Consider the following 57,096-nt stretch of genomic DNA (forward strand, 5'->3'; position numbering starts at 1 on the left):
TTGCCAGTACAGTCCAGCGCTCGAGCATCTGAGCGCCCCAGCTGGCCGCAGGAAACTCTACTGGAGGCAGCCTCATGGCTTGGCCTCCCCCAGCCGCTCCTTGACTTGCTCGTACTGCGCGCTATCCGGACGACGGATGGTGAAACGAATGTCGATTCGGCGATTACGTTTGAAGTCTTCCTCCGTGACCTGATTGGCCACGGCCGGACGTGTTTCGCCATACCCGCTGACCGAGAACAGCGGTTTTCCGTCCTTGTTGTTCAGGCGCGACAACTGCTCCTCGCGCGCCAAGGCGTCGCCCCAGAACTGCCAGAGCGAAATAGCACGAAAGGTGGAAAGCCCCCAGTTGCCTTTGCCCATGAATCCCTGCAACGGGCGATTATCCGTGTGGCCCTCGATAAAAATCGTGTCCAGAAATTCTACCCGGTCATCACGCGAGATCACCTCATTGATGACCTTGCCGATCTCAAGCGCTCGCGCCTGATAGGCCGAATGGATTTCATAGGCACCGGTATCGAAGCCAAGAAGGTCGTTGGGAATACTCAGCACCGTGTGATTCTCGCTGACCTCCACCTTGATGCCGCGCCTGCGCAGTGCCTCAACTGCCTCATCGAGGATGGTGCGGCGCACTTGCTCCGCCTTTTTCAGCTCTTCGATTTCCTGTTCGAACTGGACCTGCCGCTCCTCCAGCTTCTGCTGAATGTCCATCAACTGCAGGATCAGGATCACCGAGGCCAGAATGAAGATCACCAGCAGCGCCGACATAATGTCCGAGAAGGACATCCAGTAAGGGTTTTCCTCATCGACGGCTACGTCATGCGACTTGCGAAAGCGCATCAGCGGGCCTCCAGCTCATCCAAAATGCCGCTGACGGCCTGGACGTTGCGATGCATCTGATCGGCATAGGCAAGCGAGACCTCGTTCCACTTGTTCATGCGGTCCTCAGTCTGCGTACGCACTTCGGTGGCGTAGCTGCGCAGCCACTCTTCAGCCTGCTTTTCAACTGCCTCCACTTGGGCACGCAGCGTCTCACCCAGCGTTGTAAATTCATGCCTTACGCCGGACAGGAATTCCTGCTGCGTCTGTTTCATGTCGCCAAAGCCAGTGCGTGCTTCGCTCGCGGCCTGTTCGAAGCGCTGCGCGCCCTCGAGAAGTGCTGCCTGCAGCTGTGACAGCGAACTTGCCTGGCCCTGCAGCTGTGCAGCCAACGCGGCATTCTGTGTGCTCGCAGCCTCCACGCTCTGGGTTACTGCCTCCAGGCGCTGGCCCAGCGCATCAGCTGCCTGGCGAAGGTTGGCAGAAAGCAGGCCCAACTGATTGGCGCTGCTATCCATGTGTTTGCTGCTGGTCGCGGCCGCTTCGGTAGCTTGTTGCAGGCGCGTCATCAGCTGCTGATGCTGTTCAGCCATCTGCCTGCTCTGCTGCTGGGTAACCTGAACGGCGGACGCGATACCTGCCAGCAACTCCTGCTGCTGCGCAGCCATGTTTTCCAATTGCTCGTTAAAGCGCTGCTGGCGGCTCTGTTCACGCTGCTCCGCCTGCACGCCGTACCCGCTGACCTGCTCATTGAAACTGCCGAGCAGCTTGCTGAACGTTTCCTCGAGATTGCGCTGTTGCGTCGCCGCGGATTCGGCAATGGCGCCGATCTGCTGTTGGCTGGTCTGGCCCAGATTGCCGATCAGCTGCTGCTGTTGCGCCAGTGCCGCCGCTTGCTGCTCCTCGTGGCGCTGCGCCCTGGCCTGCTCACGCTGCTCGGCGGCCCCCATCTGCGTATCGAGCTGCGTGTTCAGGTTCATCATCAACCGGGAGAACACCTTCTCCAGGTTGTTATGGCGCTCATTGCCCGCCTCGGCCATCACTCGCATCTGGTCCTGAGTGGAACTGGAGAACTTCTCCAGAAGCGCAGCCTGATTGGCACTGGATTCACTCAGCAAACGCTCGAACATCGCCTGCCGCTCTTCATCGCGGCGCTGCGCAGAGCCCAATTGCCCCTGCAACTGGCTCGACAGTCCGGCCATCAGCTCGCTGAAACGCTGCTCCAGCTGTTCCTGCCGCTGATCTGCAGAGCCGGCAATGCGTTGCAATTGAGCTTCGAACTGGGTGCTCTGCTGCTGCGCCGCCTCCATCTGCCGTCCCTGTTGCTCGCTCAAACTGGTGAACAGCTGGTTTAGTCGCTCACTCATGCCGCTTACGGCCGCGTTCACGTCGGCAGCGGCCTGTTGCATCTGGCTGCCCTGCTCCCGGCCAACCGACGTCATGCCGTCCATGAAGCTTCCAACCAGGGTTTCCAGCACCTGGGTAGATTGCTGGCTGGTAGTGCTAACCAAAGTCTGAATAGCGGGAGCCATGATGTTGTTCAGCGCATCGGTCAGCGCTGTCTGCATGGCCTCATTCATGCCATTGAGGGTTTCCTGCAGCCGATCGCCAATGCGCTCGTGCAATTCCTGCAGCGCTTCCTTGCTCTCCTTCCCGTATTCCGCGATATGCACCAGCGATTGCTCGGCGGGAATGCGTGGGTAGAGAAAATCGATATCGTGCTGCAACTTCTGGATATCGATCAGCGCACTACGCTCGAACATCTTCTCGATGATGTTCAGCAGCAGGCTGAAGGCAACGCCCCACACAGATGTCATGAACGCCACAGCAGCGCCGGAGATCAGCTTGTTGATGCCGCCCTTCAGCGCTTCGATCTCGTCGGACGTGCCCACCAGCCCCTCAAGCCCAACGGTCAAACCAACGAAGGTACCCAACACACCGACCGCCACCAGGAAGCTGGGCGCCGCAGCCAGCAGGCGGCTGGCAGTCAGACCGCTCGCCAGCGTGCGCGCATTGAAGAAATGCTCGGCATCCAGAGTGTTGAACAGCTTTTGCTGGTCGGACGACTGCACGAGGCTTTCATCGAATTCGCGCCAGAGCATGCCGACATTGGATGCCTTCAGCTCCTGCGCCTTGTGCAGCGTTTCTCTTCGGCTGGCAGCCAGGGCGTCCTTGCTCTGCCCGTCCAGCAGCGAGCGCAGTGCTCGCATGCGCGCTTTGAAATGCCGGAAATGCAGCATCAGGAAGAACAGCGAAAACCCGAAGATCAGTGCAGTGACCAACCAGAACCAGGCACTGATGCCGTTAGGGTTGGCGCTGAACATATGGGCGAAATCGGGGATCAGGTGTTGCAGCAAATCCATCATGACCAAAGCGTCCGTTTAAAGCAGAGGGATCAAAGCAATTCGCGAATCAGGCTTTCACGCCGAAGCGTTCTTTCAATCGGTCCACCGTCCAGCGCCACTTCGGGGTGGTTGGGCGGCAGATGGTGTTCTGGTTGCCGAACAGGCCGACTTCCTTGATGGCTTCGTTCAGCGGTAGGCTGAACAGCCACTCCACTGAGACGAAGTACTCACAACGCTCCGGGTCATCGGCCAGGTCACGGTGATAATTAGCGCCGTTGAGCAGTTCCAGCGCCGGCACCTCGGTGCCTTGATAGGGAATACGAAACTCGATGGCTGGGGTGGCATGGCCTGTAACCCGCGCAACGCCGACATAGCCGGCGCCGGGGACGTTTACCCAGATGCGGTCGCCAGGGCTGAGTACCTTCAGGCTGTTGCTGTACCAGCTGCCACCACCGCCGCAGATGAAGCCAAACTGCCGTGCCTCGGGCCAGGAGCGGCTGGGGCCGTGGCCGAAGGAGCAGTAGAACTCGCCGTTCCAGGGCTCGCTGGGCGTGCCGGGCTTAGGGACGGCGGTGGGTTGCGGCGCCTCGGCGGGATCGAGCAACCAGGCGCGGCTGATCAGTTGCTGCTCGCCAAGCTGGAACACCTGGAAGCACAGCACATTGATCGCGATATCGCGCTCGCTGAGGTAACTGACGATGCGCTCGCTGCTGGCATCCAGCTCGGCGGCGACGATGACGATCTGATGGCTCTGATTGAGCGACTCGATATCCAATGGCGCGCCGAAACGCGCCTGGAAATCAGCAGCCAGATCGCCCTGCGGCTTGAAGCGCTGATAAATGGCGGCAATCTCGTCCGCCTCAAGATGCTCGACCCAGGCGGCATAATCCAGCGCCTGCGCCACCACTTCGCGCGGAGTGCGATCGCGTTTGAGTTCGATCAGCACCAGCGAGGCATCCGGCGCCAGTGCCAGCAGGTCGATGCGACCACCATAGCCGGTGCTTTCCTGCTGACCGATCAGCAGCCAGTCCTCCGAAACCAATGCCGGTGCTGCGACGATCATATTCTCGAGCAACTGCTCGCTGACTAACCGCGCCGCCTTGAGGGCTACGGGTTGCGCTCCGACGGTCCAGACTTGCGTGCGTATAGGCATCCCTGCACTCCTGCGTTTAGGCCACGGCCTGCTCGACCAATGCGGTAGCCAGCTGTTCATTGAGTTGGCGGGCCTGGGTTAGGCGGGTTTTGAGTTGGTCGCAGAGGGCCATCAGTTGATCAACTTTGGCGACGATGCGGTGTTGTTCTGGGAGCGGCGGTATTCCTATCAGCGTATCCAGAACATCTTCACGCGAAATACCTGGTATGGCGATGCCAATAGACTTGCTATGGAAATGCGCAGACATCGAGAGCAGCATGTTTCTAGCAAACTGGGCATCGACAATGATTGGGCGAATAGCCATAAGTTGGCGGCTTATTGCGAACTCATCCTGATCAACAAAGTTGGTTTTACCGACACCGGCCCCTTTGACTGTCAGCAGAATGTCACCTTTAATCGAAGTCGCGCGGCGCTCATTGGTGAAACGCGTAGGCCGAGGGTACGTTTCTCCAAAATCAGCCGGCCCGGTCAGATATGGAATTGCTCCGTCCCTAATGCTTTCAAAATATTCATCGGGGCCTAAGTGCTGCCCTGAAATTAGTTCAATTACTTGGCCAAATCGGACAGACTCCCAGCCATTAGGCGTAGAGGCTAGCTTGTCGTTATCTGTGATTTCGGGAAGTTGCTTCGTCTTGCGGATCTTTCCTTCCGCGACCAAGCGCGCTTTTTCCTTAGCAATCCGTTTAAGCAGTTCACTGGCTGGCTCCTCGCTGGGATCTTGCGGCACCAGTTTGCCCATCACAGCCAGTTGCAGCAGGGATTGCTTGAGGGCGTCGATGCTGGATTCGGTGGTGAACAGGGTGTGGAAGTGTTCAGCCAGGCGCTGCCAGCTGGCGGCGAAGTCCTCGGCATCGGCGGCTTGAGTCAAGCTATCAAGCAGCGCTTGCACCAGTTGGGCGTGGGCGCTTTCGGCGTCGGCCTGCTGGGCTTCCAGGCGGTCGCACAGGGCCATCAGCTCATCGACTTTGGCGACGATGCGGTGTTGTTCGGCTTCGGGGGGGAAAGGTATTAGAAATTGAGACAGCTTCCCAATGCTGAGTCCTTCACGCGAAACCCCTACCTGCACATCCATAACGGTCTGCTGGACCAGTTGCGAGACCAGCACCACATGAAGGAACGGCTGAGTGTTGCTTGAAACTGGCCGAATAATAGTTACGTGCTGACTAACGTTACCTGTATCAAAGTTAGAAGGAACTGCGGCACAGCGCCCAATGGACGCGCCTGTGATATTGAAAAGCAGGTCACCTGCTTCAACATGTGTTCCTGACATTTTTTGGTGTGTTGCTTCAGGTATGAAAGCAACGTCATTAAGACGAAGTCCTTCATTCCAAACGTTCTGAGATCGAAGGAATTTGACCCCTTTAGCCACGTAAGCCTGCTTCCCGCCTAATGGAGTGCTACCGGCCCCAATTTTTTTGAGCAGAGAATCAAGCCTTACCCACTCCCAATCAGTGGGTATGACGAATGGCTTTTCTTGGTCCTCAATCTTCGCAAGCGGCTTCTGCTTCTTAATCTTGCCCTCGACCACCAACCGCGTCTTTTCCTCGGCAATGCGCTTTAGCAACTCACTGGCCGGCTCATCATTCGGATCTTGCGGCACTAGTTTCCCGCGCACCGCCAGTTCCAGAATCAGTTCGCGCAGTTTCTTGATGCCATTAGGTGCACCGGCCAGCAGCGGCAGGTTGTCGGTCAGCAGAGCGGTCATGGGCGATTTTCCGGGGCAAGCATGTTCATGATCAGGCGGATCAGGGTGTCTTTCTGTGCGGGGGCGGATTCGGCAACCAGCAGGGTTAGGGCTGCCAGACCGGTGTCATTGATCACGGCATTGCCCTCAGCATCGAGCAGGCGGCCGTTGCGGTGCAGGAAGTCGACGAAGAGATAGGCGCCGCTGCGTTTGTTGCCATCGGCGAAGGGATGATTCTTGACCACGAAATACAGCAGGTGCGCCGCTTTGCTCTCCAGGCTCGGGTAGGCCGGCTCGCCGAATACGCTCTGTTCGAGGTTACCGAGCAATGCAGCCAGGCCATCGCCGCGTTCGCGGGCGAACAGGTCGCTGGCTTCGCCACGGGCCATCAGCTGGGCTTTGAGTTCAGCCAGTTGCCGGCGCGCCTGGGCTGCGTCGGGCAACTCACCGCCGGGGCTGCCCGTTGGCTCGGTGAGCAGGCCTTCGTCGTAGCGCTGCAGCCAGAGGAAGGTCTGGGTGTAGCGGCTGACGATTTCCACTAGCCCACGCCCGCCGGCTTCGCCCAGTTCGGGCGTGCGAGCGGCCTTGCGCACCAGTTCCAATGCCGCCTCCAGCTCGCGAGCGTTGGCCTCGAAGCGTTCGCGGTTGAGACTGTAGCCGCGTGTCAGGTGTTGCTTGAGTACCTCATTGGCCCATTGGCGAAAGCGCGTGCCTTCACGGGACTTCACCCGGTAGCCGAGAGAGATGATCACGTCGAGGTTGTAAAAGGTCACCGGCTTGTCAGAGCCAGCAATGTGCAGATTTTGCACATTGCTTTCACGCTCCAGCTCGCCCTCGGCAAAGACGTTGCGGATATGCCGGCCGATCACAGTGCGGTCACGGCCGAACAGCTCGGCCAGCTGCTCCTGGCGTAGCCACACGCTGTCGTGCTCGACGGTGACGGCGATCTGGCCGCTGGCACTTTCATAGATCGCGACGTCGCTCATGGCCGCTCCAGCGCCTCGGCCAGCACGGCCTTGAGCTGGTCGCGCAGCTGGCTGATTTCGCCTTGCAGCTGGGCGTAGTCCCGCAGCAGTTGGTCCGGGTCGTGGCTGATCTGCTCGCCGACATGGGGGTTCTTGCAGTCGAGGTTCCAGTTGCGAGCTTTCAGGTCATCCAGGCTGACCTTCCAGGCGAACTCGTTTTCCACGCGTGCGGCAAAACCATCGGCCTCGCTGCCCCACCACGCCTCTTCTACGGCGAACTCTTCGATACGCATGGGGCGCGTCTTGGAGTAGTTCTTCACGCCGGCTGGGTACTGGTGCTCGTAGAACCACACCTCTTTGGTCGGCGTGCCCTTGGTGAAGAACAGCAGGTTGGTCTTGATGCCGGTGTAGGGGTTGAACACACCGTTGGGCAGGCGAACGATGGTGTGCAGGTTGCACTCGGTGAGCAGCTTTTCCTTGATGCGGCTTTTGATGCCTTCACCAAACAGGAAGCCGTCAGGAAGCACCACGGCGGCGCGGCCGCCGTCTTTGAGCAGGTGCATGATCAGCACCAGGAAGAGATCGGCGGTTTCGCGGGTGCGGAAGGCGGCGGGGAAGTTGGTTTCGATGCCGTCCTCTTCCATGCCACCGAACGGTGGGTTGGCGACGATGCAGTCGACCCGCTCTTTCGGCCCCCAGCTGATCAGCGGACGGGCCAGGGTGTTGTCGTGGCGGATCTGGTTCGGCACTTCAATGCCGTGGAGGATCATGTTGGTGGTGGCCAGCAGGTGCGGCAGCGGTTTCTTCTCTACGCCGTAGATGCTCGCCTGCAGTACCCGTTCATCCTCGGCGGTTTTCACATAGCGGCTGCGCTTGTGCTCGATGGTGCAGGTGAGGAAGCCGCCGGTGCCGCAGGCCGGGTCCATGACCTTCTCCTCCAGCTTGGGATCGACCATGCGCACCATGAACTCGGTGACCGGGCGCGGGGTGTAGAACTCGCCCGCGTTGCCAGCGTTCTGCAGATCGCGCAGCAGCTGCTCGTAGAGGTTGCCGAACTCGTGGCGCTCCTGGGCCTTGTTGAAGTCCACGCCCTGCTGGATCTTGTTGATCACCTGGCGCAGCAGCTGGCCGGACTTCATGTAGTTGTAGGCGTCTTCGAACACGCTGCGCACCACAAAGGCGGATGGCGTGTTGCTGTATTCGTGCAGGTTCTGCAGCTGCGGGAACAGGTTGTTGTCGATGAAGTCCTTCAGCGCATCACCGGTCATGCCTTCCGGGTCGGCAGCCCAGGTGCGCCAGCGGCAGCTTTCGGGGATGGGCGAGCGGTAGTTGTCGTCCATCAGCTCCCATTCCAGCTCGCGGTCATCGAAGATCTTGAGGAACAGCAGCCAGACCAGCTGACCGATGCGCTGGGCGTCGCCGTCGACACCCACGTCTTTGCGCATGATGTCCTGGATGGATTTGATGGTGGAGCTGATGGACATGCTTACTTCCTAAACAGATTGTCACGATGCCAGGCCAGGTATTCACGATGACGCGCATCGATCTGGCGCAGGCGAAGGTCGGAGGTGATATTGAGCGCTCGAGCGCTGTCTGGGTCCAGATCCTCGCCAAGGAGAATCTGCCCGTGGTCGTCGAAGCTGATCAGGCCCTGGTCGAAAGCCAGGTCGAGGTTCGGTGTCAGCAGGAGCCCGTTAAACGGATCGAGCCGCTCTGCCCCACTGGCGACGCGCCAGGGTTTGATGTGTGAGGCGCGCAACAGCATCGGCACGCAGCAGTCGGTGACGGCACAGCCGCCCCAATACCCAAGCAGTTCATCGCGATAGCCGCTTTGACCCACGCGCGCCTTGATCAAGGCGTCGCGTTCGGTGTCTGTCAGCGCGATGTCTTCTGGTAGAACCCGAGCTAAGTCGGCGGAGCGCTCCGAGTTCGAAGCCAGCGGCCGCGGCTCGTCTAGTAACTCGTCCACCAGCACCAGCAAGGCCGCGCTGTTGTGGAACCCTACATCCACACCATAGGCAATGTCGCTTGCCCCTCCGTTGCGCCGCGTTGGAAAGCCGCGCAGATTAGTGTTGTGGTAGTAGCGGGTATGCCCCCTTGCAATACCGGGCTGCAATAACAGGTTTTGTACGACAGCCTCGTATTGTGGATGAAGCACGAGAGGCGCTTGCAGGCGAGCGTGGATACTGCTGCTTTGCTTGACGTACACAGGGGACGCCAAGTCTGGATGATCAAGGCGGACTACTTTCAGGCCTGATTGGGCAGGTTTCGTGAACCCTCGCTGCTTCAAAGTCGTAATGACTTCGTTAATGCTAAGCATGCCGACATCTGAGGTCGGCACTGCTTGCTTTGCTACCGACTGCAGCTCGCTTGACTGCGGTGCTTCGGTGGACGCTTCGCCCGATATCCATCCCATTTGCTGCAGTGCAGCGTTAACCTCTGGGTACATGTAGGCTCTACTTTCCCCTGTTTCGGGATCATCATCAAAGCCAGCAATGGCATAAACCTTCCACTTCGGGCTAGGGATACCAAGCGCTGTAATAAGTCTGCCTCCCAATCTTCCATATTGGATATTCGCTACTTGGAAGCTGGCTTTCCCTACCAGGGCAGCCAGCTGCGTCATTGTGCATGCGTGCCCAGGAAAGCGAGCGTGCGCGATGAGCATGTCACGCTGTAGCGCTGTTATTTCTGGCTCGATGGTGCGTAGCGCACGGATGTATTCGTCCGTGCCTGGAGGGGTAATTCCACGTAGCGTGGACCCCTTGGGCGCTGATGCCATTTGTATTTCCAAAGAAGGCTGCAAGTCGGTTACGTTTTGAGTGGCTGTCGCTTAGCGGACAGCGCGGCTAGCCGAAGGCATCAAGAGCCATACAACTCAGCCTCTAGATCGTGAATGGCTTGCTGATAGCCAGGCTTACCGCCAAACGCCCTCACAAGTTCCACAGGTGCACCTAACTGGCTGAAGGGTTCAAGCTGCAAGATCTTGATGTCTTCAATGTGCTCAATGCCCGTATCGGCGTACTTGTCGAGCAACGCCTCGAGCACCTGACGCGCAGCGCCGGAGTATTTGGCGAAGTAGTTGCGCTTCTTGACCTGGTCGGCACGCTCGCGGCGCGACAAGGGCGGCTGATCGAAGGCAACGTGGCATATCAGGTCAAACGGATCCAACAGCTTGCCCTGCTTCTTTTCCACTTCTTCGGCCAAGGCTTCCCACATCACGCCCTGAGCAGCCAATTCGTCAATGATCGCCCTCTTCTGCTCGGCAACACTCCAGCGACGGAGAAAGTCGTCCAGCGAAGCGAACTGCTTTTTTACGCAGGTGCGGGTGTAGTCGTTCAGCGACTCGGTAATGAGCCGGCCGTCCGGACCGTAGTACTGCACGCGCTCGGCGATGACATAGATCGGAATGCTGTCGATGACGTACTTGATGCGCTTTTTGCCGCCCTCTTCGCCAGTGAACTCCAGCTCACCGGCCTCGGCCTCGCTGCCTGCGGTAATACCGTCGCCTTCCGACAGATCGTCCGGCGGGACCGGAGGCTCATCGCCTGACGGGGCGTAAATCACAACGGGATCACCATCGAAGGCCGGATCGGCAAACAGCTCGGTGGCTTTCTTGAAGTCCATGATGGTGAACCAGTACTTGCCGAAATCCTCGTTGATACGGGTGCCGCGGCCGATGATCTGCTTGAACTCGGTCATGGATTTGATGTGCTGGTCGAGCACTACCAGCTTGCAGGTCTGGGCATCAACACCGGTGGTCATCAGCTTGCTGGTGGTGGCGATGACCGGGTAGCGCGACTCAGGGTCGATGAAGTTGTCCAGCTCGGCCTTGCCTTCCTGATCATCCCCGGTGATACGCATGACGTACTTGCGATTCTCGGCCACGCGCTCAGGATTGAGGTTGACCAGCGCCTGCCGCATACGCTCGGCATGATTGATGTCGTCGCAGAAGACGATGGTCTTCTGGAACGGATCGGTGGCTTTGAGAAACTCGGTGACCTTCTGCGCTACCAGCTGAGTGCGCGCCTCGATGACCAGGGTGCGGTCCATGTCCTTGAGGTTGTAGATACGGTCTTCGATCAGCTCGCCATTCTTGTCGAGCATGCCCTTCGGTGGCCGCCAACCTTGCAGGTCTTTGTCGAAATCGATCCGAACCACCTTGTACGGTGCGAGAAAGCCGTCTTCGATGCCCTGCTTCAAGGTATAGCTGTACACCGGGTCACCGAAGTAGGTGATGCTGGAAACCTCTTTGGTTTCCTTCGGTGTAGCGGTCAGGCCGACGTGGGTGGCACCAGAGAAGTAGTCAAGAATCTCTCGCCAGGCCGAATCCTCAGCTGCGCTGCCGCGGTGGCATTCGTCAATCACGATCAGATCGAAGAAGTCTCGGGAGAATTGCTTGTAGACGTTCTGCTCTTCCTCGGCGCCGGTGACCGCCTGATACAGCGACAGATAGATTTCGTAGGACGTGTCGATCTGCCGTTTTGCGATCTTGGTCATCGCCGCGCCGAAGGGCTTGAAGTCGTTGTTCTTGGTTTGGTCGACGAGGATGTTGCGGTCGGCCAGAAAAAGGATGCGTTTCTTCTGCTTCGACTTCCACAGCCGCCAGATGATCTGAAAGGCGGTGTAGGTCTTGCCGGTGCCGGTGGCCATGACCAGCAGAATGCGATCCTGCCCACGAGCGACGGCCTCAACAGTGCGATTTATGGCATTGGTCTGGTAGTAGCGCGGCATACGCCCTGAGCCGTCGTCGTAGTAAGGCGCCTCGGCCTTCCGCCGGGCATCACCGTCCAGGCCCTTCCAGCGGCAATAGCGTTGCCAGAGTTCGGCGGGGCTGGGGAACTGGCTTAGGCTCAGCTCCGTTTCGACCTGATTCCCCGTGCCACTGCGGTCATGGAACAGAAAGCCATCGCCATTACTGGAGAACACGAAGGGCACATCCAGCGCCTCGGCATAGCCCAATGCCTGTTGCATACCGGAGCCCAGGGAGTGCTTGTTGTCCTTGGCCTCAATAACGGCAAGCGGAAGGTTCGGCTGATGATAGAGAATGTAGTCCGCTCGGCGTGACTCGCCGCGGCTGTGCAGCTTCCCGCGCACGATGATGCGCCCTTTGGTGAAGCTGACTTCCTCACGGACCTGCTTCTGAAGATCCCAGCCCGCCATGGCGATCGCAGGCGAGATGAATTTGCTGCAGATATCCCGCTCGGATAATGACTTCTTGTCCATGCGCCGGTCCCAAAATCAATAGCAATTCGGACGCCCCGACAAGGGCGATACATGCCCGAGCCGAACAACCTGAGGAAGCGAGTACGTATTAATGAAACCGCGCTTGAAGGCCATCCTTGACGTGCAGCAACACCGCTTAGGGATGTTGCGATGGCCACAATATCTTTGTGCCATCACCGGGTAAAGCTAAACCCCTAGCGGTCCGCTCAACGGACCTGCTCAGATCCATTCATTCAACATGAAGCAACGTCGAGCGATCGACCACGTCGGTTTGAATTTATCCCAAGCTGGCTAACCAAGGCCGGATGATCGCTTTGCGCCCCTCCAAACTAAGCGTGGCGACGCCCTCCTTCACCAGCGCCCCCTTATCTCCGGTATGCGGGTTTGCAACATAGGTGTTTATAGAGGGCAGCATGTTCGGGTTCGCGCTCCACCGTAAATTGAACGCCGCCAGCTTGGGAAACCAGAATTGGCTGGCGTATGGCAAATTGTCGTGAATCCACCAAGCCAGCGGCGTCCAGTCCTGCCGCTCCTCATACCAGGGCAACAACGCCGGCACCACAACACAAGCGGTCGCACCCAGATAGCCGTCGGTATCCAAGTAATCCCAAATATGCCCACCGTAGTTGCTCTCATTTGCGGCGCAACTATATTGATTTTTATTTTCTGCGCCCTTCGCATTGACTGCCGGAGCCCGATAGGCAGAGCGAACGCAGATCCGGCCAAAACGATCTTGGAGCGGCTCCAGCAATAATTCGCAAAGCTGACGCCCAGCTTCAATGGCACGGTCAGGGTAATCCGGGATGTTGGGAATGCCTTCAATCTGCGAGATTTCCGAGTACAGGAAATCTCGCATGAAGAAGTGCCTGGAGAGTCTTACGCGTCCTAGATCCTCTAGGGCGGCTACCGTAGCCGGCTTTTTCATCTGTATTTGCTCCTTGCTACCGCGTTGGTGAGTTCTGTACTGCAGTTGCCTTTGGCGCCCGCTGTTGCAGTCGCAGACTGGACGGCTCTGCTTGATGAGTCGGCCGCTCACACAATATGTCTACGGAGAAGACACATCTAGCCTGGCTACGTGTACAGGTAAAGTTTTCGAGCGGGATCATCCAGGTCCAGAGCTCGTGCAGGTCTGGGTACGGCCGGCGAAGCCCGCAGACGCATGCCTCATACCGAGGCTGTAGGCTGCATAAGAAAAAGCTCAGCGTCTTTGCCATCAAAACAGGAATTGGACGGCCGCCGATATGGTCAGCCCGGAGAGCCGGTACGCATCGCTGAAATGTCCATTTCCGTGCGTACCACCTTGCGCACCACGTTTTGCGTACCAGCACTGAGGTGGTATCCAAGCGGCGGTATCCAAAACGGTATCCACCCAAACCATACAAATGCCACGTTCGCATCCCAGGCTGAACGGCGTGGCGCAGCGCGCAGCCGGCAAAGGGGCAGCCCCAGGCCACTTCGTCCAGGGAATGATGGAGGAACTCTATTGCGTGTGTTTCGGCAAACCATACAAAGCCGATGATCTGCCAGCATCGCTCATCCGCCCTGCTCACTCGACAAGGCTCCCGAAACGTAACCCCGGCGTAACCCCGACCCAGAAACGAAAAAGGCCCGCATAGCTGCGAGCCTTGATTTCATTGGTGCCGGAGACAGGAGTCGAACCTGCGACCTTCGCATTACGAATGCGCTGCTCTACCTACTGAGCTACACCGGCGCCAGGTGGCGGATTATCGGGGGTTCTGTAATAGGACTCAAGCCCGTGTACGCCCCGACACAACAATCCGCATTACCTGCCTGCGCCAGTCTCAGTGCGGTCGCGAAGCCGGTTGGCCATGGTCGCGCTCGATATCGTGCTTGACCTGACTCGCCAGCTGCTCGCCTTCGTTACTGACCATCTCATAACCCTCGCGGGCCTTGTCTTTGAGCTTGCCGGTCAGCTGGTCGCTCTGCTGCCCCATCAATTCGTCTTCACGACGTGTAGGGGGTACCGAGGCGGCCAGCAAGGCTCCCAGCGCGATGCCTATGGCACCTAGCGCCAGCGGCTGTTCGTTGAGCAGCTGAGTGAACCCGCCTCGAGCACGGTCTGCGGTATGGCGAAGGCTCTCGGCAGCATGCCGGCTGGAGTCGCTGACCCGGTGACGCGCATTACCCAGTGAACTGGAAGCGTCGTGGCTCATCTGCGCCGCCTTGTCCTTGATGCCCGTGCCCTGCTGCTTGAGGCCCGAAGCTTTGGCTGCCAGCTTGTCCGTCATGGACGGACCTGAGGTGGCAGTACTCGCGCTGTAGTCGGGGCGCCGATTCTGCCCTGCCATCAGCCATACCAACCCAACGGAGGTTAACAACGTCGGCACCGGATTGGCTTTGACGGTATCGGTGAGGTTGTGCAGGAACTCGCTGCCGCCACCTTTGGCATAGCCCAGTGCGGTATCGATCATCTGGCCGGGAGAAAGCTTGCTCTCCAGCGCATGGACGATGTTGCCGATTTCTGCACGCTGCTGGTCGATCTCGCGCTCCAGCGTGCTCGGGTCCTTTTGCGCTTCTACATCTACCTGGTTATGTGTGCTCATGCGTGCCCCCTAACTGCTTCTTTATCCTTCTGCAGCGAATGAATGGTGCGGTCGGGTTTGAGTGAAGAGGCTTCGAACTTCTTCTTGCCAGCCGAAACCATGACCATGCCGATGACGACGACAACAACCCCGACGATCAAAGCAGCAAGCCAGGGCTCCATCATGGTGCTGAGGAAGTAGACGGCAGACATCAACAGGATGATGAAGCCTGCCAGCAGTACAGCACCGCCGGTTGCGACACTGGCAGCACCGGCTTTCGTAGCGCGAAGCGATTCAGTCAGCTCAGCTTTGGCCAGCGCCAGCTCTTTGGTGAACAAGGATGGCACTTCACGGGTCAGCTGGCGCAACAGGCCACCAACCGAATTGTCATGCTCGGCGTTGCCCGGTTCGTAGGGCGTGTTGAGGTTGCGTTGCTCGTTCATCGATTAAGCCCTCCGTTAGTGCCTTTGCCATTGCTGCCGACGCCGGTCGTGGTGCCGGTAGTCGGTGACATGCCTGGGTTGCCGCCAACAGGCGTACTTGGCGTACCGCTTGCGATACGCGAGTCCAGTTCAGACTGGCTCGGCAAGGTTTCAGCGGTCACGTCAGCAGGGACACCCAACGGTGAGGTGGGATGCGGACGGCTGGCATCAAAGTGTCCGTAGTCGGTAGTAGGCTCTCGGGCCGCAGAGTCAGCACGATGGCTCGATGCGCGGGCGAAACGGGTCAACCCGAAGCCCAACGCGATGCTACCCGCGATGAACAACCCGGGATTGTTCCGCGCCAGTCGGTTTACGTCACCGACGAGCTCATCGACACTTTTGCCGCGCAGGTTGTCGGCCAGGTCGACCATGCTTTGCGCCATATCTGAAACGTAATGCGAGAGCCCGGTACTGTCCTGATTCTCCAGCTCACCGGCTGCAGCCTTCACGCTCTGCGCAACCTTCTCAAGCTCGTCGGCAGCAGTGCCGCGGTAACTATCGAGCTGGGCTTTCCCCTGGCTCTTGACCTGCTCGCCAGCCTCACGGGCTCTCGCCTTCAAGTCCTCCGCGCTCGGAACAGCACCGGAGCTGCTCATCCGATCAGAACCAGCAGAGCTCGCTTGGGGATTGGTCTGTCCGGACGGCGCGCCCGTCAGCGGGGAATCGGTTTTGGCTTGGCCGCCGTAACCTGTGATCTCTTCATCGGGTGTCGTCATTTTGTCCACCTTTATAGGTTCATAGATTGGCCGGATGACCACGGTCCGTTGAAGCACAGCAATGCGGGGTTGCCGCGGCCGTGCAATTGTCAGTGCGCACATAAATGATGACCGGACCCCATTTTTTGAGTTCCGTGGTTTTAGCCAGGCGGTGCAAGACATTGGCGCCGGGTTTGAGTGGGCACCTACGGCAAGCGGGTGGGTAACGCGGAGCAGCGGCCTGATGGCCATCTGCCTATAAAAAGTACGCACGCGGCGCGCTAGGCGGGTTACGACATTGACGCGATGAAACAAGCGAAACGGCAAGAATCACTACAATTTTGACTGACTGGTCAGCGCACTTGCAGATTCCGCTGAACTGTCGAGCCGACGAGCTGCAAGGCCTTACAAACGGCCGAAACGCAAAAACGGGCCCGAAGGCCCGTTAGAGGTTTGCAAGGTATCCAGCCGTTACAGCGGACCGATGCTGGTGCAGTTGTGCGCAGTCTTGGCGTGCTTCTGAAGAACCGGAAGCTGTGGACGGTGCTTGCCACTCACTACATCCAGAGACAGTGCGTACTCGCCCCACCAGGGACCAGCTGCCCAATAGGTGCTGGGGATGCAGTTCTGACGCAGGTAAGTCATCAGGTTGTCAGTTGCGACGATGGCCGAGGGCGAGAAGTCTGGTACGCCGTGCTCACCGATGTAACCGCGCAGCTTGTTCTGCTTCAGCCATTCAACGAAGGGCTTGACGCGATTGACACCAATCATCGGATCGAACTTCTCGGTCTTGTCGAAGTAGTTACCCGAGAAGTCCTTGTCGACATACATATGCGCTTCGTAGACCAGGTTGTTCTTCGGATCGCGCATCCACGGATTGGTGATCAGCTGAGTGTTGTAGTGAGGCCAGTGGAAGGCACTCGACCAACGATCGCCCGCTACGTAGATCCAGCGCTGGGAGTCGACGGTACGGATCGCCTGAGCGGCAGCCAGGGCAGCCTGCGGCCAGAGTCCATTGGTGGAGTGCGGCTCGTTCATCAGACCGTAACCTTCGACGGCGGGATGATTGACCACTTCCTGCGCAATCTGCTTCCAAACTGCAGCGAAGGAACTGATCGGTACATCCTTGGAGCCGATCAACTTACCGAAGTAGCGGTAGTAGTTATGCAGGTCGAGAATCACTTTGACATTGTGCTTCTGGGCAAAATCCAGCGACTGCTTCAGGCGCGCCAGCTCTACAGTGTTCAGCGGCGTTCCCAGCTTGGGCTGAATGCGCTCCCAGAGAAACGGCAGGCGAACCAGTGGCATGCCCAGATCGGCGTACTTCTTGTAGTACGACTCAGCCGGGTAGGTGTAGTTAGTGCCGTGGGTACCCGGGACTACGGAAGGACCAAAGCCTGCCCCGGACAGGTTGACGCCAACCAATAGCGGCTTACCGTTAGTGGTATCGGGGGCCGAAGGAGCTGGAGTCACCGTTGCTGGCGGAGTTGTCAAAGCGGGGCCCGAAGGAGCGCTGGTCGATGTGCTGACTACCGACACCGTTTTCGGATAACCGAGGGATGTGCCGTTGATTGCTGCACCCTCGAGGAAAACGCTCATGTTGCTGCCAACCAATTGAGCGCGCAGCACCTTGCGCGTCTGGCCATCAGCCAGCCTCACCAGAGCGCCAGCCTTGAACGCAGCGACGTTGGCAGTGCTTGCCTGAATTGAGAAGCCTGCGGATGCGCGGAACACGCCATTGAGCCAATCGGTGTTGGTGAAGTTGTTCAGGTTGCTGGTTGCAATGACCGAAGTTGTCGGCGTAGTTGGAGCCGGAGTGGCAGTAGTAGTGCCAGCCGTTGCCAACTTGTTAGGTGCACCTACAACACTTCCATTTACCGCCGCGCCTTCTAGATAGACGCTCATATTGGCGCCGACGATTTGTACTTGGGTAACTTTGCGAACCTGGCCATCAGCCAGCCTTGCCGAGGCACCCACTTTGAACGCTGCCTTGTTCGCCTCGCTGGCAGGAATCGAGAAGCCAGGAGACTTGCGCCATACACCATTGAGCCAATCAGTATTAGTGAAAGCGTTGATGTTGGTCGAATGCGCGGCGATGGTTGCCGGTGCAGTGGTCACCGGAGCCGTTACAGCCACGTTGCCGATACTCACCACCTGTGGAGCGCCGACCTTGTTGCCGTCGAGCTTTGCGCCTTCCAGGAAGATGCTCATGTTGCTGCCGACGATCTGCGCGCGGCTGATCTTGCGCACCTGACCATCAGCCAGCCGTACCGAAACGCCAGCCTTGAAAGCAGCCTGGTTGACGGCGGTAGCAGGGATCGAGAAGCCAGCACCGGTACGCCACACACCATTGAGCCAGTCGGCATTAGTGAAAGCGTTGATTTTGGCAGAAGCGGATGCTGCAGCAACTGTAGTGGACGCAGCCGCATAAGGAGCAGTTGCAACGGTAAAGCCACCCAGGAGGACGGCAGTGGCGATGGAAGCTACGAGTGCCTTGCGGGCACCGAAAAACAGGTTGGTGGACATTGAGTCTCTCCGGAACTTACTACTTCAAAGGCAGAGCCTTTAAAAAGTGACGGGAGGTCGATAAGTCGTGGGGCGATGCTTGAAAGGAAGCCGCTAAATCACAACAAACGAACCGTTCAACAAGAAATTTCCCGTCGTCCACCCCCTGAACAAACCGGTCAAACGTCTTGCGTGGCGGTTTTATAATAGCTTTCAGAAAATAATGGAAATTTTTATGGCGCTATTAGATCGCCAGAAAAACGCCACAAAGCTACTTATAACATTAACTTGCCAGTACTCACTCAGGGTAAGGTGTCGAAGTGATACTACGCCGAACCGCTTTAGTTGGCATTTTGGCGTTCAAAAAGCGCCGTTTTTTTGAATCATCAAACTCTGCGGAGGGATTAAATCCTATTTATCGAGGCGACGAACGGTATATGGATTTTGCGCGATACAACTCCCCGCGCTTCAGTTCGGCCACCGGCTTTTCCAGTGGAGAGTCATGGACCTGCTGCGGTCCAACGCCTGATGACCAAGCAAACGAGGAGGCACTATGAGCCAGCGCTATAAAGTAGGTGATCATGTGAGCTGGAATTCCGAGGCAGGACGGGTTCGTGGGCGCATCATTCGCGTGCATACGGCCGACACCGAGTTCATGGGCCGGACACGGCGCGCCAGCCCAGACGCTCCGCAGTACGAGATCAAGAGCGACAAGACCGACCATGTGGCGATGCATAAAGAGTCGGCACTGCGAAAGTTGGACTGAGTCATGACTCAGCCAATGACGGTGTGGACCATCGGCCACTCCACACGCACGCTGGAGCAGTTCATCGATGTGCTGCGCCACCACCAGATCGAAGCCATCGCCGATGTCCGGCGTTTCCCAGGCTCCAGGCGACTTCCACAGTTCGGCGAAAATGCGCTACGCGAAGCGTTGGCGGCGCATGGAGTGCACTATTGTTGGATCGAGGAGTTGGGCGGCCGGCGCCGTCCCGTAAAAGATTCAACCAACTTGGCGTGGCGCAATAGCTCGTTTCAGGGCTACGCCGACCACCTGCAGAGCGCCGAATTTCAACGGGGCCTGCAATGCCTGCTGCAAATGGCTGCCAATGAACGCACCGCGATGATGTGTGCGGAGGTGCTCTGGTGGCGCTGTCATCGCTCGCTGGTATCCGACGTGTTGAAAACGCGAGGCATCGAAGTGCTGCACATTCAGGATGAGAAGCCGCCCGTAGTCCACCCTTTCACCGCCCCAGCGCGACTGATTGGCGGGCAGCTAAGCTATGCGGCTAGTGGCGGGGAATCGCTGAGAAAGGAAATAGGCAGCGGGCAGATCGATCTGGATCTGTAGCGGCGTCGAGCTTGCCGCTGGGCGGTCATTGCGACCGCCCCGACACTCCATCACACGCGTTCGATGCGATCCGGGTGGATGATGATGCGGCCCTGCTTGTACAGCCCGCCGATGGCCTTCTTGAAGTTGCCCTTGCTGACGCCGAAGCGGCGGGCGATTTCCTCTGCCGGGCTCTTGTCGCTGACATCCAGCGAGCCTTGATTTTCTTCCAGCTTCTGCAGGATCAACGCCTGCAGCGCGTCGGTCGCCTCGCTGCCTACCGGCTGCAGGCTCAGGCTGATTTTGCCGTCGGCCCGCAGCTCCTTGATGTAGCCACGCTCACGCATGCCGCCACGCAGAAACTTGAACGCTTCGTTCTTGTGGACAAGTCCCCAATGCTGGCCGTTGATGATCGCCTTGTAGCCCAGATCGGTTGCCTCGACGATCAGCAGGTCCACCGCCTCACCCACCTTGTAGTTGGCCGGGGTCTTGTCCAGATAGCGATCCAGGCGCGCGGTAGCGGTGATTCGCCGGGTGCGCTTGTCGATATAGACGTAGACCACACAGTAATCGCCGACCTGCAGCGGCCGCTTCTCTTCGGAATGCGGCAGCAGGAGATCCTTGGGCAGCCCCCAATCGAGGAACAGTCCGACGCGATTGATCTCGGCGACCTTGAGACTGGCGAACTCGCCGACCTGCACCTTGGGTTTCTCCGTGGTGGCGATCAGCTTGTCCTCGCTGTCGAGGTAGATGAAGACGTTGAGCCAGTCATCCACCTCGGTCGGCGTATCCTTGGGGATGTAGCGGTTGGGCAGCAGGATTTCGCCGTCCGGGCCGCCATCGAGATAGAGGCCGAAACCGGTGTGCTTGACGATTTGCAGGCTGTTGTAACGTCCGATTGCGGCCATGTGGGCTGTCCCGATATCAAAGGCGGCGATTCTAGCGCCAGTCAGCGCGGCAGTGCATAGGCGATCACCGAATCGCCAGCTTTAGTGCCGAGCGAGCCATGACCACCTGCAACTACCACGACCATCTGCCGCCCCGAGCGACTCTGGAAGGTCATCGGCGTGGCCTGGCCGCCAGCTGGCAGGCGTGATTTCCACAGCTCGCGGCCGGTCGTTACATCGTAAGCACGCACGTAGTAGTCCAGCGTGCCGCTAAGAAACGCAACACCACCGGCGGTGATCATCGGACCGCCAAGGCTCGGCACCCCCATTTTGAACGGCAGCGGAATCGGCGAGCGGTCGCGTACCGTGCCGTTCTTGCGCAGCCAGTGAGTCTTGCCGGTGCGCAGATCCGCGCCAGCCACATAGCCCCATGGCGGGGCCGTGCATGGCAGGCCGATAGGCGACACGAAGGCTTCCAGTTCCACGGCGAATGGCGAGCCGAAGTTCTCGTTGAGGAACGGCTCCTCCTCGGATACGTAGGTCGTCTCGGCATCCTCGCGCGGGATCAGTTTCGAGGTGAAGGCCAAATAGGCCGGCGTGCTGAAAACCATCTGCCGCACCGGGTCCACCGCCACGCCGCCCCAGTTGAACACGCCGAAATTGCCGGGATAGACCAAGGTGCCCTGGGTCGATGGCGGTGTGTAGCGGCCCTCATAGCGCAGGGAATGGAACTGAATGTGACACATCATCTGATCGACCAGTGTCGCACCCCAAAGGTCCTTGCCCTGCAGCTTTGGCGGTTCGTAGGACAGCGCCGACGCCGGCTGCGTCTTGGCAACCCAGTCGCCTTGGGCTGCGCCCTGCGGAGCAGGTACTTCGCGCACCGGCAGGATCGGCTCGCCATTGCGACGGTCGAGTACATAGATGTCGCCTTGCTTGGTCGGCGCCACCAGAGCCGGTACGGGGCCGTTCTCGGTCTGGATATCGATGAGGCTCGGCTGCGCCGGCACATCCATGTCCCAGAGGTCATGGCGCACGGTCTGGAACACCCAGCGCAACTGACCGCTGTCCAGATCCAGCGCGACGATGGAGGAGGAAAAGCGCTCGCTGTTCTCGCTGCGTCGACCGCCCCACTGGTCCGGCACCTGATTGCCCAGCGGCACGTAGACCATGCCCAAGGCCTCATCGGCGCTGGAGATGCTCCAGCTGTTCGGACTGCTGGGGCTGTAGGTCTGCCCGGCGGCAATGGGGTCGGTGGCTTCTGGATTGCCCGGGTCCCAGTTCCATTTCAGTTCGCCGGTATAGACGTCATAGGCACGGATGACGCCCGACGGCTCCTGCGCACGCACGTTATCGTTCACCGCGCCGCCAATGATGACCAGATCTCGCGCCACCACCGGCGGTGAAGTGGAGTAATAGAAGCCTTCTTTCGCGTGCGGCATGTTTGCCCAAAGGTCGATCTCGCCGTTATCGCCGAAACCGGGGCAGATCTCGCCGGTCTTGGCATCGAGCGCAATCAGCCTGGCATCGGCGGTCGGCATGAACAGCCGCTGCCGGCAAGCCTGGCCATCGGCAGCCTGCGGCGAGGCGTGGTAGGAAAGCCCGCGGCAGGTCAGATGCTGCCGGTTGACCGAGTGCGGCACCTTGGGATCGAAGCGCCAGCGCTCCTGCCCGGTTTCGGCGTCCAGGGCGATCACCAGATTGTGCGGGGTGCACAGGTACAGGCTGTCATCGACCTTTAGCGGCGTGACTTCATAGGTGGTTTCGTCCGGGTCTTCCGGGCCGCGCAGATCGCCGGTCTGGTAATGCCAGACCGGCTCAAGGCGCTCGACGTTCTGCGGCGTGATCTGCGCCAAAGGCGAATAACGCTGGCCGTGCTGGCTGCGCCCGTAGGCATGCCAGTCCCCGGCCGGCACGCTGTCGTCGGCGGCCGGCGCTTCGGCCAAGGGTGGCGGCAACATGCCCTTGATGTCGTGGCTGTCATGACCTATCGCATAAACTGCCGTCGCACCCCAGAGTATGACCGCCAGCATCAACGGCAACGCTGCGCCGCCCCAGGCACGGAAACCGAAGTGCTGCCAGCCGAGGCGCCGCGCGATCCATGGCGTCAGCAACCACAGCCCGAACGGCGCGATGATGCTGCCGCGCGGCGCCAGCTGCCACCAGTCCAGTCCCACTTCGTACAACGCCCAGCCGAGCGTGCCGAGCATCAACAGTGCGTACACCCAAAGCGCAGCACGGCGGCGCATGAGCAACAATGCGCCTGTCAGCAGAAATCCAGCCGCTACGAGCGCGAAGTACCAAGTGCCACCCAGGCTGACGACCTTCGCGCCCCCGACGCCAAGCGCAATGCCGACGATGATGCAGAACAATCCGCTGATAACCACAGCCACGGCCTTTCTCCCTCGATCTTGTTATCGAACCCACAAAAGCGTTCCGACGACCAGCAGAAGTGGCCATCGATTGAGAGTGGGACAGGCGACGAGCGGGATTGCTCCGTGCAGCGCGGAGATTGGCACGATTGGAAGACAGCGGGGCCAGCGACCCCGCGAAAGTGCTGGACTATTTGGCGTCGAGGCCAACCTGCAACAATTTACCGCTTCCCGCATCTGTGAGCAGATAGAGGTAACCATCTGGCCCGACGCGTACATCACGGATGCGAGCGCCCAAGTCCTTGAGCAGGCGCTCCTCACCCACTATGCGATCGCCATCGAGCTGCAGGCGAATCAGCGATTGGTCTACCAGAGCGCCGATAAACAGGCTGCGCTGCCAGGCGGGGAAACGCTCGGCGTCATAAAACGCCATCCCGCTGACCCCCGGCGACTTCGCCCAGACATGGTGCGGCGGCTCGGTGCCTTCGACGGTTTTACCCTCGGCTTCTGGAATTGGCAGCATGCTGTAGTTGATCCCATGGGTTGCCAGCGGCCAGCCATAGTTCTTGCCAGCCTGCGGAATGTTCACCTCGTCGCCTCCACGCGGACCGTGCTCATTGGTCCAGAGCACACCGCTCCACGGGTTGAGTGCCGCGCCCTGTTGGTTACGGTGGCCGTAGGACCAGATCTCCGGCTGGGCGCCTTCTTGGCCAATGAAGGGATTGTCGTCCGGCACGCTGCCGTCCAGGCCGATGCGCACCACCTTGCCCTGGTGCTTGTCGAGGTCCTGCGAGGTCGGGCGCTGATTGTTCTCACCGAGCGCGACGAACAGATGACCGTCGTTATCGAAGACCAGCCGCGAACCAAAGTGGATACCGGTGGACAGCTTCGGCATCTGCCGGAAAATCACTTCGAAGTTCTCGAGCTTCGAGTGATCGTCACTCAGCCGTCCACGCCCCACGGCGGTTCCGGCCTTGCCCTGCTCACCAGCTTCGGCATAGGTCAGATAAACCAGGCGATCATTATCGAACGACGGCGACAGCCGCACATCGAGGAGCCCGCCCTGGGAGCGAGCAAACACCTCCGGCACGCCTGCAAGAGGTTCGGACAGACTGCCGTCCAGGCCCACCACACGCAGCCGGCCGGGCCGCTCGGTCACCAGCATGCGCTCACCGTCTGGCAAGAAGGCCAGCCCCCAAGCGTTCTCCAAACCCGACGCAATCTCCTTGACCGTCACCTGGCCGGCCTCGCTTGAGTAGCGCTGCGGTTCGGCGGTGGCCTGCAATGAAGCAGCAATGGCGAAACCGCAGAGCGTGGTACGAATGGCATGGCGCAGCATGTTGGTCCTCCGGGTAGACAGTTCGGTCGTGAAACCCACGTTTCGCGGCTTCATTGAAGACCAGACAGCGCGCTCGGTGGTTGCAAAAACGCTTCAAGAAATGACGGAGCACAAATAACTGAACAAATTTTGATCAAATCTGTATAATGCCCGGTTCGACTGATTCAAGGACAAGCGATCCATGGCCACGAAAACCACTAGCGCCAAGCGCAAACCCGAACCCGCTTCTGAAACCAGCCAGTCCCTCGCTGCGCAGATGGCCGCCTTTATCAAGGCCGGCGGCGAGGTTCAGACCATCCCCAACGGCGTGAGCGGCCAGACCCAGGGCCCGTCCCGGCAGATCACCATCAGCAAGAAGTGATGATCTGAATTCGAACCGCCTTCGGCGAGCCGCTGTATGCCTGGCTCGCCGCGTTCCACCTCCCTTCCGCGTCCATTTCCCCGTCCCGAGCGCACCATGACCGATCCCGTACGCCTTGCCAAACGCCTCGCCGAACAACTCGGCTGCTCCCGGCGCGAAGCGGAGCTGTACATCGAGGGTGGCTGGGTAACCGTTGACGGCGAACTGGTCGAAGCGCCATTCATCAAGGTGCGACCGGAACAGCACATCGCGCTGCAACCCGGTGCCACGGCAAAAGAAATACCACCAGTGACACTGCTGCTGCACAAGCCGGCCGACACGCCAATCGGCGTGGATGCCGAAAGTACTCGGCGCGCGCTCCTGGCCAGCGCCCACTGGAATGACGATCCCGGCCGAATCCAGCCCCTGCAGCGACATCTGCTTCAGCAGAACTTGCTGCTGCCACTGGATGAGGATACCAGCGGCCTGACCATCTTCAGCCAGCAGCGCGACGTGATCCGCTTGCTGACCAGCACGCGTGACAAGCTGGAACAGGAATACGTCATCGAAGTCAGCGGTGAAGCTGAAGAGAATGGGCTGGCGCTGCTCGCCAAAGGTATCGGCCACCGCGGCAAGATACTGCCCAAGGCCAAGGTCAGCTGGCAGAGCGAAAACCGCCTGCGCCTGGTAATCAAGGAACCTTTACCCGGCGAGGTTCGCTTGCTCTGCGAAGCCATCGGCCTGCAAGTAATCGCTTTGAAGCGCATCCGGATAGGTCGTCTGTCGATGGCCAAGCTGCCACTCAATGAGTGGCGCTTTCTGGGCGAACACGAGCGTTTTTGAACCCGCCCCTCGCCCTGCTTTAGCACTGGCTGACGGAGTGCGCTTGCTTTACAAGCCACGCTGAATCAGTCTTGGCCGGCTCGTTGCGGCAATTCGCCACGACAGCTTTCTTCGCTACGACAGGATCGCGATGCAGAAATTGCTGCTGTTGCTGCTGGCCGTATTTCCGCTACATGTTCTGGCAGCCGAGCCTATCGCCGTCTGGGCCTATCAGCCATCCCCTCCTTTCGCCTCCGGGCACAGCGTGGGGCTATCCGAGGCAATGGTGCAGTTGCTCAACGAGCATCCGACCAATCACGGTCGCTACGATTTCCAGCTGACACAACTGCCACGCAAACGCGTCGATGCCCGACTCGCCGCCAATAAGCCGGGCGTTCTGCTATGGGCTACGCCAGAGTTCTTTCCCGAGCGATTGACGGCCCACGCTAGCTGGACTCGTCCACTGCTGTGCGATATTCAGGATTTCGTTTCTCGCAGTGATGCGCCGGTGAACTACGACGGGCCGCGTTCCTTGCACGGCTTGCGTTTGGGCGGGATTCTCGGGCACCGGTACCGAGCCCTGGAGAACGATATCGACAAGGGACTGATACAGCGCGAAGACGTGCACAGCGACTTGCAGAACCTGAACAAACTGCTCTCCGAGCGGCTCGACGTTGCGCTGATTCCACGGTCGTCCAGACTGTTCTACAGTCTCACGGAGATACCCGAAGGGCAGCTGCACGTATCGCCAAGCCCACTGTATGTGTTCGATCGCCATGTGCTCATGACAGCCAGCCTCAACGCTGACGCCACTCAGTTCGTGCAGCAGCTCATCGCCGATTTGCCGCACAGTGCGCGCTGGCAGACGCTGCTCAGACGCTACGGTCTGCAACCGATGAACGCACCCTGCTCCTACTTTTGAGCGAACGTAAGCGGTTCTAGCGGATCGAAGCTGGCACGGCCCATACTGGCTAAAAGAAAACGGAGAATGAGTCAGCCATGAAAAAGGCAATGCTGTTCGGCCTGCTGTTGACCCTTGGCGGCTGCGCCAGCCAATCCTGTGATCGCTTGTGGAACGACAACTGTCGCGCCGAACGCCTGCTGTACCAGAACGACCTGATGCAGGCGAAAATTCTGATTTCCATTGCAGACGAAGACAGCTATGAGCTGGCCCAGGCGCTACTCGATCGCAGCGCGAAACTGGATCGGCGCGGCGAGACCGAGTTCTATCAGGCGTTGCTGCTGATTCGGCAAGGGCCGGAGCCGTCGGAAGTTTTACAGCTGTTGGAGAAGGCCAAGAGCAAAGGCCATCCCCATGCAGTGGCGCTGCTCTACAAGATTTACCAGGAGCCTTACCTGCTGGACGTGGCCGACACTACCAAGGCCGAGCGCTATAAGCAGGCCTATGGCGAACTGGATGTCGCGCGTAGCGGCTACCCGTCATTCGATAAATCGCTGGAGCTGGTGAACCAGCTGGTCGCACCGCCTCCGCCATCGGTACCCTATCAGGCTCCTTGCCCGCAGCACTGCCTGGAGCAGTCACGCTAGCTGCGGGCACGAGGTGGTGGTCAGGGCGTAGGGGTTTGTGAAATACGCGGCTCTTCCTTGCCTTCAAGGACTGCCCTAGCCTCCTCTTCGGTGGCGTAGGGGCCGCCGACAACGGTGCCGTTCAACTCCACCACCCAACATACGGCCCAGGTCGGGCGCCAGGCTTTAGGCACATCTTCACCGCTTAGATGCTTGACTTGAGACGTCATGGCGTTTCTCCATTGCTGCTGGGATAGGTCTACCACCTCGCTTGCGCGATGCTGGCGCATGTAATGAAGACCACACGCCGGGCGCCTTTGCTCGCTCGCACCGACGAAACACTCCCGCGCGCGAACCCCTGGCGGCCCCGCCGCTCTACAGAAAAGCGCCGTACCGGGAGGAAGAGACGATGCGCCCCACCGCCAAACTGCTCCTGCTGACCCTGCTCACCACAATGGTGTTGACCGGCTGCAGCCGCGCGACATTGGTCTATCGCAACATCGACATGCTGGTGCCCTGGACGCTCAACGACTATCTGGACCTCGATCGCAGCCAGCAACGTGAATTACGCCAGCGGCTGCGTGAACACCTCGCCTGGCACTGCAGCACCCAACTGCCAGAACTGCTCGCCAGCGTCGAGCAGCTCGAGCGCGATAGCGCTGACGGCCAACTCGATCAAAGCGACCTCCAACCCCACTACCGTGCCGTTCGCGAAGCCATGCACACCATCGCCGTGGAAATCACCCCGACCGCCAGCAACGTGCTGCGCGCGCTGAGTGACGACCAGGTCGCGGAGCTGCGCAAAGGGCTGGAGGAAAACCGCCGCGAGCACCGTGAGAAATACCTGGCTCCGCCGCTGGATCAGCAGATTCGTGAACGTGCCGAGCGCATGCAGGAGCGACTGGCGTATTGGTTCGGAGACTTGAATGCAGAGCAGCGTCAGCGCGTGCTGGTCTGGGCACATGCCCTGCGCGAACAGAACAGCCGCTGGCTGGAGAATCGCGAACGCTGGCAGACGATGCTGCTTGCGGCTGTCGAAGATCGTCAAGACGACGATTTCGATAACCGCATCGCACAGCTGCTGCAGGAGCGCGAGGCACTGATGAACGAAAGCGATCGGGCCACATTGCAGCGCGCCGAGAAGGCTGGCCTGGAACTGGTGGCAGACCTCTACAACCTTGCCGACGATGGCCAGCGCACGCACCTGACCGGTCGCCTGGCGCAATTGCGAAAGGACTTCGGCAGCCTCAAATGCATGACGCCGGCGGCCTGAGAAAGGAATTCGCCGCTCAACGTCTTGCTGGGGTCAACAAGCGGCGCGCCTCGTGCTGCCCATTTTCGTCCAGCTCCACCAGCCATTGCGGCTTGCCCGCCACCAGTACAGCCACAGGTACACCGTCACGAAAAAGAATCCGGTTGGCCGCCAGCGCGGGCACCTTGGTGCCCGGCAGCAAAGTGCCAATCTGATTCAGCGGATCGACCGCCGACACCGCGAGCAACTCGCCGGACACAGGCCTGTTGCGTACCTCGCGGAGCAATCCGAGTGCCTCTGGCAGCGCGAACTGCTCGCCGGCCACGGCTGCGACGAAGCGCCCGCCACGAATCTCGCCCCGAGCTTCCAGGCGGTGGTAAACCCGTAACAGATCTCGCCAGGGTGGCAACCACTCCGCTTCACGCGCCAGCAAGCGCCAGAACACCACGCCATAGCGTCGTAGCAGCACCCTGGCGATATGCTCCAGTGTTTCGGGATCGAACGAAGCCCGTCCGTTAGTCCCTGCATCGGCGCCGCCGGACTTGCGCACCAGCGCCCAGCGTCCGGCATCATCCATGCCGCCGATGAAGGCGCCACCTCGGGTTCGACGTGCCGTTCGCGAGCGCTTACTGCTCGGTGCCAGCAGCGCGCGCAGACCGGCGAAGCTGTCGGCATTCACCAAACCCACCGCCACCAGTTCGCCCAGGGCATCCTCCAGCTCGGCGCGCAGCAGATGGGCTTCGTGCTGCAGCTCATCGAAAAACAGCGCGCCCTGAGCTTGCAGGCATTCGAACACCCGTTGCGCCCGTGACGACAACTCCGACGCCGGCGCCTCGGCCGCCAGTGCGTGCCAGACATTCATCCGTCGTCGCGGCAGCAGCACGATTGGCGTGCCCCTCACCGGTCCGCCACTAGCCTTGGAGCGAGCCGCCAGCCGCGTCCAGACGATGCGACCGGAGCGGCACAACTCGTCCAGCCAGGTTCCGCCGTAATCCTTCAGACGCGCCGGCAAGAGATCGGCTTCCCACGCCGCGGCGGCGGCCTGAAAACCCTCCAGCTGTTCGACGACCGTAGCCAGCGCCTCGCGGCCCTGCATGCGCGTGGCGGCAGAAAGGTGCTGCCAGTCGCCGAGGAAGCGCATGAAGTCGGCCCGTTCCACGGGCTCGATCTCCCGCCGCAAACGTTTGACCGTGTAACGATGGATACGCGCCAGTAAATGCCGCTCGCACCACTCATCCTCAACTGCGCCGGCACTGAAACGCCCGCGCATCACGTAACCCTGGCTTTCCAAGCGGATCAGCGCCGTCGCGACGGCAGAGGCCGGCAACGCCAGCGGCCTGGCGATCAATGCGACCGGCAACGGCCCGAAGGCGCTTAGGCGGGCGCGAATCAACTCCACCAGCGCCTCGTCTTCCCCGATCGGTTGGTCGTATCCGGGGGCCGCCTGCAGATGCGGTTCGAACATCGCCTGTGGGTAGACCGCACGCAGCAGCATGAGCCTTTCGAGCGGCAGCCATAGGGCGCGGTCGTGAGCGACCTGCATGCGCGTGGCCCGTTTGCCGTGGGCAAGGTCGGCCAGCCATTGCAGCCACTGCGGCTCGGCGGCAGCTTCGCCTTCGGCGATGCAACCCAATGCGGTCAACGCCTCGTGTATCTCGTCGGCGTTGCGCGCGTCGGGCCAGGCTTCTTCGCGCACGGCCGCAATGGCTTCGGGGTCCAGCGCACCTAGGTCGTCAGGTGATTCGGGGTCGCTCCAGCGCCGCGCAAGCACCGCCTGGGTGCGCCGCTCTTCCAACGGTGCATCGTCAAGAAAGGCGTAAGGGCGCGCGCCGAGGATCTCCATTGCCAAGGGTGACGGCGCGGGCAGATCGCGCGCCAGCAGCTCGACTTCGCCACATTCCATGCGCCGCAGCAGTGCCAGCCAGCCCTCGCTGTCCATGGCCTCATGCAGGCAGTCATCGACGGTCTGCCGCACCAGCGGATGGTCGGGAATCTCGCGCTCACCGACGATGTTTTCCAGGCAGGCGACCTGGTCGGGGAAAACCGTGGCCAGCAGATCGTCGCTTTTCATTCGCTGCAGCTGCGGCGCGACCTTGCGCCCGCCGGCCATGCGCGGCAATGCCAGTGCGGTGGTGGCGATCCAGCGCCAACGCACGCCGAACAACGGGGCATCCAGCAATGCCTGGATCAGCACCTGCTCGGCGCTGGTGGAATGCAGGTAGCGCCAGACCTCTGCTAACGGAAAGCTGTGGCTGGTGGAAAGCGAGAGAATGATGGCGTCTTCGGTGGCCGCCGCCTGCAGTTCGAAGTTGAAGGTGCGACAGAAGCGCTTGCGCAGCGCCAGCCCCCAGGCGCGATTGATGCGGCTGCCATAGGGCGAGTGAATGACCAGCTGGGTGCCGCCGGACTCGTCGAAGAAGCGCTCCATCACCAGCCGCTGCTGAGTCGGCAAGGCGCCTAGTGCGGAGCGGGCACGCGCCAGGTATTCGACGATCTGTCGCGCGGCGGTTTCCGCCAGGCCAAGGGTGCCGGTAAGCCAATCGATCGCGGGCGATAGGTCCACTCTACCCACCGCCGCCCCCTCGCCCCAGCCCTCTCCCCGGAGGGAAGAGGGCGCCTGGTCCGCGACTGGGACAGGCAGGGAAGCTTGTTCATTACCCACGCGTGGGGCTTCGCCGCTTTGAGCAGCAGACGCAACCCTTCCGGTGCCTGGCCCTTCATCATTCGTTCCAGCAGCCTCGGCCTGCCTCCTCTCCCCCTCAGGGAGAGGGTTGGGGCGCCCGGCGCAGGCGGAAGGAGCGCCCTCAGCCAACCGCCGATCAATCTCGTCACGCAACCGCGCCACGGCAAAGGACAGCTCGTCACTGCGCCCCGGCGCCTCGCCCAGCCAGAACGGGATGCTCGGCGGCATGCCCTGGGCGTCTTCGACACGCACCCGCCCGGATTCAATTTTGAGGATGCGATACGACGTGTTGCCCAGCTGGAACACATCGCCGGCCAGGCTCTCCACCGCGAAATCTTCATTGACCGTGCCGATGTTCAGCCCCTGCGGTTCCAACAGCACGGCATAGTCGGCGTTATCGGCGATGGTGCCGCCGGAGGTCAATGCGATCAGCCGCCCGCCGCGGCGAGCGCGCAGGCTGCGGGTCGCCAAGTCACGGTGCAGATAGGCGCCGCGCACTCCGTGGCGGGTGGTGTAGCCCTCGGTGAGCATTTTCAACAGCGCCTGATAGGCCTTCGCCTCCAGCGCAGCGTAAGGCATGGCGCGCTGGATCAACGCCAACAGCGCGTCCTCGCTCCATTCTCGACAGGCCACCTCCGCGACGATCTGTTGCGCCAGCACATCCAGCGGCGCCCGCGGAATCTTCAGCGTGTCCAGCTCGCCCCGACGCACTGCGTCGAGGAGCGCGGCGCACTCGATCAAGTCGTCGCGGGAACTGGGGAACAGGCGCCCCTTTGAAACACCAGCCACCTGATGCCCGGCCCGTCCGACCCGCTGCAGGAAAGCCGAGATCGAGCGTGGCGACCCCAGCTGGCAGACCAGCTCGACATCGCCGATGTCGATGCCCAGCTCAAGCGAAGCAGTCGCGACCAGCACGCGCAGCTCGCCGCGCTTGAGCTTCTGCTCGGCGCTAAGACGCTGCTCGCGGGCCAGGCTGCCGTGGTGTGCGGCGACGACCTCTGCACCCAGCCGCTCGGCCAGATGCCGGGTGGTGCGCTCGGCCATGCGCCGCGTGTTGACGAACACCAGCGTGGTGCGATGCTCGCCAGCCAGTGCGGCGAGTCGGTCGTAGACCAGCGCCCAGTCATCGTTGCTCATCACCGCTTCCAGCGGCACCGGCGGCACTTCCAGCGCCAGGTCGCGGGCGCGGCCATGGCCGATATCGACGATCTCGCACGGCCGCTCGACGCCGACCAGAAAGCGCGCCACCGCGTCGATCGGTTTCTGCGTCGCCGACAAGCCGACCCGCACCAGCGGCCGATTGCAGAGCGCCTCCAACCGTTCCAGCGAGAGTGCCAGATGGCTGCCGCGCTTGTTGCCGGCGATGGCGTGGATCTCGTCGACGATCACGCTCTGTACGTCGGCGAGCATTTCGCGCCCCGATGCCGAGCCGAGCAGCACATAGAGCGATTCCGGCGTGGTCACCAGGATATGCGGCACCCGCTTGCGCATGGCATTGCGCTCGGCCTGCGGCGTATCGCCGGTACGCACTGCCGTGCGGATTTCCAGCGGCGGCAGGCCCAGACGCGCCAGCTCGGCGGTGATCCCGGCGAGCGGCTCCTCCAGGTTGATATGGATGTCGTTGGACAAGGCCTTCAATGGCGAGACATAAAGCACGCGCGTCGCGTCGGCCAGGCCATCCTCGGCCAGACCCTGCTGCACCAGCCCATCGATGGCGGCGAGAAAGGCAGTCAATGTTTTGCCCGACCCCGTAGGCGCGGCGACCAGCGTCGAAAGCCCCGCCCGGATCCGCGGCCACGCCGCCGTCTGGGCTGGAGTGGGCGCGGGGAAGCTGCGGCAAAACCACTCAGCCACGGCCGGATGGAATTGACTCAGCGGATCGGGATAAGAGGTAGTCATGAGACTGAATATGGTGGTGCGTCTGCCGTTGCACAAGCGACAGCCGGTCGGAGATGGGGAAACGGCTGCTGGATATGGCGGTCAACTTCAGACATCTGCAACGAAACGGAGATAAACATGACCACTACCCCGCTCAGCCTGGACAACGCCATGCAACTGGCTTCGGAAGCCTTTCTGCCCTGCGGTTGCGTGACCAGCGCCAACACCGAGGATGACAGCTTCGGCTTCACCGTGATGAACGGGGCAGGCGAAGAACTCGCCCGAGTGCCGCAAGTGCGTGATTACGCTGACCCGCTGCGCATGGCGCAGGTAATCGAGCAGACGCGTCAGGAGTTACTCGATAAAGGTTGCGCTCTGGAGCCCTGGAGCATGCCGTTCATTACCGACGACAGTGCCATTCCAGAAACCACTCCGAACTACTGAGGCGCAGCCATGAGCGATCCCGTGCTGTTGATCACCGGCGCCTCCTCCGGCATCGGTGCAGCCACCGCACGCATGGCGGCAGCGGCCGGCTACCGGCTGGCGCTCGCCGCCCGCTCCAAGGACAAGTTGCAGCATCTGGTGGACGAGCTAGGGCCGCAGCGTGCCATCGCCATTTGCTGCGACGTGACCGATTACGCCCAGCAGCAAGCCATGGTCCAGCGAGTGCTTGATCACTACGGCCAGCTCGATGCCGTCTACGCCAACGCCGGCATCCCCGGCAGCGACGGCGGTTTTAGCGGCGCCGATCCCGAAGTATGGAAAGCCATGCTGCTGACCAACATCTACGGCGTCGGGCTGACCCTGCGCTGCACGCTAGCGGCGCTAAAGGCCAGCCGCGGCCATGTTTTGCTTACCGGCTCGGCAGCAGGGCGCTTCGTCATTCCCGGATCGATGTACAGCGCCAGCAAATGGGCGGTGACCGGCATGGGCCTGAGCGTGCGCGAAGAGCTGCGCGGGACCGGCGTGCGGGTCACGCTGATAGAGCCGGGGATGGTCGACACGCCCTTGTTCGACGAACCGCCAGCCTATGCGCTACAACCGGAGGACATCGGCCGCGCGGTGGTTTACGCGCTGTCACAACCGGCGCACGTGGATGTCAATGAGATCCTGATCCGCCCGACGCCGCCTCTCCAGGACAAGCAGTGAGCGTGGTGCGGCGCTTAGATCACTGCTCAATTTCAGCATCCCACGCCGACCGTAGGGTGGGCTTCAGCCCACCGCGCGTTCGCTTTCTTGGCAGTTTAGTGGGCCTAAAGCCCACCCTACGAGACTAAGGCTAGCCAAACCTCGCTCAGTCCAGCATTGCTGGAGGAGCGTAAGCGGCGCTCAGCGCGTGTCGCTACGCTGCCGCTGTTTTTGCACGCGCCCCGATTCGTTGATCTCGGCCTCGCCAGCGGTATCACCGTGGCGGTGCTCGCCGGCGCCCCGCACCCGCTGCAGCTGAATCACTTCACCTTTCTCCCAGGCATTCGCCGCCGGATCGACCGTGGGTTGCAGAATCGACTCGCGGCTGCGACGGATTGCCTGGGTATCCACCCCGATGCGGTCGTCACGGGCCTTTTCCAGTGCCGGATCCAGCTGGCCGTCCGCGGTGAAACCCATCATCAGCGCCGGGATTCCGTAGGGCAGCTCCTTGTCGCGGTCGGTATGCCAGGTGTGCCACGTCTTGCCATAGGTGCTGACTACCTGCTCCATCAGCTGCTTTTCCGCTACCTGCGGCAGGCCGGGGGCGACCAGTGAGCCGGACTTCACCTCGTAATCGTGGCTGTGCCAAAGCTTCTTCTCGTCCTCGGGCAGTGTCGCGAACAGGCGCGCGCTGATGATGTACTCGACGCCCATGAGCTTGGCATTGCTGCCATTGCCGTCGTAGATCAGCGCCTGCAACACGTCCTCGTTCAGCCGCGTGACGTAGTGGTGGGCCTCCATCTGCCCGTCGATGTCGCCGCTGTAGAAGTGAAAGCCGTTGAGGTAAGCGCTCACGGCATTCAGCGGCGCCTTGCCCTGCAACAGCTTTGCGCCGGCCTCGAGGGTGCGCGTCTCGGCGCTTTTCGGCGCGCCCGCGGCGTCGGTGTAGGACGCCGTATTGTGTTGCCCGCAGGCAGCCAACAGCACCGCGGAACCCAGGACTGACAACTTTCGCATGGCTCGATCCCCTGCTTTGCTCATACAGAGTGACCAGAGCGCGGCCGCTTTTTCTTCATGGTCGCCAAGCCGGCCGGCAGAAACTTTTGCCCGCCGCGCCGGGTCGCTATGGGAGGCCGTTTCGGTCGTCAAACCCGAGGGGGACAGCCATGGGCAACCTGGCAGAGCAGCCACATTCGCACCCGGTACTCGCCGAACTCGACCTGTTGCTGCAGCGTTACCGGCAGGTACGCGCCACCAGCGAGGCGATCTGCACGCCGCTGCAGGTCGAGGATTACGTCATCCAAAGCACGCCGGAAGTCAGCCCGCCGAAATGGCACCTAGCGCATGTCAGCTGGTTCTTCGAGACCTTTCTGCTGTTGCCTTATCTGCCCGGCTACCGGCGGCTGAACGAGGCCTACGACTACCTGTTCAACTCCTACTACCAGACCCATGGCCTGCCCTTTCCGCGGGCGCGGCGCGGTGTGCTGTCCCGCCCGGGTGTGGACGAGATCTATCGCTATCGCCGCCACGTCGACCAGGCCATGGGCGAACTACTGAGCAATCCGCCGCGCGAGCAGGCTGCCGAAATCGTCCGCCGCGTCGGCCTCGGCCTGCAGCATGAGCAGCAGCACCAGGAACTGCTGCTGATGGACATCAAACACATCCTCGCGCAGAACCCGCTGCACCCGGTTTATCGCGACGATCTCGCCCAGCCCCGGCCCAGCAGCCCCGAGCGCCCGCGCTGGCATGAATACACCGGCGGCGTGCAGCACATCGGGCATGCCGGCAGCGATTTCGCCTTCGATTGCGAAACCCCGCGACATCGCCAGTTCGTCGAGGATTTCCAGCTTGCCGAACGCCTGGTGAGCAACCGCGAATACCTGTCGTTCATCACTGACGGCGGTTATGCCCGCCCGGAGCTGTGGCTGTCCGATGGCTGGGACCTGATCCAGCAGTCCGGCTGGAACGCTCCGCTGTACTGGCTGCGCGAAGAGGCCAGCTGGTACGAAATGACCCTCGGCGGCCTGCGCCCGCTGGACCTGGAAGCGCCTGTCTGCCACATCAGCTATTACGAGGCCGATGCCTATGCCCGCTGGGCCGGGGCACGCCTGCCGAGCGAAGCGGAATGGGAAGTCGCCGCCGCCGACCAGCCGCTGCGCGGCAACTTCCTTGAAAGCGACTACCTGCAACCGGTCGCCGCCCTGCCCGGTCACGACGGCCCCCGGCAGCTGTTCGGTGATGTCTGGGAGTGGACCGCCAGCGCCTACCTGCCCTACCCCGGCTTTCGTCCGCTGGAGGGCAGCCTGGGTGAATACAACGGCAAATTCATGTCCGGCCAAATGGTCTTGCGTGGCGGTTGCTGCGCCACGCCGGAATCCCACGTGCGAGTCACCTACCGCAACTTCTTCCAGCCGGCGATGCGCTGGCAATTCGCCGGGCTACGCCTGGCCAGAGGGCTTTGAACATGGCGCTGGCAATTCACTTTCACGATCAGCTGCAACAGCCACATGATGCTTCCCTGCGCGACGAAACCCTTGCCGGGTTCGCTGCGAGCCCGAAATGGGCCTCACCGAAGTTCTTCTACGATCGCCGCGGTTCCGAGCTGTTCGAACAAATCTGCCAGCAGCCCGAGTACTACATCACCCGCACCGAAGAACAGATTCTCGCCGACGCGGCCAACGACATCCTCGACATCGCCGGTCCCCACAGCGACCTGATCGAACTGGGCAGCGGCGCGAGCCGCAAGGTACGCCTGCTGCTGGAGGCGCTGCACCCAACCAGCTACCTGGGCATCGACATCTCTGAAGACTTCCTGCTCAGCAGCACCCAGCGCCTGGCCGCCGACTATCCCTGGCTGGAGGTGCACGCGGCCTGTACCGACTTTTCCAACGAGCTGAACCTGCCGGATGATTTTTCCAGCGAGCACCCGCTGATGTTCTTCCCCGGTTCCAGCATCGGCAATTTCACCCCGGGCGAGGCCGCAGCCTTTCTGCAGCGGCTGCACGATGTGCTGCCGGTCGGCGGCGGCCTGGTGATCGGCGTCGATCTGGTCAAGGATCGTGCGGTGCTGGAAGCGGCCTACAACGACCGCGCCCATGTCACAGCCGCCTTCAACCTCAACCTGCTGCAGCGCATCCGCAACGAGCTGGACAGCGACATCGACCCGTCACGCTTCGTCCATCGCGCCTTCTTCAACGAGGCCGAATCGCGCATTGAGATGCACCTGATCAGCCCCGATGCGCAGGACGTGACCATCGAAGGCCGGCGCTTCCACTTCGATGCCGGGGAAAGCCTGCATACGGAAAACTCCTACAAGTACACGCTGGAATCCTTCGCTGCCCTGGCCGATGCCGCCGGGTTCGACTGTCGCGGTCAGTGGACCGACCGGCGCGGGCTGTTCAGCGTCAACTACCTCGAGCGACGTTGAACCATGCCTGCACGCGCTTGCACCCTGTTCACCCTTGGCCTCGGGCTATTGGGCACCCTCATCATCCTTCCGGCAGCTGCTGAAGACCCAATCCGCATCACCCAACTCAAGCGTTGCGGCGACCTCTTTGCCGAGGATCCGCAGAGTTGGTGTCTGCAGGCCAAAGGCCTGCCCCGCGCCAATGTGCAGCTGTACCTCAACAGCCAGCGATTGGATGCCGACACGCTCCAGCGCGACGGGGAGCAGCTGCGCCTGACCCTCGGGCCGGACGCAGTACGCAGCGGTCCGCTTTGGCTGGAGCATGATGGAACGCGCAGCAACCCTGTCTGGCTTTCGGCCGGACGCAGCCAGGTGCTCGCCGCCAAGCCCGATGAGGTGGCGCGCAACATGGACGACCTGACCACTTATGTCGATCTGGTCAGCCTGATCATCGAGGAGGATCACGACGGCCTGAAGAAGGCGCGGCAACTCGCCGAGAAATACGACGCCAAGGTGGTCGGCGCCATCCCACCGTTGAACACCTACCAGCTGCGCCTGCCGGTGAAGGATCTGACCGAACGCGACGCCATGGTGCTGCGCCTGGGCAGCGAGGTGGGTGTGGATGCCGTGGTAATCGAGGAATCGGCCGCCGAGAACGACGAGCAGGAAACCGGCAAGACCGCGGATCAGAAGCGCCCGCAGAACCGCGAGTGGGCCGCCAACCGCTTCCTCGATGCAGTGGACTACTACCGCGAACGCATTCCCGCCGGCCAGCGCACCGGCGAAAAACAGCCGGTGCGTATCGGAATCATCGAGCGCGCGGTGGATTTCGATGCACCGCATTTCGCCGAGTACCTCGAACCCTGTGACCCGCAACAGCAGCGCACCTGTCTCTACGCCCGCGATGCCGATCGGCCGGACAACCACGGCAGCAGCGTCGCCGGCATTCTCGCCGCCCACGCCAGCGATGCCCGCGATCAGGGCTTTCTCAGTGCACTGGACGGCACCGGGCCGGGCTTCGAGGTCATCGTCGAGCGCAACTCGGACGCCGGCATCACGGCCAACGTCGCGGCCTCGGTAAATCTGGTCGAAGACGGCGCGCGCATCCTCAACTGGAGCTGGGGCATTCACCGCATCGGCACGGTAGATGTGGATGGCGAACCGGTGGACTCGCTGCTGCGCTCCGGGATTGCCATGAGCGGCTACGAAGAGCTTCTGGAGGAGTTCTTCCTCTGGCTGCGCCGCGAGCATCCTGACGTGCTGGTCATCAACTCGGCGGGCAATGGTTCGGCCCACTCCGGGCTCGACGACTATCGACTGCCCTCCTCGTTCATCACCGAGCAGCTGCTGGTGGTCGGTGGCCATGAGCGCGACGACAGGAAAAAGGTCTCGGTGGAGCACCCCGACTACGTGCGCAAGCGCAAGTCGTCCAACGTCGATATGCGTGTGGACATCACCGCAGCCGCCTGCACCCGCGCCGCCACGCTCGACCCCGACAAGCGCGGCGACGTGCACTGCGGCACTTCCTATGCCACGCCGCTGGTTGCCGGCGCAGTGGGCGCGATGCTGTCGGTCAATCCCGAGCTAGAGCCGGATCAGGTGCGTGAACTGCTACGCCGCAGCGCCATGACCATCGGCCGTGATTCGGATTTCGAACCCGCCGAGGCGGATGACCTTACCGCGCCGATTCTGCCGTCGGAACGCGGCTATCGGCTGGATGATCGCGATGTCGGTCGCTCGGCACGGCTGGACATGCGCAAGGCGCTGGAGCTGACCGTGGAAAGCCTTAAGAACTCGCGCTAGCGGCGCTCACTCCATGTCGCCGCACAGCTCGGCGGCACGCAGCAGCGCGGCGGTCAGCGCGTGGCGCTCCCATTGTGGCAGGGCGGCGAAACGTGCGCGGAATTCCGGAGACAACAGCGCAGGCGCCTGCTGCAACAAGGCGCGGCCGTTATCGCTGAGCAGCAGCCACTGGCGGCGACGGTCCTGATCGTCGCGCTGGCGCTGCAACAGGCCGCGCTCCTCCAGCCGGTCGATCTGACCGGAAAGCGTGGCTGCGGTAAGGCTGACGCGCCGACTCAGGTCACTTGCGGTCAACTGCCCTTCGCTAGCCAGCACCTGCAGGATCATCAGCTGCACAGGGCTCAGCCCGCCGTAACGCGCCAGCCGTTTGGCATGCACTTCGGCGTCTTGCTGCAACCGGCGCATGGCCTGAAACAGCGGCATTTCGAAGGCTTCTAGCTCGACACTATTGATTTCGTTTGAAACTGTTTCTTCCGCCATATTCAGTATTTCTTGCTACAACTAACTTTGACATCAAAGCATTTTTTTGTTTTGGTGTAAAAAGCTGACTGACCTATACCCGGCCGCATCGGCGCCGCTGCGCTGATCCGAAAGGCTGAACTTCGCGGGTGACGGGCCAGTCACACTCCCCAACGGCAAAACCGGTAAGGATCTTATGTGTGGCATAGCTGGAGAACTTCGTTTCGATAACCGCCCGGCCGATCTGGCTGCGGTTGAACGCATCACCCAACATTTGACTGCGCGCGGCCCCGACGCGTGCGGTTTTCATAGTCAGGGCCCACTTGCCCTGGGTCATCGACGTCTGAAGATCATGGATCTGTGCGAGGCCTCCGGCCAGCCGATGATCGACTCGGCCCTCGGCCTGTCGATGGTCTTCAATGGCGCCATCTACAACTACCCGGAATTGCGCGCAGAGCTGGAAGGCCTGGGTTATCGCTTCTTCTCCGAAGGCGATACCGAAGTGCTGCTCAAGGGCTTCCATGCCTGGGGCGAAGCGCTGCTGCCGCGACTGAACGGCATGTTCGCCTTCGCCATCTGGGAGCGTGACAGCCAGCAGCTGTTCATCGCCCGCGACCGTCTTGGCGTCAAACCGCTGTACCTGTCGCGCACCGGCCAGCGCCTGCGCTTCGCCTCGTCGCTGCCGGCACTGCTCAAGGGCGGCGATATCGCCGGTGTACTGAATCCGGTGGCACTGAACCACTACATGAGTTTCCACGCCGTGGTTCCGGCACCGGACACGCTGATCGCCGGTATCGAGAAATTGCCGCCGGCGAGCTGGATGCGCGTCGACGCCAATGGCGCAACCACCACCCAGCGCTGGTGGGAGCTGGAATTCGGCGCCCGTGAAGAGGAACGCAATTACAGCTTCGAAGACTGGAAGCAGCGCACGCTGGATACCATGCGCGAGGCAGTGGCGATTCGTCAGCGCGCCGCGGTGGATGTCGGCGTGCTGCTCTCCGGTGGTGTCGACTCCAGCCTGCTGGTCGGCCTGCTGCGCGAAGCCGGTGTGGCGGACAACCTGCTGACCTTCTCCATCGGCTTCGAAGACGCCGGCGGCGAGCGCGGCGACGAGTTCAAGTACTCGGATCTGATCGCCAAGCACTACAACACGCGTCATCACCAGCTGCGTATTCAGGAAAAGGAAATCCTCGAACAGCTGCCGGCCGCCTTCCAGGCGATGAGCGAGCCGATGGTCAGCCATGACTGCATCGCCTTCTACCTGCTCTCGCGGGAAGTGGCCAAGCACTGCAAGGTGGTGCAGAGCGGCCAGGGCGCCGACGAACTGTTCGCCGGCTACCACTGGTATCCGCTGGTGGACGGCGCCGAAGACCCGGTGGCGGCCTACCTCGCCGCGTTCCGCGATCGCACGTACGAGGAATATGCCGAGACCGTGCAGCAGCAGTGGGTCCAGGGCGACTTCTCGGGCGACTTCGTGCGCCAGCACTTCGCCCGGCCCGGCGCCGATGCGGCGGTGGACAAGGCCCTGCGCATCGACAGCACGGTGATGCTGGTCGATGATCCGGTCAAACGCGTGGACAACATGACCATGGCCTGGGGCCTGGAGGCGCGCACGCCGTTCCTCGACTACCGCGTGGCCGAGCTGTCGGCGCGGATTCCGGCGAAGTTCAAGCTGCCCGACGGCGGCAAGTACGTGCTCAAGGAAGCCGCACGCCAGGTGATCCCCGCCGAGGTGATCGACCGGCCGAAGGGCTATTTCCCGGTGCCGGGCCTCAAGCATTTGCAGGGTGCGACGCTGAACTGGGTTCGCGAGATGCTGCTCGACCCCAGTCAGGAACGCGGCCTCTATAAGCCGCAGGCACTGGAGAAACTGCTCGCCGATCCGGATGGCCAGCTCACGCCGCTGCGCGGTTCAAAACTCTGGCAGCTGGCAGCGGTCAACCTATGGTTGAGCGAACAAGGCCTTTGACGGTGGCCGATGCAGGCGCCAGGCCACGACGGCCCCGATAACCCGCTCACGAACGGCTGCGGTTGCCACGCACCACGGGGGCGAGCACATCGCCCCGCCGCGTGCCGGTTCGTGACTTAGTATCAAGGAACGCACCATGCAGAAGTCCCAAGCCTACGGCCAGCGTCTGTTGCGCGGACAGGCTCCGACCTACCAGAGGCTGCAGGCACGCTTCGCCGAGGATGGTCAGGAAGAACCCTGCGGCCCGGTGGTCCTTCACTGCGGCTGGGGCCGCATCCTGGTCGGCCACACCTATTCCGACCCTGCACAGCTCGCGGCTGAACTGCTCAACGAGCAGGCTGGCGAGCGCGACATCGCGCTGTATGTCGCCGCTCCGCATCAGGTGCTGTCCTATGCCCCGCAGCAACTCTTCCTCGATCCCTCCGATACCATGCGTATCTGGTTCACCGACTATCGCCCTTCGCAGAAGCGATTCCGCGGTTTCTGCGTGCGCCGCGCCCAGAGCGATGCCGACTGGCACGCCATCAACGGCCTGTACCAGTCGCGCGGGATGATGCCGGTCGATCCGGAGCGCTGCACCCCACGTGAACAGGGCGGCCCGGTGTACTGGCTGGCCGAAGACGAGACCTCGGGGCAGATCATTGGTAGCGTCATGGGCGTCGATCACCACCGCGCATTCAACGACCCGGAGAACGGCTCGAGCCTCTGGTGCCTGGCGGTTTCGCCCAGCTGCCCGCGACCGGGCGTCGGTGAAGCGCTGGTACGCCACCTGATCGAACACTACATGGGCCGCGGCCTGGCTTACCTCGACCTGTCGGTACTGCACGACAACCAGCAAGCCAAAGCGCTCTACGCCAAGCTGGGCTTTCGCGATCTGCAGACCTTCACCGTCAAGCGCAAGAACAGCTTCAACCAGCCGCTGTTCCTTGGCCCGGGCCCTGAGGCGACACTCAACCCCTACGCCAAGATCATTGTCGACGAAGCACGACGCCGTGGTATCGAAATCGAAGTCAATGACGCCGAAGCCGGGTTGTTCACCCTGACCCAGGGCGGGCGTCGCGTGCGCTGCCGCGAGTCGCTGTCGGATTTAACCTCGGCCGTCAGCATGACCCTATGCCAGGACAAGCGCCTGACGCACCGCACCCTCTCTCACGTAGGCATCAGCCTACCCGCGCAGCAACTGGCCGCAGCACCTGGAGAAAACGCCGCATTTCTTGCCGAACATGGCAGCGTTGTGGTCAAGCCGGTGGACGGCGAACAGGGCATGGGCGTTGCCGTGGACCTGCGCGATGCCGCCGAGATGGAAGATGCGATCCAGCGCGCCAGGCAGTATGACAGCCGGGTGATATTGGAAAGCTATCACCCCGGTTTGGACCTGCGCATCGTGGTAATCGGTTTCGAGGTGGTCGCCGCCGCAATACGTCGCCCGGCGGAAGTCATCGGCGATGGCCGCACCAGCATCGGTTCGCTGATCGAGAAGCAGAGCCGCCGGCGCCAGGCAGCTACCGGCGGAGAAAGCCATATTCCGCTCGACGAGGAGACTCAGCGCTGCCTGCGCGACGCCGGAGTCGACTTCGATAGCGTCTTGCCCGACGGCCAGCGCCTCGCCGTGCGGCGCACTGCGAACCTGCATACCGGCGGCACGCTGGAAGATGTCACCGCGCAATTGCATCACGACTTGATTGATGCAGCCGTGCGCGCCGCCCGCGCCTTGGACATTCCGGTGGTCGGCCTGGACCTGCTGGTGCCGTCCCCGGATCAACCGGAGTACGTCTTCATCGAAGCCAACGAGCGCGTCGGCCTGGCCAACCACCAGCCGCAACCGACCGCCGAGCGCTTCATTGACCTGCTCTTCCCGCTCAGCACCACTGGCTGAGCACCGACGGTCCGGCGCCATGCCGGGCCGCCGCCATACGGTCGCTGGCGGCCGATAGGGCTCGCCCTCGGATACGCCCGACCCCAAGCTTAGAAGGTGGCCAACGGCCGCCATCAAAGGATGCTCCCATGACCGCACAACTACCTGAACCCGATCTCAATTACATGCAACGTGTGTTGCTGGAAATGCTCGCCATTCCCAGCCCTACCGGTTTCACCGATACCATCGTGCGCTACGTTGCCGAGCGCCTGGCCGAACTGGGCATCCCTTACGAACTGACCCGCCGCGGCACCATCCGCGCGACGCTCAAGGGACGCCGCTACAGCCCGGATCGCGCGGTAGCCGCGCACCTGGACACGATCGGCGCCATCGTCCGCGAGATTCACGACACCGGCCGACTTGGCCTTGCGCCCGTTGGTTGCTGGTCGAGCCGCTTTGCCGAAGGCAGTCGCGTCAGTGTCTTTACCGACACTGGTGTGATCCGCGGCAGCGTGCTACCTCTGCTGGCGTCGGGACATGCCTTCAACACTGCAGTGGACGAAGCGCCGGTCAGCTGGGACCACGTGGAGCTGCGTCTGGACGCCTACACCTATAGCCGCAACGAAACCTGCGCCCTGGGCGTCAACGTCGGCGACTTCGTTGCCTTCGATCCGATGCCGGAATTCACCGAGAGCGGCTACATCAGTGCTCGTCATCTGGATGACAAGGCTGGCGTCGCAGCCCTGCTCGCCGCGCTCAAGGCCATCGTCGAAAGTGGCCGCGAACCGCCCATCGATGTACATCCTCTGTTCACCATCACCGAGGAAACCGGTTCTGGCGCGGCAGGTGCGCTGCCTTGGGACGTCAGTGAGTTCGTCGGCATCGACATTGCGCCCGCAGCCAAGGGGCAAGCCTCGAGCGAGCATGCCGTCACCGTGGCAATGCAGGATTCTGGCGGGCCTTACGACTTCCACCTCTCGCGCCATCTGCTCAAGCTTGCCGGTGAGCACGAGATCCCGGTACGCCGTGACCTGTTCCGCTACTACCACAGTGATGCCCAGTCGGCGGTAGAGGCCGGGCACGACATTCGCACCGCGCTGGTAGCGTTCGGTTGCGATGCCACCCACGGTTATGAACGCACCCATATCGACAGTCTTGCCGCCATGAGTCGCCTGCTCTGCGGCTACATGCTCAGCCAGCCGGTCTTCGCCAGCGATGCTCATTCCAAGGATTCGCTGGAGCGTTTCAGTCATCAGCTGGAGCATGACGCTCAGATGGAAAACGACACGCGTGTACCACCCGTCGACACCCTCATCGGCCGCCATGCCGACCCGCAGGAACGTAACAGCTGAGCCCCCGGCTTACGTGACAAGGCGCCTGCTTCGAGCAGGCGGCGCTTGCCGCTGGGCGCGTAACTCGGCAAAGTTAGCCCCCACAAGGACGTGCGGCACTCTGAAGGCGCCATGTAGAGCCCGAAGGAATCGGTACCGTCACACCGCTCTACCCATATGTGTCGCCCTGGTTCAGGGGATGCACCCTTCCGGATTGGAACATGTTGCCGCGTTCATGCCTGGCTCTGCTGCTCATTTGCCTGTCGCTACAAGCATGGGCGTTCACCCCCGTCCTGCTCGATTCCATTGATACACGCCAATCCCTCGCCAGCGGCACTATGTATCTGGAAGACCCGGCCGGCGAGTTGAGTGTCGACGATGTCCTGCGGCTACCGGCCGAACGCTTGCAACCGGTCACGGGCGGCCATGTAAATAAAGGCAAGAACAGCTCGACCTGGTGGCTGCGCGCAAGCCTGGTAAATCGGTTTGGCATGCCCCTGGGCGGCTTCATCGAGATCAACTACCCGCTGCTCGACCATATCGAGCTGTTTCTGCAACACCCGGATGGCAGCATCAGCCGGCAGTTGACCGGGGATCGCTATCCCTTTGCGGATCGGCCGGTAAAGGTCAGCGATTTCTGGTTCCCCGTTGAGTTACCTCCGGGTGAAACCACAGTACTGTTACGGATCAAGACCACCAGCACCCTCTACGTACCGCTGTACTTCAGCACCTACAACGCCAGTGCGGCCCAGCAACAGGAACTAAGCGGCATCAGCGGCGCCTTCTACGGCGTGCTTTTCGCGATGTTCTGCTACAACCTGTTCCTCTTCGCCGCGCTGCGCGAACCTGCGTATTTCTGGTATCTGGTCTACACCCTCAACGTCGGCTTGTTTGCCCTTTCCTTCGATGGACTGCTGGTCAAATGGCTGGCCGACGACAGTGGGCTGGTGGCGCTGGGGATCTACGCCCTGATGTTCAGCCACTGCCTGATCGCCATTCAGTTCAGCCGGCACTTCCTGCACACCCGCGAGCTCTTCCCGCGGCTTGACCTCGTGTTGCGCTGCACGCTGCTGATCGCGCTCGGCAGCATGATTTCCGGCCTTCTACTGGACGTGCAGACCTGGAGCATTCTGGCCAGCATCACGGTGATCGTCGCCTCGTTCGGTCTGCTCGTCACTGGCGCCTTCGTCTGGCGCCGCGGCGTACGCTACGGGGTCTACTACACGCTAGCCTGGGGCGTGCTGCTGGCCTCGTTCATCCTGGTCACAGCCGGCTCACTGGGCTTCGAATTGTTCGGCCTGTACGGCGCGGCGGTGGTCAAGGCCAGCGTCGCCTTCGAACTGATCACTCTGTCCATTGGACTGGCCGACCGCATCAACCTGCTCAAGGAAGAGGGTTATCGCTCGCGTGAGGCCGCCGAGCGGGCCGCCAGCGAGAACGAGGCCAAGAGCCGCTTCCTGGCCAAGATGAGTCACGAGATCCGCACACCATTGAATGGCGTACTCGGCATGCTGCAACTGCTGCGTGAAACGCCGCTGGACCGCAGCCAGCAGTTCTATCTGGATACCATCTCCAGCTCCGGCAACTCGCTGATGGCAGTGATCAACGACATCCTCGACTACGCCCGGATCGGTTCGGGCAAGCTAAGCCTCGAGGACATCGATTTCGACCTTGAAGTGCTGATTTCCGAAACCATCAGGCTGTTCACCGCGCAAGCGCTGGAAAAACAACTGAGCCTGCACGTGGGACTGGAACCCGGTGTACCTCGGCGGATACGTGGCGACCCCACGCGGCTCAAGCAGATTCTGATGAACCTGCTGAGCAATGCGCTGAAGTTCACCGAGCACGGCCACGTGCTGCTCGAAGTCTCCTGCCGCCAACCTCAGGACGGCGCACCACGGCTAGTGTTCTGCGTCAGCGACAGTGGCATCGGCATGCGCCAAGAGGTGCTGGCGCAGCTGTTCGAGTCCTTCTCCCAGGGTGACTCGAGCACCACACGACGCTATGGCGGCAGCGGCCTTGGCCTGGCGATCAGCAAGGAGCTGGTGGAAATGATGAACGGCCATATCGAGGTGCAGAGTGCGCCGGGCCGTGGCAGTCGCTTCTGCTTCGAAATCCCGCTGCAGGCCGCCGTCGACCTGGAAGATCCGCTCGCCCAATTGCTGGCAGGACGCCCGGCATTGCTCGCGTCGCAGGACCCCCAGGGCCTCGAAGCGTTGAGCCATCTGCTGCGGCGCTGGGGTATGCGCACCGAGCGCTGCCAGACGCCGGAGCGCCTGCCGGACTACCTCACGGATTTCACCGCCCCGCCGCTGCTGGTCCTGCTGGCGCCATGGCCGGGCAGCCCAAGCCAATGGCTGGAGCGCCTGCGCCCGGAGCTGGAGGATAATCAGCGTGTGCTCATGCTCTACTCACCGATTCACGAGCCGCCGCCGCTTGCACCTGGGCTACGCCTGATCAGCCTCGCACTACCATTGCAGAGCGCTCCGCTGCGCGAGGCGCTGCAGACACTCTACGAGCAAGAATCACACGCACATACCGAGGACGACGAAACCAGTACGCCGCGCCCGCACAGAGAGCCCTGCATTCTCGTCGCCGAAGACAACCCGGTTAATCAGATGGTGGTTCGCGGCCTGCTGAAGAAGCGCGGCTATGCCGTTCAGCTCGCCGACAACGGACGTCAGGCAGTGGATCTCTACCGTCGCGATCCCGACGCCGTGCAACTGATTCTCATGGATTGCGAGATGCCCGAAGTCGATGGATTCGAGGCCAGCCGGCAGATACGCAAGCTGGAGGCAGACCGGCAACTGCAGGCTGTACCCATCATCGCAGTAACTGCTCATGTGCTGGCTGAGCATCGTCAGCGCGGGCTGGATTCGGGGATGGACGAATTCATCGGAAAACCGCTGGAGAGTCAGCAACTGTATGCTTGCCTGGACAGCTACCTGCAGGGCGGCGCTACGTAGTTCGCCGTCATCCCTGCGTTACCGAAAAGAAGTCCCATGCTCATACCCCACGATCAGCTCGAACCGGACACCCTGACCCGCCTCATCGAGGACTTCGTCACCCGCGAGGGCACCGACAATGGCGACGAAACACCGCTGGAAATCCGGGTGACGAGAGTGCGCCGCGCGCTGGACAAGGGTGAAGCGGTGATCGTGTTCGATGCCGATAGCCAACAATGCCAGCTGGCCCTCAGGCGCGACGTACCGCGCGAATGGTTGGACTGAGCGACTGCCGCTAGAAAGCCCTTGCGCGGTGACGTCAGCCGAACAGGCCGCTTTCCCGCTCCCAAGCGCAGCGCATGCGCAGGTCACTCTGCTGCGGGCTATGGCTACCCACCTCGGTCTGCCAGCGAAAGGTGTGCGTACCGTTGAGCTCGGTTTCCAGGTGCACCACAGCGCTGGTCCAGTACAGCTCCTTGAGCAACTCTTCGAAACGCTGCACCCAGAGCGTCCACTCGTACTCAACCGCACGATAGCTGGCGCCGAAGTGGATCACCTGAGTCTGATAAAGACCCAACTCTTCGTTACGGCAGAAGGAAAACATCTCGCGTCCGATGAAGGGCCAGGCTTCGCCCTGCGGCAGCGCCTGCACGGCGGCTAGATTGTTCGCCCGGCGCTGACGGCACTGCTCGGGGTCGGCGGAAGGCCAATCACGGATGCAGCCATAAACGATGGATTCAGACTCCACTCGAAACTCCGGAAACGCGGGGATTAGACACGACGGCGAGCTTTCTAACATAGCCCGGCGGGCCGGTCACCCGCGGCTTGGGAAGTGGTGAAACAGGCCACAGCCTGAGCGGTTTCAGGTACCTGTATGCCGTGGTCGCAAGCGCATCGCGAGCAGCGACATGCACGCCGCCATACCCGTCAATACCAGGAACGGCATGCGGTAGTCACCCGCCATATCACGCCCGAGGCCAGCCAACACCGGCGTCAGGCAGGCCAGGCTGTAGCCGGTGCATAGCATCATTGCAGTGAGCCGGCTGACGGCCAGCGGGGTGTTGGCTTCGTACATCGGCGAAATCAGCGCCAGGGAAAAGGTGCCATTGAGCGCAACGCCGAGCAGCATGCAGATAATCAGCGGCTGCCAGTTCGGCACCAAGGCGATCAGCGCCAGACATAGCGTCGCCAACACACCACAGGCGGCCATGATCCGGTGCCGGTTGCCCAGCCGCTGTGCCAGCCAGGGCATGGCGAATGCGCTCGGCAGGCCGATGAGCATGAAGCCGCTGAAGAACGCATTGCTTTGCAGCAGGCTGTAGCCAACCTCGTGATAGCGCGCCACCAGCCAGGTCGCCAGCGCATAGAACAACCCGGCCTGCAGGGCGAAATAGATACTCAGCAGCCACGCCCGCGGTTCTTTCCAGGGCAAGCCGGCGCGGCTCTCGCTGACGGCCTCCGGCTGGTTGGGCAAGCGCGACCAGATCAGCAGTGCGGCCAGTGCCGGCAGTGCCCATAGCGCCAAGCCCCGCGCCCAGTCCTGGCCCATTATTTCGGCGGCCGGCGCGGTCACTACCACACCGAGCGTGCCACCAACCGCCATGCTCAGTGAATACCAGGCAGCCGTCTGGCCCATACGTTCGAGGAAGTAGCGTTTGATGAAACCGGACAGCAGCGGCCCGGCAACGGCAATCCCGGCGCCAACCAGCCCGGCGGTGCCGATCAGCAGAACGGCATTGTGGCCGAACAGCCGCAACAGCAATGCCACACCGATCAGCCCGAGGCACAGCGCGATGCTGCGCTCCAGCCCGAAACGCACGGCCAGCCGCGGCGCCAAGGGCGCCAGCAGACCCATCAGCAGAACTGGCAAGGCCGTGGTGAGACTGATCAGACCGCGAGAAAGCGAAAGCTCTTCGGCGATGCGTTCGATCAGCGGAGCGAAGGAGGTAATGCCGGGGCGGAGGTTGATGGCAGCCAGGACCAGCGCCAGCATCAGCAGCCCGCGAGAGGGGAAATTCACAAGCGATCCATAGGGTTACGGCGAAAAAAGCCGGACCGCCAACCCTACTCCCCACCCTTCCCGGAGGCAACCTCAGCGGCCGCCGAAGCGGCCGGCCGTTGTCAGAGTGCCCGGCTCTTGGCACGCTTCTTTTCCGCCAGCAGCGCCATCTCGTCGTAGATCGCCTGCGGGTTCTGTTGCTTGACCTTCCGGGCCATGCGGCCCTCATCGTGCGGCAGGATCATGAATTCGCCCTTGGCGACCTGCTGGTGGATGTAGTCGGCGATGTCCGCCGCAGTAATCGGCGAGGACTCCAGCAGCTTGCCGATCTGCGCCTTCACGTTCGGCGTCGGACCGCGGAAGGAATCCAGCAGGTTGGTCTGGAAGAACGACGGGCAGACCACGTGCACGCTAACCTCGGCCTGGCGCAGCTCGACCAGCAGGCTTTCCGACAGCGCCACCACACCAGCCTTCGCCACGTTGTAGTTGCTCATACCCGGCGCCTGCATCAGAGCCGCCATCGAGGCGATGTTGATGATCTTGCCCTTGCTCTTCTGCACCAGCGGCAGGAATGCCTTGCAGCCCTTGACCACGCCCATCAGGTTGATCGCGATCTGCCAGTCCCAGTCCTCCAGCGACAGCTCGTCGAAGAAGCCGCCGGAAGCCACGCCGGCGTTGTTGACCACGATGTCGATACCGCCGAGCTTCTCCTCGCAGGCCTGGGCGAAGCCGATCAACTGGCTGTAGTCACGCACGTCGCAGCGCATGGTGAAGCCGTCACCGCCCGCTTCGCGGACCATCTTCAGGGTTTCCACCAGGCCGCCTTCGTTGACATCGGAAAGCGCCAGCTGCCAGCCCTCATGCGCCCAGCGCAGGGCAATCTCGCGACCGAGCCCGGAGCCGGCACCGGTAATCATCATGCGGTTGTGCATCGTCGTGCTGCCTTTTGTTGTTCGGGTAGTGGCAGCGAGTCTAGCGAATGCCAGGGCACGGACCGGCATCCATCAGACTGATGAATGCCATTGGCAAACCCGCGGCTCATGGGGCTGACCGCGCGGTTCCGGGCAGGCAATATGGGTGCAGGATGGGGCTGTTGCAGCCAGATGACAGCCCTCCTTGCAGGCATTAAAAAGGGCAGCCCGCAGGCTGCCCTCTTGTATTGCAGGCTGGACGTCAGTGCGCGACAGCGCCAGTAGCCCCAAGGCCGGTCTGCGAACGAACGAACTGGGCGAAGAAGCGCTCGCGCTCCTCTCCAGCACGCTTGGACTTGTCGGTGACCGAGAAGAACCAAATACCGGCGAACGCGGCGAACATCGAGAACAGCGCCGGGTACTTGTAGGGGAAGATCGCCTCGGTATAGCCGAATACGTCGACCCATACGGTCGGGCTGATGATGGTCAGCAGCAGCGCGGTAAACAGCCCCAGCGAGCCACCGAACAGCGCACCACGGGTGCTCAGACCTTTCCAGTACATGGAAAGGAACAGCACCGGGAAATTGCAGCTGGCGGCGATGGAAAACGCCAGACCTACCATGAAGGCGATGTTCTGCTTCTCGAAGATGATGCCGAGCAGAATCGCCACCACGCCCAGACTCAGGGTGGTCAGCTTGGTTACGCGCATCTCGTCCTCTTCCCGCGCCTTGCCCTGCTTGATCACGCAGGCATAGAGGTCATGGGAAACCGCCGAGGCACCGGCCAGGGTCAGACCGGCAACCACCGCGAGAATAGTGGCGAAGGCGACCGCGGAGATGAAGCCGAGGAACAGGTTGCCGCCCACCGCGCTGGCCAGGTGGATGGCGACCATGTTGGTGCCGCCGACGATGGCGCCAGTGACGTCCTTGAAGTCCGGGTTGGTGCTGACCAGCAGGATCGCGCCGAAGCCGATGATGAAGGTCAGGATGTAGAAGTAGCCTATAAAGCCGGTGGCGTAGAACACGCTCTTGCGCGCTTCCTTGGCGTCGGAGACGGTGAAGAAGCGCATCAGGATGTGCGGCAGGCCGGCGGTGCCGAACATCAGCGCGAGGCCGAGGGAGATTGCCGAGATCGGGTCGGAAACCAGGCCGCCCGGGCTCATGATCTGCGCGCCTTTCTCGTGGATCTTCACCGCCTCGGCGAACAGGCTGCCGAAGTCGAAACCGACACTCTTCATCACCATGACGGCCATGAAACTGGCGCCGGACAGCAGCAGGACCGCCTTGATGATCTGCACCCAGGTGGTCGCCAGCATGCCGCCGAACAGCACGTACATGACCATCAGCACACCGACCAGTACCACGGCTACGTAGTAGTCGAGGCCGAATAGCAGCTGGATCAGCTTGCCGGCACCGACCATCTGCGCGATCAGGTAGAAGGCCACCACGATCAGCGAGCCGAATGCCGAGAGCAGACGGATCTGCGTCTGGCCGAGGCGATAGGACGCCACGTCGGAGAAGGTGAACTTGCCCAGGTTGCGCAGGCGTTCAGCCATCAGGAACAGGATGATCGGCCAACCGACGAGAAAGCCGATGGAGTAGATCAGGCCGTCATAGCCGCTGGTGTAGACCAGCGCGGAAATGCCCAGGAAGGACGCCGCCGACATGAAGTCGCCGGCAATCGCCAGACCATTCTGGAAGCCGGTGATGCTGCCGCCAGCAGTGTAGTAGTCAGCGGTCGAGGTGTTGCGCTTGGCCGCCCACTTGGTGATGCCCATGGTGAACACGATGAACACCACGAACATGATGATGGCGGTGTAATTGGTGGCCTGCTTCTGAACTTCGCCGGTAATGGCATCGGCGAGCAGCGCGGGCGAGACTGCCAACAGCAGGGCAGCCATCAGGAAACGCGCGATCATCATTTCTGTGCCTCGTTGAGGATTTCCTGGTTGATGCGATCGAACTCGCCGTTGGCGCGCTGCACGTAGACCCCCGTCAGGATGAAGGCCATGAAGATCACGCCAACGCCCACCGGGATTCCCCAAGTGGTGACGGTATTGGCCGAAAGCGGAATGCCGAGGATCTTTGGCTCGAAGGCGATCAGCAGGATGAACGCCAGATAAGCACCAAGCATCACGGCCGACAGCAGCCAGGCGAAACGGCCGCGCTTGGCAACCAGCTCCTGGAAACGCGGGTTGGCATAGATCTGCCGGTAAACGTCTTCATTGTTCATTGGAATTATCTCTTCACGGTCGCTGCCCCCCAGGCGGGAGCAGGGCGGCTACTGTAGGTCCGGGCAAAGCCAGCACCACCCGACTTTGGTCTGAAGGCAGCTTCCTGCAACTCCCGCCGTAGAGCCTCTAACCGCGAAGAATGCGGCTTCGCAACAATTCCAAACACAAATAGTGTGGCGCTATGTCGCACATGCAAAATGTTGATTTCAGACATTGCTGAGCCTCGAACACACTGCAACCAACTTGAGAACGATTCTCGATTTCAAGAAGGAGGCATGCCATGCTCAAGACCGTGACGTTTACCGTGATGCACTTTTGCATTGCCTTCTCGGTTACTTACGCGCTGACCGGTAGTATCGCTATCGGTGGCCTGGTCGCAGCGGTCGAACCACTGTGCAATTCCGTGGCGTTCTACTTCCACGAGAAGATCTGGCAGCGCTTCGAGCGCAACCCTAACCGCGCACGCAGTGTTCCCAAACACGCCTGGCTGCACCACCAGGCATGACACGGTCTACGGGCATATGCCTGAATGCGCGAATTAGGCAGCATCTGTCGAGCCGTCCTGATTTCTACTTTGGCCACGGATCGAATTCGCAACGACGCTGCCATAGTGATGTTGGCTTGCAGTGTGCAGCCAATGCAGATCTGATTAGGACAGGTGGCGCGAAATGCCCGCAGCCACTTCGCTACAAGCCGCGAGTGGCTTGTTAATGGAGAAGTACCATGCAGCTGTTGTTGCGCCTGACTGCCCTGTTCGCCCTGGTCATAGCACCAGTGCATGCGGCGGACTTTAGCGTCGAAGAGTATGGCTATCCTTTGGCCAATCCTTTCGCCGCCACGATTGCCGGAACACCGGCTGAGCTCCGCGCCGAAGTCCCCAGCGACGATGACATCAACCAGGCGGACTACAGCCTGCGCCTGCGGCCAGAGCGCGAATTCACCTTGCCAGACAACTTTTGGCCAGTTAAGCGACTGCGTTATCGTCTCGCACGCCAGAGCGGTCCTGCACCGCTGATTTTCCTCATCTCCGGCACCGGGGCGCGCTACTCCGCGGGTAAGACGGAAGAACTCAAGCGCCTGTTCTACGGCGCCGGCTACCATGTGGTGCAGCTATCGTCACCGACCAGTTATGACTTCATGTCTGCCGCCTCGCGCTATGCAACGCCGGGTATCAGCAGCGACGACGCTAAGGACCTGTACCGGGTCATGCAGGCGGTTCGCGCGCAGCACCACAAGCTGCCCGTGACCGAATACCACCTTGCCGGTTACAGCCTCGGGGCCCTGAATGCGGCATTCGTCAGCCAGCTGGACGAAACCCGCCGCAGCTTCAACTTCAAACGCGTGCTGCTGCTGAATCCGCCGGTCAACCTCTACACCTCGGTCAGCAACCTGGACAAGTTGGTGCAGACACGCGTCGAAGGCATCGACGACAACACCACCTTTTATGAAGTGGTGCTTGAGAAACTCACCCGCTACTACCAGCAGAAAGGCTACATCGACCTAGACGAAGCGATGCTCTACGACTTTCAGCAATCGCACTTGAAGCTCAGTGATGAGCAGTTGGCCATGCTGATCGGATCGGTGTTTCGCTTTTCCGCCGCCGACATCACCTTTACCTCCGACCTGATAAACCGTCGCGGACTGATCACCCCGCCCGAATATCCGATCAACGAAAGTACTCGTCTGGAACCGTTTTTCAAACGCGCCCTGCTCTGCAGCTTTGACTGCTACATCACCGAGCAGCTCATCCCGATGTGGCGCGCGCAGTACGATGGTGGCAGCCTGACCCAACTGATCCAGCAGGTCAGCCTGTATGCACTTGAGGATTACTTGCGCGAGAGCCCGAAAATCGCCGTGATGCATAATGCCGACGATCTGATACTAGGCCCAGGAGACATCGGTTTCCTACGCCGCACCTTTGGCGATCGCCTGACCCTCTACCCACGTGGCGGCCACTGCGGCAATCTCAACTACCGCGTAAACACTCAACACATGCTGGAGTTCTTCCGTGGCTAAAGGAATGCTGCTGCCGCTGCTTCTGGCCAGTGGTCTGGCCTTCGCCGACACGCCCAAGGTAGATGAGGATGGCTTCACCCATCCGCTGCGCAACTTGGAATTCAATCCAGGACTGGACCAACGCGAGTTCGAGCGCGCGACCTTTCAGGCACTGGACGTGTACGACCCGTTCGAGTCGGTCAACCGACGCATCTATCACTTCAACTATCGGCTCGATCAGTGGGTGATGCTGCCGGTTGTGCGCGGCTACCGCTATGTCACGCCTCAACCAGTGCGTACCGGCGTAAGCAACTTCTTCAGCAACCTGGGAGAAGTGCCCACCCTGTTCAACAGCCTGGCCCAGCTGAAAGGCCAGCGAGCCGCGAACGCCACTGCGCGCTTTCTGTTCAACAGCATCATCGGCGTCGGCGGCCTCTGGGACCCCGCAACCCACATGGGGCTACCACGACAGAGCGAAGATTTCGGCCAGACCCTCGGCTACTGGGGCGTCCCTCAGGGACCGTACCTGATTTTGCCGGCGCTCGGGCCATCGAACCTACGTGATACCACAGGTCGCGTTGCAGACTTTGCCATCGAGCGGCAAATCGACTTTCTACAGTACTCCGAGACCACCGGTGGCGAGCTGAGCCTGACTGCGCTGCGCGCAATCAATGCACGACATGTCACCAGCTTCCGCTATGGCCAGCTCAATTCACCTTTCGAGTACGAAAAAGTCCGTTATGTCTACAGTCGCGCACGGGAACTACTGGTCGAGGAATAATCTAACCTGCCGATTGGTTAAAGCAGTATTACGCAACCATTGATCGAAACGACGCGCCTATTCTGGAGACATTCAATCAGGAGGCCTCGATCATGTCCCAACGGGAAATTCTATCCATCACGACCGGCCGGCCTACATCCGATGGCGCTGGCGTCAGTCTGACACGTGTTTTCGGCGGCGTAGCACCGGAGCGTTTCGACCCTTTTCTGATGCTCGACGAGTTCGGCTCGAACGATCCGGAAGAGTACATCGCCGGCTTCCCGCCGCACCCGCATAGAGGTTTCGAAACCATCACCTATATGCTCGAACATAGGTGCAGATACACAACGTAAATCCACCGCACTACTAATGCACACCTTCTGAAAATCAGAGTACACCCCTATTCCGTGTCACCCCTTGCTGCGCCTGATGCGTAGCCAGATGACACACAGCCCCCACCATCACATATCGAGGGTAGGTTTAGGATAGAGTTTGATTCTCAGGAGGATGTACTAGGTGTCAGAAGCATCAGCGGAAGGGATAAGCGTTAGAGAGCTAAAACGTATCTTGGCGGGGGAGAGGTCTAACAGACGTGCCCCGTAATCCGATTGTTTCCCGTAGTTTTGAGGGTGTAAATCGTCGTTCTCGTTTTTAGCCTTATGCCGATGCAGGTAGAAGACAGCGAAGATTTAACACCCTGTTCTCCCTATATAAATTTATTTAAGCCTTACTATTGCAATATAGAAAAAGTGGTGTATTATCCTCCCTTCACCTTTGAATTTTACGAGTAGCCTCCTCTTGGAGATAGCTGCTCTTTCGTGCGTCTTCTATTCAGCAACTATCAGCAGCATGACCGTTCGTCGGAAATGAATATAAGGCAAAGTTTGTTGATTAAGCTGAAACCCGCATATACAGCGGGTCTGGCAACTAAGGTAGCAACTAACACAACTTAGAATGATAAATTAATAGTTGCAATTTCCGCATTTATGTGTCATACTGCTAATAGGAAGTCAAGATTTATTTACTGATTTTTGGTCTTGGCTTTAGTTCTTCCGGAACACCCCAAGCTTGTGCAATGCGAGCTTTAAAGATTTCCTCCAATCATCACAGCTTGTTTCTCCTCTTCTTGTAGCTGTGATGGCTCCAAAAAGCCGATGGCTTCTAACTCGCTATCAATTTGTGCACACCCTCTTGGGTGTTTGGTCAGGTTAGTTTCTTTTATTTCTGAGGCGTTTCTCGAAAGAGCTACGCCTTTTTTATTGGTTTTTTTATGAATCTATTACTTAGGAGATTCGACTATGGCAATCACTCGTCAGTGTGTGTGGTGTTCAGCACCATTCACCGCAAACAGACAGCACGCAAAATTATGTGGCAATACGTGCACCGTGGCTTGGCACCGATACAAAAGAGTAAACCTCGACTGGCTTACCTCTAAAGAAGCGTTTGAGGTATTGAGTAATA

Annotated in this window: 47 protein-coding genes, 1 tRNA gene and 1 pseudogene (2 of these 49 running past the window's edge); 22 read left to right on the forward strand and 27 right to left on the reverse strand. The window is 60.9% G+C overall.

All coding sequences use genetic code 11. The annotated features are described in order from the left end of the window. From AAEZ08_RS09815 to AAEZ08_RS09885, 15 genes are all read right to left on the reverse strand, one after another. Positions 1-76, reverse strand: partial view of an EH signature domain-containing protein gene (locus AAEZ08_RS09815; protein WP_500124179.1) — the beginning only. It extends 2,189 nt beyond the left edge of the window; 76 of the gene's 2,265 nt are visible here — the first part of the coding sequence; it begins with the start codon at positions 74-76; its stop codon lies off the left edge, out of view. Next, the gene (locus AAEZ08_RS09820; RefSeq protein WP_459665158.1) at positions 73-837 is read right to left on the reverse strand and encodes an OmpA/MotB family protein; all 765 of its coding nucleotides are present in this window, start codon (positions 835-837) and stop codon (positions 73-75) included. Before AAEZ08_RS09820 ends, AAEZ08_RS09815 begins: the two co-directional genes overlap by 4 nt. Further along, positions 837-3,182 (reverse strand): anti-phage ZorAB system protein ZorA, encoded by a 2,346-nt coding sequence (gene zorA, locus AAEZ08_RS09825; protein ID WP_500124180.1) that lies wholly within the window; start codon positions 3,180-3,182, stop codon positions 837-839. Before zorA ends, AAEZ08_RS09820 begins: the two co-directional genes overlap by 1 nt. 46 nt (positions 3,183-3,228) lie before the next feature. Further along, positions 3,229-4,314: a DUF8606 domain-containing protein gene (locus AAEZ08_RS09830; protein ID WP_125875576.1), complete on the reverse strand. Its 1,086-nt coding sequence runs from the start codon at positions 4,312-4,314 to the stop codon at positions 3,229-3,231. A gap of 16 nt (positions 4,315-4,330) precedes the next feature. Next, on the reverse strand, positions 4,331-6,019 hold the full coding sequence (locus AAEZ08_RS09835) for a restriction endonuclease subunit S (RefSeq protein ID WP_095460910.1): 1,689 nt from the start codon (positions 6,017-6,019) through the stop codon (positions 4,331-4,333). Next, on the reverse strand, positions 6,016-6,984 hold the full coding sequence (locus AAEZ08_RS09840; RefSeq protein WP_003285667.1) for a virulence RhuM family protein/type II toxin-antitoxin system death-on-curing family toxin: 969 nt from the start codon (positions 6,982-6,984) through the stop codon (positions 6,016-6,018). The genes AAEZ08_RS09835 and AAEZ08_RS09840 overlap by 4 nt, the downstream gene beginning before the upstream one ends. Further along, positions 6,981-8,447 carry a type I restriction-modification system subunit M gene (locus AAEZ08_RS09845; RefSeq protein ID WP_102821577.1) on the reverse strand — a complete coding sequence of 489 codons (1,467 nt, stop codon included), beginning with the start codon at positions 8,445-8,447 and terminating at the stop codon, positions 6,981-6,983. The genes AAEZ08_RS09840 and AAEZ08_RS09845 overlap by 4 nt, the downstream gene beginning before the upstream one ends. A 2-nt stretch (positions 8,448-8,449) precedes the next feature. Then, entirely contained in the window at positions 8,450-9,586 is a 1,137-nt protein-coding gene (locus tag AAEZ08_RS09850) for an HNH endonuclease (protein WP_500124181.1), read from the reverse strand. A gap of 236 nt (positions 9,587-9,822) precedes the next feature. Then, the gene (gene hsdR / locus AAEZ08_RS09855) at positions 9,823-12,186 is read right to left on the reverse strand and encodes an EcoAI/FtnUII family type I restriction enzme subunit R (RefSeq protein ID WP_500124182.1); all 2,364 of its coding nucleotides are present in this window, start codon (positions 12,184-12,186) and stop codon (positions 9,823-9,825) included. 277 nt (positions 12,187-12,463) lie between these two features. After that, positions 12,464-13,111, reverse strand: coding sequence for a peptidase M15 (locus AAEZ08_RS09860; protein WP_500124183.1), 648 nt, complete (start codon positions 13,109-13,111; stop codon positions 12,464-12,466). A gap of 710 nt (positions 13,112-13,821) precedes the next feature. Then, positions 13,822-13,897, reverse strand: a tRNA-Thr gene (locus AAEZ08_RS09865). 91 nt (positions 13,898-13,988) lie between these two features. After that, positions 13,989-14,750 carry a DUF3618 domain-containing protein gene (locus AAEZ08_RS09870; RefSeq protein ID WP_058064217.1) on the reverse strand — a complete coding sequence of 254 codons (762 nt, stop codon included), beginning with the start codon at positions 14,748-14,750 and terminating at the stop codon, positions 13,989-13,991. Next, a complete protein-coding gene (locus AAEZ08_RS09875) occupies positions 14,747-15,172 on the reverse strand; it encodes a phage holin family protein (RefSeq protein ID WP_003285659.1) in 426 nt (141 codons plus the stop codon). Before AAEZ08_RS09875 ends, AAEZ08_RS09870 begins: the two co-directional genes overlap by 4 nt. Next, positions 15,169-15,927, reverse strand: coding sequence for a F0F1 ATP synthase subunit B family protein (locus tag AAEZ08_RS09880; RefSeq protein ID WP_500124184.1), 759 nt, complete (start codon positions 15,925-15,927; stop codon positions 15,169-15,171). Before AAEZ08_RS09880 ends, AAEZ08_RS09875 begins: the two co-directional genes overlap by 4 nt. A 450-nt stretch (positions 15,928-16,377) precedes the next feature. Continuing rightward, the gene (locus AAEZ08_RS09885) at positions 16,378-18,432 is read right to left on the reverse strand and encodes a glycoside hydrolase family 5 protein (protein ID WP_500124185.1); all 2,055 of its coding nucleotides are present in this window, start codon (positions 18,430-18,432) and stop codon (positions 16,378-16,380) included. Between the two features lie 532 nt (positions 18,433-18,964). On the opposite strand from AAEZ08_RS09885, the gene AAEZ08_RS09890 reads away from it, so the two are divergent. Continuing rightward, positions 18,965-19,177, forward strand: a complete 213-nt coding sequence (locus tag AAEZ08_RS09890; RefSeq protein ID WP_058064215.1) for a hypervirulence associated TUDOR domain-containing protein — start codon at positions 18,965-18,967, stop codon at positions 19,175-19,177. 3 nt (positions 19,178-19,180) lie between these two features. Then, positions 19,181-19,762 (forward strand): DUF488 domain-containing protein, encoded by a 582-nt coding sequence (locus AAEZ08_RS09895; RefSeq protein WP_106155435.1) that lies wholly within the window; start codon positions 19,181-19,183, stop codon positions 19,760-19,762. A 50-nt stretch (positions 19,763-19,812) separates the two neighbouring features. Here the strand turns inward: AAEZ08_RS09895 and AAEZ08_RS09900 are convergent, their stop codons facing one another. From AAEZ08_RS09900 to AAEZ08_RS09910, 3 genes are all read right to left on the reverse strand, one after another. Continuing rightward, positions 19,813-20,649: a CvfB family protein gene (locus tag AAEZ08_RS09900; RefSeq protein WP_003285653.1), complete on the reverse strand. Its 837-nt coding sequence runs from the start codon at positions 20,647-20,649 to the stop codon at positions 19,813-19,815. 41 nt (positions 20,650-20,690) lie between these two features. Then, the gene (locus AAEZ08_RS09905) at positions 20,691-23,021 is read right to left on the reverse strand and encodes a glucose/quinate/shikimate family membrane-bound PQQ-dependent dehydrogenase (protein ID WP_500124186.1); all 2,331 of its coding nucleotides are present in this window, start codon (positions 23,019-23,021) and stop codon (positions 20,691-20,693) included. A gap of 169 nt (positions 23,022-23,190) precedes the next feature. Continuing rightward, positions 23,191-24,339, reverse strand: coding sequence for a PQQ-dependent sugar dehydrogenase (locus tag AAEZ08_RS09910; RefSeq protein ID WP_500124188.1), 1,149 nt, complete (start codon positions 24,337-24,339; stop codon positions 23,191-23,193). A gap of 181 nt (positions 24,340-24,520) precedes the next feature. On the opposite strand from AAEZ08_RS09910, the gene AAEZ08_RS09915 reads away from it, so the two are divergent. The 4 genes from AAEZ08_RS09915 to AAEZ08_RS09930 all read left to right on the forward strand — a co-directional run bounded on the left by AAEZ08_RS09915 (position 24,521) and on the right by AAEZ08_RS09930 (position 27,049). Beyond that, complete coding sequence (locus tag AAEZ08_RS09915) at positions 24,521-24,700, forward strand: PFL_1563 family small protein (RefSeq protein ID WP_003285650.1); 180 nt, start codon at positions 24,521-24,523, stop codon at positions 24,698-24,700. Positions 24,701-24,796: 96 nt separating this feature from the next. Then, entirely contained in the window at positions 24,797-25,522 is a 726-nt protein-coding gene (locus tag AAEZ08_RS09920; protein ID WP_500124189.1) for an RNA pseudouridine synthase, read from the forward strand. 130 nt (positions 25,523-25,652) lie between these two features. Continuing rightward, on the forward strand, positions 25,653-26,423 hold the full coding sequence (locus AAEZ08_RS09925) for a hypothetical protein (protein ID WP_003285647.1): 771 nt from the start codon (positions 25,653-25,655) through the stop codon (positions 26,421-26,423). Between the two features lie 77 nt (positions 26,424-26,500). After that, entirely contained in the window at positions 26,501-27,049 is a 549-nt protein-coding gene (locus AAEZ08_RS09930) for a hypothetical protein (RefSeq protein ID WP_500124190.1), read from the forward strand. A gap of 20 nt (positions 27,050-27,069) precedes the next feature. On the opposite strand, the gene AAEZ08_RS09935 is transcribed toward AAEZ08_RS09930, so the two are convergent. After that, a complete protein-coding gene (locus tag AAEZ08_RS09935) occupies positions 27,070-27,258 on the reverse strand; it encodes a hypothetical protein (protein ID WP_003285645.1) in 189 nt (62 codons plus the stop codon). 179 nt (positions 27,259-27,437) lie between these two features. Between AAEZ08_RS09935 and AAEZ08_RS09940 the strand changes: the two genes are divergently transcribed. Continuing rightward, positions 27,438-28,301, forward strand: coding sequence for a DUF6279 family lipoprotein (locus tag AAEZ08_RS09940; RefSeq protein ID WP_500124191.1), 864 nt, complete (start codon positions 27,438-27,440; stop codon positions 28,299-28,301). Between the two features lie 16 nt (positions 28,302-28,317). On the opposite strand, the gene AAEZ08_RS09945 is transcribed toward AAEZ08_RS09940, so the two are convergent. Further along, the gene (locus AAEZ08_RS09945) at positions 28,318-32,862 is read right to left on the reverse strand and encodes a DEAD/DEAH box helicase (RefSeq protein WP_500124192.1); all 4,545 of its coding nucleotides are present in this window, start codon (positions 32,860-32,862) and stop codon (positions 28,318-28,320) included. A gap of 117 nt (positions 32,863-32,979) precedes the next feature. Between AAEZ08_RS09945 and AAEZ08_RS09950 the strand changes: the two genes are divergently transcribed. Further along, positions 32,980-33,285, forward strand: a complete 306-nt coding sequence (locus tag AAEZ08_RS09950; protein WP_003285641.1) for a hypothetical protein — start codon at positions 32,980-32,982, stop codon at positions 33,283-33,285. Positions 33,286-33,294: 9 nt separating this feature from the next. Next, positions 33,295-33,990, forward strand: coding sequence for an SDR family oxidoreductase (locus tag AAEZ08_RS09955; RefSeq protein ID WP_482693598.1), 696 nt, complete (start codon positions 33,295-33,297; stop codon positions 33,988-33,990). A gap of 180 nt (positions 33,991-34,170) precedes the next feature. Here AAEZ08_RS09955 and AAEZ08_RS09960 read toward each other — a convergent pair whose 3' ends face one another. Then, positions 34,171-34,986, reverse strand: a complete 816-nt coding sequence (locus AAEZ08_RS09960) for an OBAP family protein (RefSeq protein WP_102821568.1) — start codon at positions 34,984-34,986, stop codon at positions 34,171-34,173. Between the two features lie 149 nt (positions 34,987-35,135). Here AAEZ08_RS09960 and egtB point away from each other — a divergent pair, with 149 nt between their 5' ends. From egtB to AAEZ08_RS09975, 3 genes are read left to right on the forward strand one after another with little or no spacing between them, the layout of a single operon-like run. Then, on the forward strand, positions 35,136-36,431 hold the full coding sequence (egtB, locus tag AAEZ08_RS09965; RefSeq protein ID WP_500124193.1) for an ergothioneine biosynthesis protein EgtB: 1,296 nt from the start codon (positions 35,136-35,138) through the stop codon (positions 36,429-36,431). A 2-nt stretch (positions 36,432-36,433) separates the two neighbouring features. Then, the gene (gene egtD / locus AAEZ08_RS09970; RefSeq protein WP_500124194.1) at positions 36,434-37,396 is read left to right on the forward strand and encodes an L-histidine N(alpha)-methyltransferase; all 963 of its coding nucleotides are present in this window, start codon (positions 36,434-36,436) and stop codon (positions 37,394-37,396) included. A 3-nt stretch (positions 37,397-37,399) separates the two neighbouring features. Continuing rightward, entirely contained in the window at positions 37,400-39,178 is a 1,779-nt protein-coding gene (locus AAEZ08_RS09975; RefSeq protein ID WP_500124196.1) for a S8/S53 family peptidase, read from the forward strand. Between the two features lie 6 nt (positions 39,179-39,184). Here AAEZ08_RS09975 and AAEZ08_RS09980 read toward each other — a convergent pair whose 3' ends face one another. After that, positions 39,185-39,658 (reverse strand): MarR family winged helix-turn-helix transcriptional regulator, encoded by a 474-nt coding sequence (locus tag AAEZ08_RS09980; protein WP_003285634.1) that lies wholly within the window; start codon positions 39,656-39,658, stop codon positions 39,185-39,187. Positions 39,659-39,833: 175 nt separating this feature from the next. Here AAEZ08_RS09980 and AAEZ08_RS09985 point away from each other — a divergent pair, with 175 nt between their 5' ends. The 5 genes from AAEZ08_RS09985 to AAEZ08_RS10005 all read left to right on the forward strand — a co-directional run bounded on the left by AAEZ08_RS09985 (position 39,834) and on the right by AAEZ08_RS10005 (position 48,022). Further along, complete coding sequence (locus tag AAEZ08_RS09985) at positions 39,834-41,606, forward strand: N-acetylglutaminylglutamine amidotransferase (protein WP_483031907.1); 1,773 nt, start codon at positions 39,834-39,836, stop codon at positions 41,604-41,606. A 136-nt stretch (positions 41,607-41,742) separates the two neighbouring features. Continuing rightward, a complete protein-coding gene (ngg, locus tag AAEZ08_RS09990; protein ID WP_003285631.1) occupies positions 41,743-43,482 on the forward strand; it encodes an N-acetylglutaminylglutamine synthetase in 1,740 nt (579 codons plus the stop codon). 128 nt (positions 43,483-43,610) lie between these two features. After that, positions 43,611-44,813, forward strand: coding sequence for an osmoprotectant NAGGN system M42 family peptidase (locus AAEZ08_RS09995; protein ID WP_058064201.1), 1,203 nt, complete (start codon positions 43,611-43,613; stop codon positions 44,811-44,813). Between the two features lie 200 nt (positions 44,814-45,013). Then, on the forward strand, positions 45,014-47,758 hold the full coding sequence (locus AAEZ08_RS10000; protein ID WP_102821563.1) for a hybrid sensor histidine kinase/response regulator: 2,745 nt from the start codon (positions 45,014-45,016) through the stop codon (positions 47,756-47,758). 36 nt (positions 47,759-47,794) lie between these two features. Beyond that, the gene (locus tag AAEZ08_RS10005) at positions 47,795-48,022 is read left to right on the forward strand and encodes a YheU family protein (protein WP_003285627.1); all 228 of its coding nucleotides are present in this window, start codon (positions 47,795-47,797) and stop codon (positions 48,020-48,022) included. Positions 48,023-48,056: 34 nt separating this feature from the next. Here the strand turns inward: AAEZ08_RS10005 and AAEZ08_RS10010 are convergent, their stop codons facing one another. The 5 genes from AAEZ08_RS10010 to AAEZ08_RS10030 form a co-directional block, all read right to left on the reverse strand. After that, on the reverse strand, positions 48,057-48,485 hold the full coding sequence (locus AAEZ08_RS10010; RefSeq protein ID WP_003285626.1) for a hypothetical protein: 429 nt from the start codon (positions 48,483-48,485) through the stop codon (positions 48,057-48,059). A 114-nt stretch (positions 48,486-48,599) separates the two neighbouring features. Beyond that, a complete protein-coding gene (locus tag AAEZ08_RS10015) occupies positions 48,600-49,730 on the reverse strand; it encodes an MFS transporter (RefSeq protein ID WP_181066800.1) in 1,131 nt (376 codons plus the stop codon). 128 nt (positions 49,731-49,858) lie between these two features. Next, positions 49,859-50,668: an SDR family oxidoreductase gene (locus AAEZ08_RS10020; RefSeq protein ID WP_500124198.1), complete on the reverse strand. Its 810-nt coding sequence runs from the start codon at positions 50,666-50,668 to the stop codon at positions 49,859-49,861. A 241-nt stretch (positions 50,669-50,909) separates the two neighbouring features. Further along, positions 50,910-52,565, reverse strand: a complete 1,656-nt coding sequence (locus AAEZ08_RS10025; protein ID WP_500124221.1) for a cation acetate symporter — start codon at positions 52,563-52,565, stop codon at positions 50,910-50,912. Further along, complete coding sequence (locus tag AAEZ08_RS10030) at positions 52,565-52,879, reverse strand: DUF485 domain-containing protein (protein WP_003285621.1); 315 nt, start codon at positions 52,877-52,879, stop codon at positions 52,565-52,567. Before AAEZ08_RS10030 ends, AAEZ08_RS10025 begins: the two co-directional genes overlap by 1 nt. A 281-nt stretch (positions 52,880-53,160) precedes the next feature. Here AAEZ08_RS10030 and AAEZ08_RS10035 point away from each other — a divergent pair, with 281 nt between their 5' ends. From AAEZ08_RS10035 to AAEZ08_RS10055, 5 genes and pseudogenes are all read left to right on the forward strand, one after another. Next, positions 53,161-53,385, forward strand: a complete 225-nt coding sequence (locus tag AAEZ08_RS10035; RefSeq protein WP_003285619.1) for a DUF2061 domain-containing protein — start codon at positions 53,161-53,163, stop codon at positions 53,383-53,385. Between the two features lie 218 nt (positions 53,386-53,603). Beyond that, complete coding sequence (locus AAEZ08_RS10040) at positions 53,604-54,896, forward strand: alpha/beta fold hydrolase (protein ID WP_003285618.1); 1,293 nt, start codon at positions 53,604-53,606, stop codon at positions 54,894-54,896. A gap of 4 nt (positions 54,897-54,900) precedes the next feature. Beyond that, positions 54,901-55,656 (forward strand): MlaA family lipoprotein, encoded by a 756-nt coding sequence (locus tag AAEZ08_RS10045; protein ID WP_003285617.1) that lies wholly within the window; start codon positions 54,901-54,903, stop codon positions 55,654-55,656. Between the two features lie 92 nt (positions 55,657-55,748). Continuing rightward, positions 55,749-55,979, forward strand: a pseudogene (locus tag AAEZ08_RS10050) (pirin family protein); the annotation flags it as partial. 954 nt (positions 55,980-56,933) lie between these two features. Then, positions 56,934-57,096: the start of a hypothetical protein gene (locus AAEZ08_RS10055; protein WP_500124199.1), read on the forward strand. The gene runs 167 nt beyond the window's last position; the window shows 163 of its 330 coding nt (coding positions 1-163); it begins with the start codon at positions 56,934-56,936; its stop codon lies beyond the right edge, outside the window.

It is taken from the genome of Pseudomonas sp. E45-MNA-CIBAN-0222 (assembly GCF_040310405.1).
GTDB lineage: Bacteria > Pseudomonadota > Gammaproteobacteria > Pseudomonadales > Pseudomonadaceae > Stutzerimonas > Stutzerimonas stutzeri_AC.

Excerpts from the sequence above, each read along its gene's own strand:
- egtB (WP_500124193.1), top strand. The coding sequence starts at position 35,136 with ATGGGCAACCTGGCAGAGCAGCCACATTCGCACCCGGTACTCGCCGAA.
- AAEZ08_RS09890 (WP_058064215.1), top strand. The coding sequence starts at position 18,965 with ATGAGCCAGCGCTATAAAGTAGGTGATCATGTGAGCTGGAATTCCGAG.
- AAEZ08_RS09960 (WP_102821568.1), bottom strand. The coding sequence starts at position 34,986 with ATGCGAAAGTTGTCAGTCCTGGGTTCCGCGGTGCTGTTGGCTGCCTGC.
- AAEZ08_RS09915 (WP_003285650.1), top strand. The coding sequence starts at position 24,521 with ATGGCCACGAAAACCACTAGCGCCAAGCGCAAACCCGAACCCGCTTCT.
- AAEZ08_RS09950 (WP_003285641.1), top strand. The coding sequence starts at position 32,980 with ATGACCACTACCCCGCTCAGCCTGGACAACGCCATGCAACTGGCTTCG.
- AAEZ08_RS09900 (WP_003285653.1), bottom strand. The coding sequence starts at position 20,649 with ATGGCCGCAATCGGACGTTACAACAGCCTGCAAATCGTCAAGCACACC.
- AAEZ08_RS10005 (WP_003285627.1), top strand. The coding sequence starts at position 47,795 with ATGCTCATACCCCACGATCAGCTCGAACCGGACACCCTGACCCGCCTC.
- AAEZ08_RS09895 (WP_106155435.1), top strand. The coding sequence starts at position 19,181 with ATGACTCAGCCAATGACGGTGTGGACCATCGGCCACTCCACACGCACG.
- AAEZ08_RS09975 (WP_500124196.1), top strand. The coding sequence starts at position 37,400 with ATGCCTGCACGCGCTTGCACCCTGTTCACCCTTGGCCTCGGGCTATTG.
- AAEZ08_RS09880 (WP_500124184.1), bottom strand. The coding sequence starts at position 15,927 with ATGACGACACCCGATGAAGAGATCACAGGTTACGGCGGCCAAGCCAAA.
- AAEZ08_RS09820 (WP_459665158.1), bottom strand. The coding sequence starts at position 837 with ATGCGCTTTCGCAAGTCGCATGACGTAGCCGTCGATGAGGAAAACCCT.
- AAEZ08_RS09885 (WP_500124185.1), bottom strand. The coding sequence starts at position 18,432 with ATGTCCACCAACCTGTTTTTCGGTGCCCGCAAGGCACTCGTAGCTTCC.
- AAEZ08_RS09980 (WP_003285634.1), bottom strand. The coding sequence starts at position 39,658 with ATGGCGGAAGAAACAGTTTCAAACGAAATCAATAGTGTCGAGCTAGAA.
- AAEZ08_RS09850 (WP_500124181.1), bottom strand. The coding sequence starts at position 9,586 with ATGACGCAGCTGGCTGCCCTGGTAGGGAAAGCCAGCTTCCAAGTAGCG.
- AAEZ08_RS09910 (WP_500124188.1), bottom strand. The coding sequence starts at position 24,339 with ATGCTGCGCCATGCCATTCGTACCACGCTCTGCGGTTTCGCCATTGCT.
- AAEZ08_RS10040 (WP_003285618.1), top strand. The coding sequence starts at position 53,604 with ATGCAGCTGTTGTTGCGCCTGACTGCCCTGTTCGCCCTGGTCATAGCA.
- AAEZ08_RS10025 (WP_500124221.1), bottom strand. The coding sequence starts at position 52,565 with ATGATCGCGCGTTTCCTGATGGCTGCCCTGCTGTTGGCAGTCTCGCCC.
- AAEZ08_RS10035 (WP_003285619.1), top strand. The coding sequence starts at position 53,161 with ATGCTCAAGACCGTGACGTTTACCGTGATGCACTTTTGCATTGCCTTC.
- zorA (WP_500124180.1), bottom strand. The coding sequence starts at position 3,182 with ATGATGGATTTGCTGCAACACCTGATCCCCGATTTCGCCCATATGTTC.
- AAEZ08_RS09845 (WP_102821577.1), bottom strand. The coding sequence starts at position 8,447 with ATGTCCATCAGCTCCACCATCAAATCCATCCAGGACATCATGCGCAAA.
- AAEZ08_RS09995 (WP_058064201.1), top strand. The coding sequence starts at position 43,611 with ATGACCGCACAACTACCTGAACCCGATCTCAATTACATGCAACGTGTG.
- egtD (WP_500124194.1), top strand. The coding sequence starts at position 36,434 with ATGGCGCTGGCAATTCACTTTCACGATCAGCTGCAACAGCCACATGAT.
- ngg (WP_003285631.1), top strand. The coding sequence starts at position 41,743 with ATGCAGAAGTCCCAAGCCTACGGCCAGCGTCTGTTGCGCGGACAGGCT.
- AAEZ08_RS10015 (WP_181066800.1), bottom strand. The coding sequence starts at position 49,730 with ATGCTGGCGCTGGTCCTGGCTGCCATCAACCTCCGCCCCGGCATTACC.
- AAEZ08_RS10000 (WP_102821563.1), top strand. The coding sequence starts at position 45,014 with ATGTTGCCGCGTTCATGCCTGGCTCTGCTGCTCATTTGCCTGTCGCTA.
- AAEZ08_RS10045 (WP_003285617.1), top strand. The coding sequence starts at position 54,901 with ATGCTGCTGCCGCTGCTTCTGGCCAGTGGTCTGGCCTTCGCCGACACG.
- AAEZ08_RS09920 (WP_500124189.1), top strand. The coding sequence starts at position 24,797 with ATGACCGATCCCGTACGCCTTGCCAAACGCCTCGCCGAACAACTCGGC.
- AAEZ08_RS09930 (WP_500124190.1), top strand. The coding sequence starts at position 26,501 with ATGAAAAAGGCAATGCTGTTCGGCCTGCTGTTGACCCTTGGCGGCTGC.
- AAEZ08_RS09925 (WP_003285647.1), top strand. The coding sequence starts at position 25,653 with ATGCAGAAATTGCTGCTGTTGCTGCTGGCCGTATTTCCGCTACATGTT.
- AAEZ08_RS09985 (WP_483031907.1), top strand. The coding sequence starts at position 39,834 with ATGTGTGGCATAGCTGGAGAACTTCGTTTCGATAACCGCCCGGCCGAT.
- AAEZ08_RS09830 (WP_125875576.1), bottom strand. The coding sequence starts at position 4,314 with ATGCCTATACGCACGCAAGTCTGGACCGTCGGAGCGCAACCCGTAGCC.
- AAEZ08_RS09840 (WP_003285667.1), bottom strand. The coding sequence starts at position 6,984 with ATGAGCGACGTCGCGATCTATGAAAGTGCCAGCGGCCAGATCGCCGTC.
- AAEZ08_RS09835 (WP_095460910.1), bottom strand. The coding sequence starts at position 6,019 with ATGACCGCTCTGCTGACCGACAACCTGCCGCTGCTGGCCGGTGCACCT.
- AAEZ08_RS09955 (WP_482693598.1), top strand. The coding sequence starts at position 33,295 with ATGAGCGATCCCGTGCTGTTGATCACCGGCGCCTCCTCCGGCATCGGT.
- AAEZ08_RS09870 (WP_058064217.1), bottom strand. The coding sequence starts at position 14,750 with ATGAGCACACATAACCAGGTAGATGTAGAAGCGCAAAAGGACCCGAGC.
- AAEZ08_RS09940 (WP_500124191.1), top strand. The coding sequence starts at position 27,438 with ATGCGCCCCACCGCCAAACTGCTCCTGCTGACCCTGCTCACCACAATG.
- AAEZ08_RS09945 (WP_500124192.1), bottom strand. The coding sequence starts at position 32,862 with ATGACTACCTCTTATCCCGATCCGCTGAGTCAATTCCATCCGGCCGTG.
- hsdR (WP_500124182.1), bottom strand. The coding sequence starts at position 12,186 with ATGGACAAGAAGTCATTATCCGAGCGGGATATCTGCAGCAAATTCATC.
- AAEZ08_RS10030 (WP_003285621.1), bottom strand. The coding sequence starts at position 52,879 with ATGAACAATGAAGACGTTTACCGGCAGATCTATGCCAACCCGCGTTTC.
- AAEZ08_RS09860 (WP_500124183.1), bottom strand. The coding sequence starts at position 13,111 with ATGAAAAAGCCGGCTACGGTAGCCGCCCTAGAGGATCTAGGACGCGTA.
- AAEZ08_RS10020 (WP_500124198.1), bottom strand. The coding sequence starts at position 50,668 with ATGCACAACCGCATGATGATTACCGGTGCCGGCTCCGGGCTCGGTCGC.
- AAEZ08_RS09935 (WP_003285645.1), bottom strand. The coding sequence starts at position 27,258 with ATGACGTCTCAAGTCAAGCATCTAAGCGGTGAAGATGTGCCTAAAGCC.
- AAEZ08_RS09875 (WP_003285659.1), bottom strand. The coding sequence starts at position 15,172 with ATGAACGAGCAACGCAACCTCAACACGCCCTACGAACCGGGCAACGCC.